Genomic DNA, 56,432 nt, shown 5'->3' with positions numbered 1-56,432 from the left:
TCCCGCCGAGCTTTTTTTATCCATTTTTATTTTCGGCAGCAAAGCCGCCGAAAATAAAATTCAATTAAGGTTTATCCTCCGTTAGTTCAAATCCCCAATCTTTCCCTTTTTGGGTGGCAGGAACACCTTTTGTCATCCAAACCGGAGCTTTAGCCCCTTTCAGATAATAATCAAAAAACTGCTGTTCACGGATTTGAATATCCTTTCTGTTCTGACGTTTTATCAAATTATGATCGTCTCCGTTATAATTCAGAAGCCATACCGGTTTTCCCAAACGTCTCAACGCCGTAAACATTTCAATTCCCTGATACCAAGGCACAGCTCCATCTTTATCATTACTCATGATCACCACCGGAGTTTTCACCTGATCAATCGTAAACAATGGTGAATTCTTAATGTACAATTCCGGTGCTTCCCATAGATTTTTTCCTAATCTACTCTGCGATTTCTCATATTGGAACTGACGGTTCATTCCTGAAGACCATCGGATTCCGCCATATGCGGAAGTCATATTAACAACCGGAGCACCACTCCACGCTGCTGCATACATATCCGTATGCGCAATAAGATAAGCCACCTGATAACCTCCCCAGCTTTGTCCCTGAATTCCTATTTTAGTTCCATCAACCCATGAATTCTGTTTCAGTTTTTCTACTCCGGAATTGATATATTCCATTGCTGATTCTCCGGGAAGACCATCAACATAGGAAATATCAGGAGTAAAAACCAAATATCCATTGCTTACGAAATAAGAAATATTCAATCTTGAAGGTGTTGGAGCAGGCGCTACATAACGATTCAGGTTGTCTGTGAGTTTTTCATAGAAATAGACAATCATTGGGTATTTTTTACTCGGATCGAAATTTTCCGGCTTATACAATACTCCTGTAGATGAATTTCCTTTTGGAGTTGTCCAGTTTACAAGTTCACTTGTTCCCCAATTATAAGTACTTTGTTGTGGGTTGGTGTTACTTAATTCTTGTTGTTCAGAGAAATTGGATGTAACAAAAATATTTGGAGAATCTGTATACGATTCTTTTACCAAAATATACTCGTCTGCATTTTTTGCTTTTTGAAGACTTCTGTATCCCCAGACATTTTCCATTTGGATTTTCACCGGATCAGAATTCGATTGAACAGCTGTTTTAAAAATTCCGTTTGCTTTGGATGTATTATCAAATGCTGATAAATAAATAGAAGCTTTACGATTTAAACTTTTAATATCTTTATCCAAATCGTAGGTATCAAACGTTATTTTATTTTTGCGTCCAAAACCATTCGTCATATTTCTTGGCTTTTTAGAACCGTTCAGGAAAAATTCCCAAAGATCAAAACGGTCTTTGATAATCACCGACTCATCATTATCTGTCCACGAAGCAATACCATAAGCATTTGGAAAATCCGGCATATCAAATTCTTCATCTACAAAAGAAACTGGCAATCCGCTATTCAATGGAAGCGTTTGTTTTGTTTTAACATTATAGCTTAGCCAAGCTCCTTTTTCTCTGTCAAAAATCACAATAAACTTACCAAGTGGAGAAACGGCAACCGAGCCATTCAAATCTCGAATAATTTCCGTTCTGTTTCCGGTTTTATTGTCAATCAGGAAATACGTTTTCTTTGTTGCACCTTCCCATTGAGAAGAAATACGGCTATTTAAACTTGTCATACCGATGACAAAATCAGCATTTCCATCGTTTACCAATCGTAGCGTATCCAAATCCTCTCCATCAATATTTCTAAAAAAATCGGGCTTTTCCGTTTGCATGACTGCAGCATAAGATTTTTTCAAATCATTTTTCAATTCCTTGAGCTGTACTGTTTGCAGATAATCATCTTTATAGTTCCAGATATCTACAACAGCATGATCATTCGCGATCATGGCAGTATCTTTGGCAACAGGTTTCGGAGCAACACCGAAATACAATTGCTTTCCGTTCTTACTGAAAATCGGGAAACGGTTTTCGGAGACTACCCAATTCTTTTTCATTTGGGCATTTTCATTGGTTACGATTTCCTTTTTATTCGTTTTAAAATTAAAATAATACAATTGATACAATTTCACTAGATCATTCTGCGCAGAGGAAGTTCCCACAAATGCTAACTGATTTCCATCTTCATCAAATGACAATTGTGAAAAATCGCCTTCCATTTCAGAAATCTTAGTTACAGATCTTTTTTGAAGATCAACAACCTGTACAGTTTCAAGTGCATATTTCTTAGGTTTTGATTTATCATTATCCTTTTTCTCTGCAACCTTTTCATCTCCGGAATCCTTCTCCTCTTTCTTATCCTTGCTTTTCTTCTCTTCCGATTTTTTGGTTACAAAAACTAGCTGCTTTCCGTTTTTACTGAATTCATAGCGGATTACATTATCATACGTTGTACTTTTCCCATCCAAAAGATTTCGAACGACCAACTGCAAAGGTTTTGCATTGTTATCCTCATCTTTCTTTTCATCCCCATCTTCTTTATCCGAAGTACCGTTCGATTTATCTTTCATATTTTCCAACAGATAAGCAACATACGAACCTCCTTTTTCAGGAATTTTAAACCCTTTTACATTCGGAATTTTTTCTACTGTAATATTCGAAAGATTAACTATTGCAAGACTGTCTTTTACCAATTTATCCTGTTTCAGTTTTTTGTCTTTTACCGCTTTTATATCCTTATATAATGGACGGATCTGGAAAACAGCAAACTTAGAATCATTTGTAAAATCAGATTTGGTTGCTCTTGCAAACTGTTTTGAAATTTTATTTTTAGGGGAATATAGAAAAAGGTTGGAATTTCCTTCCTGCGCATCCACAGAATAGGAAATCCATTTTCCGTCATTGGAAATTTTTCTTGCTCCGATACTTTGCCAGTTATCATAGACTGAATGATCTAAAGGCTTTTTCTGTCCATACACGAAATAACTCATGAGGAACAGAATAAAAACTGTACTTCTCAACTTCATTTTTAAATACTTTTTAAAGTTTAAAAGTAAGATATTTCTTTGATAAAACCTTTTTCAGTGCATCACTTCATTATAAGAGTGTCAAAATGTCACTTTTCAGCAAACGGTATTTTTTTTGAGAAAGATTTGAAAGAAAAAATTAAAACTAAAAATATTATGACGAAAGGAAATATCAATGTATCCGTGGAAAATATTTTCCCGTTGATCAAAAAATTCTTGTACAGCGACCATGAAATCTTTTTAAGAGAATTGATTTCCAATGCAACAGATGCTACTTTAAAATTAAAGCATTTAACAAGCATTGGGGAAGCAAAAGTGGAGTACGGAAATCCGAAACTGGAAGTTAAAATCGATAAAGAAAATAAAACGCTTCGCATCATCGACCAGGGAATCGGGATGACGGGTGAAGAAGTTGAAAAATACATCAATCAGGTTGCTTTTTCAGGAGCTGAAGAGTTTTTGGAAAAATACAAAGACACTGCAAAAGATTCAGGAATTATCGGACATTTCGGACTTGGATTTTACTCAGCGTTCATGGTGGCTGAGAAAGTTGAGATCTTAACTAAATCTTATAAAGATGAACCTGCTGTTCGTTGGATCTGTGACGGAAGTCCGGAATTTACTTTAGAAGAAACCACTGATAAAACCGACAGAGGAACTGAAATTATTCTTCACATTGCAGAAGATTCAGTAGAGTTTTTAGAAGAAGGAAAAATCCGTGAATTGTTATTGAAATATAACAAGTTCATGCCTGTTCCGATTAAATTTGGAACAAAAACCCATACATTACCTTTACCGGAAGACGCTCCGGAAGATGCGGTTGCAGAAACTGAGGAAGTTGACAATATCATCAACAATCCAACTCCGGCTTGGACGATTGCTCCAAGTGAACTAACGAATGAAGATTACATGAAATTCTACCACGAATTGTACCCGATGCAGTTTGAGGAGCCTTTATTTAATATTCATTTGAATGTTGATTATCCGTTCAATTTAACCGGGGTTTTATTCTTCCCGAAACTGAGCAATAATTTAAATATTGAAAAAGATAAAATCCAGTTATATCAAAATCAGGTATTTGTAACGGATGAAGTAAAAGGGATCGTTCCGGATTTCTTAATGCTTCTTCGTGGAGTAATCGATTCTCCGGATATTCCTTTGAATGTTTCTCGTTCGTATCTACAAGCAGATGGTGCGGTGAAGAAAATCTCTTCATACATCACGAAAAAAGTTGCCGACAAAATGTCTTCTTTAATCAACGAAAACCGTGAAGATTATGAGAAAAAATGGAATGACATCAAAGTTGTTATCGAATACGGAATTGTAACGGAAGAAAAGTTTGCTGAGAAAGCAGATAAGTTCACATTATATCCGACAACTGATGGGAAATATTTCTTGTGGAATGAACTGGAAGAAAAAATTAAATTGAACCAAACGGATAAGAATGGAAATGTAGTGGTTCTTTATGCTTCCAATGCCGACGAACAACATAGCTATATTCAGTCTGCAAAAGATAAAGGATATGAAGTTCTATTATTAGACTCACCAATTATTCCTCACGTTATCCAAAAGCTGGAAACTTCAAAAGAGAAAATTTCTTTTGTAAGAGTAGATTCAGATCACATCAATAATCTGATTAAAAAAGACGAACCTATCATTTCTAAATTGAATGAAACGGAAAAAGAATCATTGAAGAAAAATGTTGAAGAAGCAATCAATGATACAAAATTCACGGTTCAGTTGGAAGATTTAGACAGCAATGATGCTCCGTTTACGATTACCCAGCCAGAATTCATGAGAAGAATGAAAGATATGCAGGCAACCGGTGGTGGCGGAATGTTTGGAATGGGAGGGTTCCCTGAAATGTACAATCTGGTAGTAAATTCCAACAGCGAATTTGCTAATCAGGTGTTACAAACAGAAAATACGGAAGAAAAAGAAGGTTTGATTAAGTATGCTTTAGACTTGGCAAAACTTTCTCAGAATTTATTGAAAGGAAAAGATCTGACGGACTTCATCCAAAAAAGCTATCAGCATCTGAACAAATAAATTGACTATTTTATATTGAGAAATCGGGACTGCGAAAGTGGTTCCGATTTTTTATTTTCATGTAATTCTAATCTTTAATCCTAAGAAAATACGTTTTAGTCGTCAAAAATAACGGTTCGGTCATGATTTTTTTCAAAAGATATACATGCACAATATCTTTGCTTCATCATTAAAACAATTACTATGAAAACTAAAGCAATTATCACATTTTTCTTTGTACTGGCTCTTCAATTTTGCAACGCTCAGCTTGACGATAAATTTTATCAGCCTAAAAAAGAATTAAAGCCGATTGAAAACCTGAAATTTGAAGAAATCAGTTTACCGGTAACTCAAGATACGATCACAGCAATTTTCCTTAAGCCTAAAGCCGCAAAACCAAAAGCTACAATTTTGTTTTTTCATGGAGCAGGCGGAAATGTAACAACGTATACTTTTATGACTAAGCCTTTAGTTGACAACGGATTCCAGGTAGTAATGGTCGATTTCAGAGGATATGGAAAATCAACAGGAAAACCCACCCATCAAAATGTTGCTGAAGACGGACAAAAGTTTTTCGATGTTATTACTCAAAGAAACGATGTGAAAAACACAAAAATCTTGTTATATGGAGCTTCTTTAGGTTCTCAGATCGCCACACATTTGGCAAGAGCTAATAAAGATAAAACCTCAGGATTAATCATCGATGGCGGAATGTCTTCCTTTGCAGATATCGCAGCTGTTTTCGCTCCTGATTACAAAGCTATGCTTCAACAAATGCTGGCTTCTGTATATTCTGCCAAAGAAGATATTCAATACACAAAAGGACTTCCATCACTTTTTATTTACAGTAAAAATGATAAGACGGTTCCTTTTTCTCAAGGTCAGGAAATTTACGCTAACGCTTCTGAACCTAAACAGTTCTTAGAATTTACAGCAGATCACTTGGAAGCAGCAAAAGAGAAACCTGCTGAAGTCGTGAAAAGTATTGAATCTCTATTGAAATAAGAGATTTTATATCAAGGAAATTTATTGGTTTCGGCGCGGCTTTGCCGCGCCGAAACCTTTATTTTACAATTCATTCAACGGATCCCAGAACAGCTTTTTAAAATTTTTAATTCTAAAGTTTTCCACCACAATTCCTTCCGCTTTCAATTTCACCTGAAATTCAGGAACAGACAATGTTCCCGAACTCGAAATCACGCGATGGGCAGGAACATCTTTCGGACAACCTCCCATTGCTTTTCCTACGTGACGTGAATGATTGGGATAACCAACTGCTTTTGCGATAGCTCCGTAGCTTGTTACTCTACCTTTGGGAACTAATTTTGTAATTTCCCAAACCTGTTGTTTAAATATCTCGTCCATAAAAATAGCTGATAGAATAAAGGTAAACATAATTTCAAGACCAAAAAATTTGTTTTCAAATATTGTGAATTTTCTGTATTGCAATCGGTTTCTTACCATAGATCAAGATGTAAAATTTTTATAATCCGTACATTTAGATATAACTAATTCTAAAAAAATTATGGCAAATTTAAAAGGAAAAGTAATCATTGTAACAGGAGCAGCAATGGGACTTGGTCTGGCTGCAGCAGATGTATTAGCTTCTAAAGGAGCCGATTTGACATTGGTAGATTATAATGCCGAAGCTTTAGATAAAACGAAGGCAGATCTACAGTCAAAGTATCCGGAAAGTAAATTCTTAACAGTAACCGCGGATGTCTCTGTGGAAGAAAATGTAAAAAATTATGTTGATGAGACTGTTAAAACATTTGGAAAAGTAGACGGATTATACAATAATGCCGGAATTGAAGGAAAACAAGCTCCTTTAATCGATTATGATATTAATATTTTCAAAAAAGTAATCGATATAAATCTTTTAGGCGTCTATTACGGAATGAAATATGTGATTCCTGAATTACAGAAAAGCGGAGGCGGAAGAATTGTAAACGTAGCTTCTGTAGGTGGAATCAGAGGAGTTTCAAATCAAACCGCTTATGTTGCAACAAAGCACGCCGTAGCCGGAATGACAAAAAATGCGGCTTTGGAATATGGAAAAGATAATATTTTAACCAATGCTATTGCTCCCGGAGCTATTTTAACGCCAATGGTAGCAGAAGCTTTCAAGCAGGTGAATCCGAATGATCCGAAAGCTGCTGAAAAAGAATATGCATCGCGAAATCCTACAAGAAGATTGGGAGATCCAATGGATGTAGGACACTTGGTTGCTTATTTATTAAGTGATGAAAACGGATATGTTTCCGGACAGGTAATTGCTATTGACGGAGGAGAATCGAATATGTATGGAAATCCATAGAAGGATAATGCAATAAATAAATTTAATATGTTAGTGAGAAAATTGCCTGTCAAAATGATGGGCAGTTTTTATTTTAAACAAAACCGCATACTTTTTGAATGTTATTAACAACACTAAAATATTTTGTCATGAAAAAATCATTTTTCAAATTTTTGAACAGAATCAATAAAGCGATTCTTCCTAAACTGAGTAATAAGGATCCCAATACTCTGACAAAGATCCAGAAAGGAATTCTGGCGTATCGTTATTTTATACTGGTGAATTCTTTAGATTAGACAAGAGAAATATTTCTTATTTAATTTTAGCAATTAATTTTCTGCTGAGTTCATACAGCGGTTTCTCAATCAGTAAATAAATGATGATGGAACAAATCCATAGCAGTACAAAATTACGGTCAGGTAAATAGATGTATTCCTTTAACTTTAGATTGAAATAACTGATATGGACAAGATAAAAAACAAAAGAAGCGTTCCCCAAAAGAATCAAAAATTTTGTAGAAAGTACTTTGGATACGATTGTTTTTTCTGACATCAATCCCCAGAAAAAAACACCAATAGCAACCGGTAAAAACAATTCGTGAATTAATCTTCCCTCCCATCGTTCTACTCCATGTACGAAGTTATTTCTGGCAAAAAGTGCAATCGAAATTGTAAAAATAATAATTCCAATTCCTCCGTATAAAGTTGGATTTTTTAATCGTTTTAAAACTTCCAATCCCTTTTCCTTTTTCATCAGAGAAGCCAGTAACATTCCGGAAAAGAACTCTAAACTTCTTGCGAAAAAAGTATTTCCCATCATAAACTTTAACGGATATAAAAAGCCTTCAGGATTATTATTGTACCCATGTAAACCATATCCTATTGCAAAACTCAGGAGAAAAAGCCCCAATAAAAATGAAATACAGTATTTCCAGCTTTTTTTCAGTAATAAAAATAAAAGAGGCGATAATAAGTAAAAAAAGAATTCTACTTGAAGCGACCAAGCCTGTACAATTCCTGAAACCGAATACTTTTCAAATAAAGAATACAAAAGAGAATACTGCAGGAAATAAGTATCTACATTGCGAGAATATGCAGTATCTAGAAAGAAAAAACTCAGCAAAATCCAATACAGCGGAAAAATTCTCGCGATACGGAGCAGAATATATTTTAAATAAGACTTTTTGGATTCTAAAGGTGAATCTTCATAACGATATGCTAATAAAAAACCACTCAGAACAAAGAAAACTGTCACTCCGATATGCCATTCACTAATGAAGCGCATAATCGGAAAAGGTAAATCATCACGCCAATATTTACGGTTATGATACACAAATACCATAATCGCTGCAATGGCTCGCATTCCTGTGAGAGCTTCGAATGTATTTTTCTTTAGATTCTCCAAAATACTTAAAAAAATAAAAGGCTTATTTGATAAGCCTTTTATCTATAATTTATTATTATTTCTGTTAAGAATTAATTCTCTAAAATATAAGAGAACATCAATGGTGCACAGATCGTAGCATCACTTTCAACGATAAATTTCGGTGTCGTAATATCTAGTTTACCCCAAGTAATTTTCTCGTTCGGAACTGCTCCTGAATATGATCCATAAGAAGTTGTAGAATCTGAAATCTGGCAGAAATAAGACCAGAACGGAATATCATGCATTTCCATATCCTGATACAGCATCGGTACTACACAAATTGGGAAATCTCCTGCGATACCTCCACCAATCTGGAAGAATCCAACTCCTTTTCCACCTGAATTTTTAGTATACCAATCTGCCAAATACGTCATATATTCGATCCCTGATTTCATTGTCGTAGCCTTCAGCTCACCTTTGATACAGTAAGAAGCGAAAATATTACCCATTGTAGAATCTTCCCATCCCGGAACTACGATTGGCAAGTTTTTCTCAGCGGCAGCAATCATCCAAGAGTTTTCTCTAGGAATTTCATAATACTGCTCCAATACTCCTGAAAGAATCATTTTATACATGAATTCATGCGGAAAATATCTTTCCCCTTTTGCTTCAGCATCTTTCCAGATCTCAACGATATGTTTCTGTAATCTTCTGAAAGCTTCTTCTTCAGGAATACACGTATCTGTAACTCTGTTCAGCCCTCTTTCCAAAAGATCCCACTCATCCTGAGCTGTCAAATCTCTGTAATGAGGAACTCTTTCATAATGAGAATGCGCTACAAGATTCATAAGATCCTCTTCAAGGTTTGCCCCTGTACAAGAGATAAAATCTACTTTACCTTGGCGAATCATTTCAGCAAGAATTTTCCCCAACTCAGCAGTAGACATTGCTCCAGCCAAAGTAATCATCATTTTTCCGCCATCTTTAAGGTGTGCAACATATCCTTTAGAAGCATCCACCAATGCAGCTGCATTAAAGTGAAGGTAATATTTTTCTATGAATTCAGTAATCGGTTTGCTCATTTTTTTAATTTTTGCAAAGATAAGAATTTTGGGTTGTAAGATGGAAACCGGAAGTTATAAGAATTCTTAAAACTTAAACCTTCTGTTTTCCTTTTTCTCTGAAAGCATCTTTTTGGTATCTAATCTTTTCTGTTTCTTAGCTTTAGATGGTTTTGTGGCTATTCGTTTTTTAGGAATCCATAAAGATTTGTCAACAATTTCCAGGATCTTTTCAATCGCTTTATTTTTATTCATAAGCTGTGTCCTGCTTTCAGAAACCGTTAAGAATAAAAAACCATCTGTGTTGATTCTGTTTTTCAGTTTATTTTGAATTAAATCTTTCTGTTCATCAGTAAAAAATTCTGAGGCAGCAACTTTCCAAAGAACCGTAACAGAGGTCTCGACTTTATTCACATTCTGACCTCCAGTTCCACTGCTTCGGGAAGTTTTGAAACTAAGTTCTTTTGAAAAATCTTTCATTCTAATTTAAAATTGATAGGTGTAAAGATAAGCGTTACAATATACTTTTTAATTCCATTCTATTTACCTTTCCGTTGGGCGTTCTCGGAATTTTTTCAAGGAAAATAAATTCTTTAGGTTTATGAAAATTTTTCTCAAACGGAATATTTGAAATTTTTTCTATTAAAACTTCTGATTGTTCTCCTTCAACAACCAAAATCAATTTTTGTCCTAAACTTTCATCCTCAATTCCTAAAAAAACTACCTCGTTCGAAATTTCTTTTTTAACTAGAGCTTCCAGTTCTTCAGGAAAAATCTTTGCTCCTCCCGAATTGATTACATTATCAATTCTCCCTAAAAATCTAAATTGATTTCTATCCTTAATTTCAACTAAATCATTAGTTTGTAATATTTCAGCATTGACTTTAGGAGCAAAAATTTTCAGGCAGCCTCTTTCATCTTTAGAAATCTCTACATTTTCAAAAACGGTAAAGAAATCTTCCGAATTTGGGGCAACCTGTTTCAACCCGATATGAGAAAGTGTTTCTGACATTCCATACGTTTCAAATATTTTGGTTTGGGAATTTGAAAGACTAAGTGTTTGAATAATTTTTGTTTTTAAACTTTCTGAAACTGCAGCTCCACCAATGATTAAATTTTTAATTAAATGTAATTTCTCCAAAGAATTTTCTACCTGAAGTGGTGTCATCGCGCAAAAATCAATTTCCTCATTCAAGTTTTCAACCGGTTTTGTAGAAAGATCGACAACTATTAATTTTAATTTTCTAACGATAGACCGAACAACCATCATTTTTCCTGAAATGTATTCAACAGGCAAGCAGATTAAAGCAGTATCTCCTTCTTGTAATCCTAAAAAATTGCAGGTCATTTCTGCAGAATTAATCATTTTCTTTTTCTCAATATCAAAGATCTTTGGAACTCCTGTAGAACCCGAAGTCTGCACTTTTACCGTTTCAGAATCTGAAAACCATTCTTCTAAAAAGTTTTTAATTTTAATTTCAAATTCGGTTTCAATAGATAATTGGTTAATATTGAGATTATTGAAGTCTATCAGCATAATTAGTGGGAATAAAAAGTACAGTAAATTTAAAAAAAAGTTTAAAAAGTTCTTGCATGTAATGAAAAAAGCTGTAAATTTGCACCACTAAAACAAACAGAGACTCATGGTGTAGCGGTAACACTACTGATTTTGGTTCAGTCATCTGGGGTTCGAATCCCTGTGAGTCTACGAAAAACCATCCTTTTCAAGGATGGTTTTTTTTGATTTTTAGCCAATAAAAAAGGATAGATAAAAAACCATCCTTGAAATTTTTTTTAATTTGATTTCGGTTTATATAATCGATACATTAAAAATAAAAAAGCCAACCATATCGGAATCAAAATCACCTGAATTTCCATACCTGTAATGCTCATTAATACTAAAATTAATAACAAAAAAGCAATACAAATATAATTGGATATGGGATAAAATATAGATGGAAATTTCAAATCAACACCCAATTTAATATTCTGTTTCTTAAATTTCAAATGGGTATAACAAATCATCAGCCAGTTGATAATCAAAGTAGAAACCACCAAAGCCATCAGATATTCAAAAGCTTTTTCAGGAACCAGCTTATTGATGATAATACAAATTCCGGCAAAACAAGATGAGACGAGAATCGCATTTGTAGGAACACTGCTTTTATTTAATTTCGTTAAAAATTTCGGAGCGTTGCCTTGTTGTGCCAATCCGAAAAGCATTCGGCTATTGCTATACACACTGCTGTTATACACTGACAAAGCAGCTGTTAATACAATTAAATTAAGCACATTAGCAATCAATACATTAAACTGAATTACTTTTCCAAATACCGTCAATTCTAATCCATTTAAGTTTTGGAAAACCATTACAAACGGGCTCGTTCCTTCTGTAATTTCTCTCCATGGGCTTAATGAAAATAAAATAACCAATGCTCCCACATAGAAAATCAAAATTCTGTAAATAACTTGGTTGGTTGCCTTAGGAATTGTTTTTTCAGGATTTTTAGCTTCTGCAGCAGTAATTCCTATCAATTCCAACCCTCCAAATGAGAACATGATCATCGCCATAGCAGAGAAAAGCCCGGAATAGCCATTGCCGTCTTTATTAAAAAATCCTTTCGGGAAAAATCCCCCATCATTCCATAAATTGGAAATACTTGCCTTTTCGCCTCCTGTTCCGCTTACCAATAAATAAATACCAAAGACAATCATGGCAACAATTGCCACCACTTTTATGATAGAAAACCAAAATTCCGTTTCTCCATATACTTTTACCGAAGCAAGGTTTAAAGCATTGATCACAATAAAAAAGAATAAACTCGAAACCCACAGCGGAATTTCGGGCCACCAAAAGTGAACGTAATGACCAATAGCCGTAAGCTCTGCCATACTTACCAAAATATAAAGAATCCAGTAATTCCAGCCGGAAGCAAAACCGGGAAAACTCCCCCAATATTTATAAGCGAAATAACTAAAACTTCCTGAAACCGGCTCCTGAACGACCATTTCGCCCAGTTGTCGCATGATAAAGAAAGCAATAATACCTGCCAAAGCATAGCCTAAAATAACTGACGGACCTGCCAATACCGCTGCGGGACCAATTCCTAAGAAAAGTCCTGTACCAATAGCTCCTCCAAGAGCAATTAATTGAATATGACGGTTAGTAAGTCCTCTAACCAGAGAATCTTTTTGTCCCTCTTTATTTTCGTTGTTCATAATGAAAAATATGGGGCTAAATATATAAAAACTTTCTCTCAGAGGCTAGCTAAGGGTACTCATAAAATGATTCTATTTTCATCATATGATTTTGATTTAATCACAAATCAGTAAAAGAAAGTAAACTTAATAGTCTATTCATACTTGATTAACACTAATATCCTAATCTTGCAAAAATTTTTACAATGAAAAAAATATTCCTTTTTCTGGCATTGACAGCGGGATTAGCAAAAGCCCAAACCAATACCAACCACGTTGTTCTGATCAGCGTAGATGGTCTGCGACCAGAATTTTATTTAAATCCTGAATGGTCGATGGTAAATCTGAGACAAATGATGAAAAAAGGAGCTTATGCTAATGGTGTTCGAGGTTCCTTCCCTACCGTTACCTATCCTTCACACACAACGATTGTAAGTGGCGTTTTACCTTCAAAACATGGAATTTATTACAACACTCCGGTTCAGCCTTTGGGAATAACGGGAGAATGGTTTTGGTTTTATAAGGATATTAAAGTTCCAACAATTTTCAGCGTAGCTAAAGAAGCAGGATTAACTACTGCCGGTGTAAGCTGGCCGGTAACTGTTGGAGCACCAATCACCTATAACTTGCCGGAATACGTTTATCTACCAAAAAATAAAGGAGAGAAAAAAGATGAAGTAAAAGCAATGAGCATGGAATCTACTCCAAAAGAGCTTTTTCAGGAAGTTCAGGATTATGCAGTGGGTAAATTTGGAGAGTATGGAGCGAGTTTAGATTACGCGGTAAGCGATCAGAATAAAGCAAGAATGGCTGCTTATATTTTAAAGAAATACAAACCTTCATTTTTAGCGCTTCACATTGCTGCAACCGATCATTTTGAGCACGAAGAAGGCAGAGAAGGGGATAAAGTTCGTTCTGCCGTAGCAGGAGCAGATGTTGCCATTAAAACTTTAATTGATGCTGCAACAGCGGCTGGAATAGGAGAAAATACCACATTCATTATAACGGGAGATCACGGTTTTGTAGACATTCACACTCAATTCAATCCTAACGTGATGTTGGCAAAAGCAGGATTATATAACAGTGATAAAAAGGAAGACTGGAAAGCTTATTTTCAGGCAAGTGGAGGTTCTGCATTTTTACACCTGAAAAACCCTAATGATAAAGCTACCCTAAACAAAGTCAATGAACTTTTAAACAATCTTCCTGAAGGATACAAAAAAATGTTCCATGTACTGAATAAAGAACAGGTTGCAGAAGCAAAAGGAGATCCTACAGCATCATTGGCTTTAGCTGCTTATCAGGGAATAAGTTTTGGAGCTACTGCAACAGGAGAATTGTTAAAAGCGGCAGACGGAGGAACACACGGTTACCTTCCAACCGATTTCAAAGAAATCCAGACAGGATTTGTAGCTTTTGGAAAAGGGATTAAACAAGGAACTGTACTTCCTTTGATAGGACAGGAAGATATTGCTCCGTTAATTGCTTATTTATTAAATCTGAATTTAAAAACAGACGGAATTCTTTATCCGGGATTACTGACCAAATAACAATTTCAACATACAATAAAAGGCTGCTTCAAATGAAGCAGCCTTTTTATTTTTTTAACGAAAATTTATAAAAATTCTTTCGGAATTTCCATTCCACTCTTTTTCATATACTCTACAAGATCATTATACTTTCCTTCAAAATCATTTCCGCATTTATGGGAAACACTACAAACATCTGAAGGTTTAATCTCTAAAATATCAGAGATTTTAGTAAGAGTTTCAAAGTTGATCTTTACCCTAGCGTTCTCAATATCCGAATATGCTTTTTGAGAAATACCCATCTCAAAAGCCATATATTCCTGAGTAAAATCCTTACTTCTTCTGATTTTCCTAATATTTTGTCCACATATTTTCATGACCCGTATTTTAGTAGATTTCGGTATATTTTAGAAGTATATCTATTAGACTTACACAAAGTTAGTAAATACCTTTGGCAAAACATTATCACATTACATGATATTTAAAACGTAAGCCGAAAATTTGCTCAAAAAAGCTTCCGTTTTAAAGCAAAATATCACCTCAGTACAACACATAGGAATTATGGAGACGCAAAAATTTAATTATGACAATAATATTGTCAGAGCATTCCTCTATGCTACAATTGCATTCGGTTTGGTCGGTTTTTTACTCGGGCTTACCGCTGCACTGATGCTTTTTTATCCTGAACTTCCCGAATTTTTATTCGGAACAGATGACACCACCATTAAAAGTTTAGCATCTGGGAATATTCAGGGACTGATTAATACACAAGGAGCCTTAGGCTTCGGAAGGATCAGAATGTTGCATACGAGCGCTGTAATTTTTGCTTTCGTCTGTAATTCCTTTTTCTGTGGTGCTTATTACAGCATGCAGAGATTGCTTAAAACAAGAATGTACAGCGATACATTATCTTGGGTTCATTTCTGGACATGGCAAATCATGATTATCAGCGTAGTAATTACTTTCCTAATGGGAATCAACACTTCTAAAGAATATGCAGAGCACGAATGGCCAATTGATATTTTAATTACTGTTTCTTGGGTGGTTTTCGGGATCAACATGTTCGGAACCATTGCAAAAAGAAGGGTAAGACATTTATATGTGGCGATATGGTTTTTCATCGGAACGTGGATTGCTGTAGCCATGCTTCACATCTTCAACAACCTTGAAGTTCCAATATCATTCACAAGCTGGAAATCATACTCAATCTATTCAGGAGCAAAAGATGCTTTGGTACAGTGGTGGTACGGTCACAATGCAGTAGCATTCGTATTAACAACTCCGGTTTTAGGTTTGATGTATTATTTCTTACCAAAAGCTGCGGACAGACCAGTTTTCTCTTATAAATTATCTATTATCCACTTCTGGTCATTGATCTTTGTTTACCTTTGGGCGGGACCACACCACTTGCAATATACCGCACTTCCGGCTTGGGCTCAAGCGGTGGGAACAGGTTTCTCCATCATGCTGATTGCACCCTCTTGGGGAGGAATGTTGAACGGTCTTCTTACCTTAAGAGGAGCTTGGGATAAAGTAAGAGAGAATCCTATTCTTAAATTTTTCGTAGTCGCTGTAACTTGTTATGGGATGGCAACTTTTGAAGGACCGCTTTTAGCAACCAAATCTTTAAATAAAATCGGGCACTTTACAGACTGGGTTATTGGTCACGTACACATCGGCGCACTTGGATGGAATGGCTTTATGGCTTTTGGGATCATCTATTATCTGATTCCAGTAATGTGGAGAACCGAATTATGGTCTAAAAAACTGGCTAACTGGCATTTCTGGTTAGGAACCTTAGGAATTATATTCTATGCCGTACCTATGTATATCTCAGGATTCACTCAGGGATTAATGTGGAAACAATTTAATCCTGATGGAACTTTATTGTGGAAAAACTGGTTGGATACTGTTACTGCAATTATTCCATACTATAAAATGAGATTCTTAGGTGGCTTATTTTATCTTTCAGGAGCGATCTTAATGGTTGTAAACGTTATTGCCACCGTAAGAAAAGGATCATTCCAGAAAAATGTCCCTGCAGAAGCACCTGCATTAGCCAATATCGGAACGACAAGAAAAAAAGGTGAAGGACTCCATTTATGGTTGGAAAGAACTCCGAAATTATTATCAATATTAGCGTTCATCACGATTGCGATTGGTGGTTTGGTAGAAATTATTCCAACATTAACTTTAAAACAAAGTGTTCCAACAATTACTGCTGTAAAACCTTATTCTCCATTAGAACTGGAAGGAAGAGATCTATATATCCGCGAAGGTTGTAATGCCTGTCACTCACAGATGATACGACCGTTCAGAGACGAAATCGTAAGATTTGAAGGAAAAAACGGGCAGTATTCTAAAGCAGGAGAATTTATTTATGACAGACCATTCCTTTGGGGATCAAAAAGAACAGGACCGGATTTACATAGAGAAGGTGGAAGAAATCCAGATTCATGGCACTTCAAACATATGTATAACCCAAGAATTACTTCAGCAGGATCTATTATGCCTCGTTTTCCTTGGTTAATTACAAACAAACTAGACAAAACACAAATGGTGGACAAAATGAAATTGATGAAAAACTATTTCGATGTTCCTTATACAAAAGCAGAAATAGATTCCGCCAACCAATGGGCAAACAATCAGGCCGCAGGAATTGTAAAAAGAATTTATTCCGAAGCTACCGATGTGAAAGAACAGATTGAAAAAGACAGAGCTGCAAAAGGGGCAACATTCGTTCCGCTTGAGCAAAGAGAAATTGTCGCAATGATCGCTTATCTGCAAAGATTAGGTACAGATATAAAAACGACTCAGATTCAAACTGCAAGTGCAGAATAATTTAAATTATCAAGAAAATGAAAACAAGAACTCCAATTTCCATCTATATCCTTGTCACACTAGGTTTAACGATCATGGCGTTCGAAATGTTCGCTTCCGATTCAGGATATTTTTCTTCACCTTTTTTCTGGGGATTAATATTGATCGTGATTGTTCTTCTTTTGATCATGAATTCAATTGGAGATTTAATTGAAAATCAAAATTTCACCAAATTATCAGCAGAAGAAAAAGCCGAATATTTAAAAGATAAAAACACCCCTTATTTTCAGAAACTTTGGAACTCTGCATTCAAAAAACAATCTGCTACAGAAGAAAAAGATATTCTGATCGATCATGGGTTTGACGGAATTACAGAACTCGACAACTCACTTCCAAAATGGTGGATTGGCTTATTTTATTTCGGATGTATTTTCTGCGTCGTTTACCTTACAGCTTTTGCCTTTACAGACTACGCTCATCCGGAAGCAGAGTTAAATCATGAAACAAAAACAATGCTTGCTTCCATTGAAGAATATGAAAAAACAGCTCCACAGGTAACGCTAGAAACTGCAAAATACAGCGCAGATAATATCGCAGAAGGTCAGGAATTATTTAAAACCAATTGCGTGACCTGCCATGGCGATAACGGTAAAGGAGGAATCGGTCCCAATTTAACAGATACGCACTGGATCAATGTAAAACAAAAAAGTTTATTCAAAAATGTAATCTGGATGCTGGAAAACGGCTCACCCAACAATCCTACGATGCGACCTTTTATTAAAGAAGGAACCATTACCGGAAGAGATGCCGAGAAAATTGCCGCTTACATCTACCATATCAATCAAGAAACCGCTCCTATTACTCCTGCTCAAGGAGGTGCAACACCACAAGGTGAAGAAACGCACTGGGAAAACGGAAATGACTAGAATTTTTTATCTCAATCTATAAACCATGCCAAAGCCCCCTTGCACTAACTAAACCAACATTTGAATTTTCATTTTTGCTAACCTTTTCAACAGAAAAAATGATACAAAAGGGGGCTTTTTAAAAACACAAAATCCGCGCCTTGGCTGTCTTCATCAACTAATTCACTTGACGACAACTAAACTTAAATTCCATAAATGGGCAGCCAAGGCAGGATTTTTGTATTCACAAAAGAGTATCACCACAGATAAATAATAAATTCGTATTATTATATTTGTCTAAAACCGAATCACTCTTGAAACTGAAAATCAATAAAAGAAAGCTCTTAAGGCGATTCCTCATAACCATTATTTCCATATTGGTTTTTCTTATCCTGCTTATTTTTAGTTTAAGGCTTCCGGCTGTTCAAAACTTTATTAAGGATAAATTAGTCGTCTATCTTGAAAAGAAAATCAAAACAAAAGTAAGCCTGGAAAGGGTTTACATAGGATTTCCAAACAATCTTGTTATGGAAAATTTGTATTTAAAAGGACAGGATGTCGACACGCTTTTGGCTGTACGGAAACTTGATGTTGGACTAAATATGCTTAAACTCATCAATTCCACAGCAGATATTACTTCAGTAGATTTGGAGGGAACAAGAGCGAATGTAGTGAGAAAACCTGACGGAAAATTCAACTTCGATTATATTATTGATGCTTTTGCAACCAGTGATAAAGAAGAAAGTTCGTCGAAACCATTCATTATTTCTTTAGATAAAATTAAATTAAAAGATATTGGCGTTACCTTCAACGACCAGCAATCTAAAAATGATATAAAAATTTACTTTAAATCTTTTGATACAAGAGTAAAAACCTTTGATTTAAATAACAACAAATATGCTGTTAACGATATCAATCTTGATGGGTTAAAACTGAAACTAAAGCAGGATCTCGTAGAAGAAGTTTCCAAAAAAGTTGAGAAGAAGGTCGATTCTCTGAACAATAAAAAGCCGATGGAGATTGGATTAAGAGGTATAAAACTGACCAATTTCGATATTGATTATGGCGACGACAATACTAAAACTTTTGCAAAAGTCCTGTTCAAAGAACTCAGCACCAAAGTCAACAAACTTGATCTGGAAAACAATGCTTACAGTGTAGATAATATATTCCTTTCCGGAGCAGATATCAATGCCAATCTTTATCTTCCGGCTCAGAATGCCAATCCTAAAAATAATAAAGAACCTGAAATTTCTAAAGTAACGGATAAAGAAAAAGCAATGAGTCTTTTGCTTGGAAAACTGGTTTTAAACGACGTAAAAGTGGTTTACAACAATACTGCAGTCGCACCAACAAAACAAGGAATGGATTTCAATCACATGAATTTCTCGAAAATGAATGTTGAGGTGAGAAGTTTCAAAATGCAGGACAATACCTTTGCAGGAACGGTAAGCTCGGCAAAAATTCAGGAAGCAAGAGGACTGGATATTCAAAAATTCAATACAGATTTTGTCTATAATGAGAAAGAAGCTTATTTAAAAGATCTTTACCTGCAAACGCCAAAAACGTTGTTACGAGATGAGGTCATTTTAAATTATAATTCGATCGAACAGTTCAGTTCCAATTTAGGAGCCGTAAAGATTTCTGCCAACATCAAAGATTCCAGAATTGGTTTTGCAGATATTTTGAATTTGGTTCCTGCTTTAAAGAATACTGTTCCTTTCAATAAATATCCAAATGCTGTTTTAAATGTTAATGCAAATGTAAAAGGAAACGTCAACGATTTATTGATCAATAATCTTAAAGTTTCAGGCTTAGATCAATTGAGAGTTGCAGCATCAGGAAGAATCAGAAATGCAATGAATCCTGATCAACTCTATTATGATCTAAAGATTACAGAATTATCTTCAAACGCAAAAACGATCTTTAATTTAGTTCCGAAAAATACGATTCCTTCCAATATTTCTCTTCCTTCAACGATGAGCATCAAAGGAACGGCAAAAGGAACCACCAAAGTAGTGGATGCCAATCTGAACCTCTACTCCAGTCTCGGAAATGCCGCTGTGGTTGCTAAAGTTGATATGCGCAGAAAAAATCATGAGTTGTATGATGTAAAAGCTAATCTTCAAGGTTTACAGATCGGAAAAATCATTCAGAATAAAGATATCGGAGCAATTTCAGCACAGATTTATGCTAAAGGAGAAAGCTTTGATTTCAAAAATGCAAAAGCAGATTTAAAAGGACATGTTTCATCGGCGGTTTACAAAGGCTACCGTTATCAAAACATGAACCTTATCGGAAAAATCAACCGCGGAGCATATAATATTGTTTTAAACTCAAAAGATCCGAATGCTAATCTCCTACTAACTGCTTCCGGAGTATACAACGAAAAAAATCCTACGGTAAAAGTAAATGGAGAAGTTATAAAATTAGATCTTAATAAATTAGGATTTTATAAAGACCCCATGATTCTTGCAGGGAAAATTGATGGAGATTTCACCAACTTAGATCCGGATAATCTGAATGGGTATTTAAATTTAAAAGATTTCGCCTTCTCCAATACCAAAGAAGTATATCCTGTACAGGAAGTCAACTTAAAGGCTTCTTCCACTACAGATTCTACCAATATTATTTTTAATTCGCAGATTGCAGATGTTGAACTAAAAGGAAAATATAAACTGACGCAGATTTTTGGTTCTTTATCGAATACTATTAATCAATATTACCAATTCCAAAAGCCCGGAAAAACTCAGAAAATACAGGAAGGACAGTTTTTCACCTTTAATGCAAAAATTAAAAACGACGACCTGATCAGAAAATTTGTTCCGGATCTTAAAAGCTTTGAAACCATTAATCTGACTGGAAATTATGATGCCGATTCTCAGAAAATTGAAATCGACGGACAGATTCCGCAGCTTCTGTACGGTGAAAATTCCATTGAAAATGCGACTTTAAAAGTCACGAATGAAAATCAGGCTTTACAGTATAATTTGAACGTTCAGGCTTTGAAAAGCTCAAGTTTTGCTTTAAACAGAGTCAATATTGACGGGGATGTTTCAAACAACATTATCAATTACAATATTACAACAAAGGACGAGAAAGAAATAACCCAATTCCTGATTGCCGGAAATGCAAAATCACTGAATGACATCACAGAAATATCATTAAATCCAAATGGTTTAAAATTAAATTATACGGATTGGACAGTAGGTGAAGGTAATAAAATCCAGATCAGCAATAAAGGAATTTTTGCAGATAATTTCAGGCTTTCAAATGAAGGAAGTGAGATTTTATTACAATCGGAATCTCAGTCTCCGAATTCTCCTCTAAATGTTTCGTTAAAAGATTTTAAAATTGAAACCATTACCGAGTTAATTAAAAAAGATACTGTTTTAGCGAAAGGAACCATCAACGGAACCGCTCAGTTAAGAGATATAACGAAAAAAATGTCTTTTACTTCTGATCTAAATATTTCAGATTTAATCGTGTATGGAAATCCTGTCGGAAATCTTGCGGTGAAAGTCAACAATGCTTCACCGAATCTTTTAAACGCTGATATTGCTCTTTCAGGAAATAATAATGATGTGAAAATCCTGGGAGATTATAACATTTCTTCCAGCACATTTGATCTGAATATGACCATCAATCAATTACAGATGAAGTCTGTTCAGGGATTCTCTATGAATGCGGTCACCAATACGGAAGGCTATATTTCAGGAAATCTGAAAATTACAGGAACAACTGATAAACCCAATATTTTAGGAAAAGTAAAATTCAATGATGTAGGATTGGAAATTGCCAAAACAGGAAGTGATTTCAGAAAGCTGAACGATGAGATTGAGTTTACCAGCCGTGGAATTGAGTTTGACAATTTTAAAATCAATGATAAAGACGGAAATTCTCTGAAAATTAACGGAGAAGTTTTAACACAGACTTATCGTGATTTTGCTTTCAACTTAGATGTGAATGCAAAAGATTTTAAAGTCGTCAACTCAGAGAAATCACACGATGCCATGATGTATGGAATTTTAGCGATTGATGCTAATCTTCACATTCGTGGGGATCTTGATTTGCCAAAAGTTGACGGAAGGCTTAATGTTTCTGACAATACCGATTTTTCATTTGTCCTACCACAATCCAGTCCGTCATTACAGGAAAGAGACGGAATTGTAGAGTTTATAGATCAGGATCAGGTAGTTCTTAATAAAACCATTAAAGCCGATTCTCTGAATGCACAAAGCCGCATCAAAGGAATGGATGTAAGTGTAAATATAGAAGTAAGCAAAGAAGCTAAGCTGTCTATTATTATTGATAAAGCAAACGGGGATTTCGTAAAACTTCAGGGAGAAGCTGAGTTAACAGGAGGAGTAGATCCTTCCGGAAAAACGACACTTGTAGGAGTTTATCAGGTAGAATCGGGAGCTTATGAAATGTCTGTGAGCTTACTGAAACGTAAATTCGACATTCAAAAAGGAAGTACCATTACCTGGACGGGAGAACCTACCACAGCCATAATGGACATTACCGCCATTTATAAGACCGAAACCGCCCCTATTGATCTGGTGGAGCAGCAATTAACTACAGATTCGCCATCAGAACTCAACCAATACAAACAAAGAATCCCTTTCAATACATTACTGAAAATGAAAGGAGAACTCTTGAAACCGGAAATCACGTTTGATATTACCACTGATAAAAAGAACAATGCGGTGTCGTCTAGTGTCATCGAAACAGTAGACCAGAAACTTGCCCAGTTGAGAACTCAGGAATCGGAAATGAACAAACAGGTATTTGCCTTATTGCTTTTAAACCGATTTATTGGGGAGAATCCTTTTGAATCCGGAGCAGGAATGTCCGGTGAAATGATTGCAAGACAGAGTGTGAGTAAACTGCTTTCTCAACAGCTTAACAATCTTGCTTCTGATTTGATAAAAGGAGTGGATCTGAATTTTGATCTTGAATCTTCTGAAGATTATTCAACCGGTGCAAAAAATACAAGAACCGATCTGAATGTCGGAGTCAGCAAAAAACTGTTGAATGACCGTCTGAAAGTTTCTGTAGGAAGTAATTTCGCATTGGAAGGTGATGCCCGTGAAAACGAGAACATGACCAATATTGCAGGAAATGTAACTTTGGATTATAGCCTTTCCAAAGATGGAAGATATATGCTTCGTGCCTATCGTAAAGATGAATATCAGGTCGCTCTTCAGGGGCAGATTGTAGAAACCGGAGTTGGATTTATCATCACGTTAGACTACGATAAATTCCGCGATATTTTCAAAAAATCTAAAGAAAAAAGAGTCAGAGAAAATAAAAAGGATAAGGCGGTAGAATTCAAATAAACACACTTAAAGAATGAAAAATAAACTCTCCATATATTTCAGGTATTTATGCGCTTCAGGTTTTGCAGCGACGAGTCTTTCCTGCAGCAATACAAAATTTCTGAAAGAAGGACAGATGCTTTACACCGGTGCGGAAGTAAAAATTGAAAATGATACTCTTTCAAAAAAAGAAAGAAAAGATCTTCAAACGGCTTTGGAAGCCAACCTTACTCCCAAACCGAATTCTACGTTTCTAGGACTGAGACCTAAATTGTATTTCTATAATATTGCCAAAGAACCCAAAAAAGAAAAAGGGTTTAATTACTGGCTGAAATACAAGATGGGAGAAAAACCTGTCTTATTAAGTGATGTAGACAGAGAGTTTAATAAAGATATTATTCAGAATTACTCTGAAAACAAAGGCTACTTCAATGCAAGAGCGACGTATGATACGGTTTCTAAAAATAAGAAAGCACAGGTAATTTATACTTTAAGACCCGGATCGAGATATTTAATCAGTAACGTTAAATTTCAGAAAGATTCTTCATTAGTAAATAAAGAAATTCAAAACTTAACGGATAAAACGTTTCTTAAAAATAATGATCCGTTCGATTTGGATGTGATTAAAAATGAAAGAGAAAGAATTGACAATGGGCTTAAGGAAAGAGGTTTTTATTATTTCCATCCGGATAATATCATTGTTCAGGCAGACAGTACCGTAAGTAAAAATCACAAGGTAGAGCTTAATGTAAAATTAAAAGATGATACTCCGGATCTTTCAACACAACAATTCAGCATTGATAAGGTAATTGTATTTCCTACCTATAATATTCAGGATGTAAGAAACGGAAAATATAAGATACCGATGGATGCCGATTCGCTCTCAAAATATGCTTACAAAGATATTTATGTCATCGATCCGCAGCACAAATTCAAACCTAAAATCTTTGACAGAGCTTTGTATTTTAAAAAGGGAGATCTTTACAACCGTACCAATCACAATCTTACTTTAAACCGTTTAATCAGTTTAGGGGTTTTTAAATTTGTAAAAAATGAGTTTATCACTTCAGATTCTCTGCAACATAAATTTGATACCTATTATCTTTTAACCCCTAGAGAAATACAATCTCTTCGCCTGGAAGCATTGGGAAGAACCAATTCGGCAAATTATGCAGGAAGTGAACTCAACCTAAACTGGACGCATCGAAATTTCTTCCGAGGCGCAGAACAATTTAAAGCTGCAGTGTATGGAGCCTTCGACTTCCAGATGGGAGGTCCTGAAAATGCAAAAAACCTTTTCAGAGCCGGAACGAATGTTCAACTTTCAATTCCTAGAATTGTGGCACCGTTCAGATTCAATTCTTCGAGTGCTTTTGTTCCGAGAACGAATATTACATTAGGGTACGAATTCCAAAACCGTACGGAATATTATACTTTAAATACTTTCACAGGATCGTTTGGATACGTCTGGAAAGAGAATGCAAGAAAAGAACATGATCTAAAAATTCTTGATGTAACGTATGTTTCTCCTGCAAAAGTGACAGAACTGTACAAAGAAATATCTGCAAAAAGTGAAGCTATGCAGAGAGTTGTGGATAAACAATTGATTTTCGGCCCTACCTATTCTTATACTTACACAAATACCATGTTGTCTAAGCCAACAACTATTTATTATAAGGGGACTTTGGATTTAGCCGGAAACATCACAGGTTTAGTCACTGGAGCCAATGTAAGAGATGGTAAAGAGAAAACTATTTTCGGGGTTCCTTTCAGTCAATATGCAAAGATTGAAAATGATTTCAGACTGTATCATAAATTTACCGAAAAAACGTCTTTAGCCACAAGGTTTATTGCAGGATTGGCCTATCCATACGGAAATTCTGAACATATTCCTTTTTCCAAACAGTTTTTCTCGGGAGGAAGCAACAGTGTGAGAGCATTCCGTGCAAGAACTTTAGGGCCGGGAAGTTTTGATCCGAGAACTATTGAAGCAGGTTATTATTTTGATCAATCAGGTGATATTAAATTAGAATTGAATGCTGAATATCGCGCCAATCTTTATAAGTTTTTAAATGTTGCCGTTTTTGCCGATGCCGGAAACGTTTGGTTAATTAATGAAGATGCGGACAGACCGGGAGCTAAATTTTCAAAAGAATTCTTGAGCGAAGTTGCTGTAGGAGCCGGAGTTGGTTTGAGGTTAGATTTCTCCATATTAATTTTAAGATTAGATCTTGCTATGCCATTGAGAGTGCCTTATTATGAGAAAAAAGACAGATGGACGTTTGATCGAATCAATTTTGGAGATTCTAATTGGAGAAAAGACAATTTGATTTTGAATATCGCCATCGGATATCCTTTCTAGTTTTTATGTTTAATAAATCCAGATACTCGTATGATAAAAAATATAAAATTTTTCTGGGAGGTTGTAAAGGAAACCTTTTCTGCGTGGAACAGTTCTTCTGCTTCCAAAGATTCAGCGAGCCTTGCTTATTACGCTATCTTTTCTATTCCCGGATTATTAATTATCATTATTTGGATTGCAGGATATTTTTTGGGAGAAGAAGCCATACGTGGTGAAATAAGCAATCAGATCAGCGGTTTAATGGGAACTGACGCAGCCAAAAGTATAGAAAACATGATTGCAGGAGCTTTGATCGATAAGCAAAATATTTTCATGAAAATCATTGGAATAGGTTCGCTCGTTTTTGGTTCTACTACCCTATTTTTTCAACTTCAACATTCATTAAATACACTTTGGGATGTAGAAGCAGCTCCTAAAAAAGCGATTGTGAAGTTTCTGCTGGACAGAGCCAATTCATTAGGAATGATTTTAATTTTGGGTTTCTTACTCATGGTAACTATGATTTTGTCTTCTTTAATCAGTATTTTCAACAAATTCATTACCCAATATTTTGGATTGGAAACCTATATGTTGGTAGAATTAATCAATTTTGCGATTGGTTTCGGAGTGGTGATGCTTTTATTTGCCTTACTATTCAAAGTACTTCCGGATGTTGAAATCAGCTGGAAATCGGTTTGGACAGGAGCATTGCTTACTACCATCCTTTTTACGCTTGGAAAATTTTTATTAAGTCTCTATTTCGGAACCGCAAAACCCACTTCTGCATTTGGAACTGCAGGTACCGTCATTTTAATTATGATGTGGATCAATTATTCCTGTATGCTTATTTTTTTCGGGGCAGAGTTTACAAAAATTTATACCTATAAGAAAGGATACAAAATTGTTCCTTCCAAACACGCCAAATGGAGCAATGCAAAACTGTATGAGGACAGTACAAAGGCACACACATAAAAAAAGAAACTCCTTGGAGTTTCTTTTTCACATGGCAATTATTTAAGGTTCCAGATGATTCACGGGATTATGGATGATATCATAGAATTCTGTAGGATTGTTGGTTGCATCAGGAATTATTCTGTAGGTAAATTCTGTATTATTTAACGTAAGAATATCAACGATTCTTGTAAAGATTACATTTCCATTAGCATCTAAGGCGGTAATCGTTCTGGTTTTTCCATCCGGAGATATAGACCAGGTTCCCTGTGATCTCAGTACATCATTCAATCCATAGATCGCATATGTTCCGTTGGCTCTGAAATAAGAATATCCTACAAATCCACTTACTTTAGGATCTGTTAAAGTAACTGGATTTCCATTTTTATCTTTTGCTCCCGTTGTTTCCCAAGGTGTTGAAGCTAATGTAAGCTGTCCTAAATTGGTTTCTGTGTGGCTTACTTTTGTATGTTTAATATCATAATACACTGAAGAATCATTAGGATTGGTATGAATTCTATAAGTAAATTCGTTTTGATTTAATACAAGAATATCAACAATACGAGTAAAAATAGTGGTTCCGTCAGGATTTAAAGCTGTAATGGTTCTGGTTTTTCCATCTGCAGATACAGACCATGTTCCTCTCGATCTTAGTACATCATTTAATCCATAAATGGCAAAGTTTCCATTTTCTCTGAAATAAGAAAATCCGACAAAACCACTTACACTTGGATCGTTCAAAGCAACCGAATTTCCATTTTTATCCTTTGCTCCCGTTGTTTCCCAAGGTGTAGATGATAATAATTGAGAAGGCATAAATATAATTTCAGCCTCATCATTATCTGAACTACACGATATAATTGCAGCTGCAAAAACAAAAATTGAAGCCACATAAAAAAGTTTCTTTACTATATTCATTATCATAATTTATTTTTGCCAAAATTATCATCTCACTGATATCAAAAATTGTATAAAACCTTCCGAAATTTGTAGAAAATATAACTTAAGCTTTATCAATGATGTTGATTATAGTATAAGAAAAAAGGCTTTTGAAATTCAAAAGCCTTTATATTTACATTCTGTTTACTGTTTCTATTCCTAAAAGGTGTAACGATTTTTTTATCGTTTTTGCCGTAAGATCTGAGACACTCAGACGGAATTGTTTCACATTCTCATCTTCCTGATTCATAATCGGATTACTCTGATAGAAAGAATTATATGTTTTTACCAAATCATATACGTAGTTTGCCACTAAAGCAGGACTTAAAACCTCTGCCGCTTTTTCAACAACAATTTTATAATTTGCCAACTGCATAATCAATTCTTTTTCGGACTGGTTTAATTCAACCGCAGCAATTTCTTTTTGCTCAAAATTTGCTTTCGCTAACAAAGACTGAATACGTGCAAAAGTATATTGAATGAAAGGACCTGTATTTCCATTAAAATCAATACTTTCTTCAGGATTGAAAAGCATTTTTTTCTTTGGATCAACTTTTAACATAAAGTATTTCAACGCCCCGATTCCTACATTTTCATAGTTTGCATCTTTTTCTTCTTCCGTCAGGTTTTCTAATTTCCCTAATTCTTCAGCTTTAGTTTTTGCAATAGCATACATTTCCTGCATCAAATCGTCAGCATCTACTACAGTTCCTTCACGGGATTTCATTTTACCGTTTGGAAGTTCTACCATACCATAAGACAAATGGTACAACTGATCTGCCCAAGAATACCCTAGTTTTCCTAAAATCTTAAATAATACCTGGAAATGATAATCCTGTTCGTTTCCTACCGTATAAATCAGCTTCTGAATATCATTTTGTTTAAAACGTTCTACTGCAGTACCCAAATCCTGAGTCATATATACAGAGGTACCGTCTGAACGCAACAAAAGTTTTTGATCCAATCCTTCATCTGTAAGATCACACCAAACAGAACCATCTTCTTTTTGGTACAAAACTCCTTTATCCAACCCTTCCTGAATAAGATCTTTTCCAAGAATATAAGTGTTGCTTTCGTATTGTACCTGATCGAACTCTACGCCTAATCTTTTATACGTTTCATTGAATCCTTTATATACCCAAGAATTCATTTCATTCCAAAGATTTCTTACTTTTTCATCTCCATTTTCCCAATCCAACAACATTTTTTGAGCTTCTTTCATTAAAGGAGCTTCTTTTTTTGCTTGGCCTTCACTCATTCCCTGCGCTACAAGGTCAGCAATTTCCTTCTTATATTCTTGATCGAACTTTACATAATAATTTCCGACAAACTTATCTCCTTTAGTATTTGTTGCATCAGGAGTTTCTCCTTGTCCATATTTTTCCCAAGCCAACATCGACTTACAAATGTGAATTCCTCTATCATTAATAATTTGAGTTTTGATCACATCATAACCCGCTTCATTAAGAATCTGAGCTACAGAAAATCCTAATAAATTATTTCTGATATGCCCCAAGTGAAGAGGTTTATTCGTATTCGGAGAAGAGTATTCCACCATTACTGTAGAATTTTTCTTTTCAACAGTAGTAAACTGATTGACTACTGATCTAAAATTATCTACAAAAAACTGATTTTTAACTTTAACATTAAGAAACCCTTTAACAACATTGAAGCTTTCCAATAACTCAGTCTGCTCTGTTAAGGCCTCCCCTAATTCAACTCCAATACTCTCCGGATTTTTTTTCAGCTGCTTCACCAACGGAAAAGTTACGATCGTAAAATCTCCTTCAAATTCAGTTTTATTCTCCTGAATTTCCAGTTTAATATCTTTAAGTTGATAGACATTAAGGATAACATCTGCCAATTTTTGTTCTATTATATCTTTAATATTCATTATTCAATTTTGAAGTACAAATATACGGAAATAAAAAAACCGCCCGAAGGCGGTTTAAATATGAATGTTAAAATATTAAAAAGTGTTCTTTATAAAAAATTAATTAGTATCCCAAATTAATTTAGTATCCATTTCATCACCTCCAATAGCACTTGCTGCAGCTTGATAATTAGCAGTGTTCAAAGTTTGAACTGTTGTAGGATAGAAAATCCTAGTAGGTAAATCAGTTAATCCTGCAATTAAAGAAGTGAATGTATAAGTAGTTGCACCACTTGCTGATGGAACATTTAAACTAGCACTTTGTCCCGGTAATAATAAATGATTAGGATAGCCTGTTCTTCTATATTCCGCCCACGCTTCATTAGGCTGCATAAATAATGAAACATATTTCTGAGTTAATACATTTGCCTTATTTGCTGCTGGAAGAGAAGCAACAAATGTACTAATTTTGGCAGTTGGAACTCCCCATCTTTCCATAGAAGCAGTTACCCCTTTTTCATAATTGCTTTGAGACCATCCATTAGCTTCTGCCAACAAGAATTCAACCTCAGCATATTCCATAAATATTTCTGTATATGCAGGTTTTAATACACTTGCTCCAAAAAAACTAGATGAAGCAGCCTGGCTTGCAGCTAATGTACTTGGTACTCCATATGGCATCCCACTAATTTCAGAAGCATTCGCCGCTTCAAACATTGTTTGATTTCTAATGTTACCAATTTTAACAGCTACAGGTGATGCGTATTTAAATATTCTCGGATCTTCTCCAAAATTACCGCTTTGCCCTTTAAGTAACTGTACAAAGGTTTTTGATATTGCAAAATCTGATCTCGTTTGATAAGTCAAGAAAAAAGGAGAAGGATTAATTAAGTTATTTTCATAAGTCAATCCTACTGTGTCATCATTAGATGTCATTACACCTGAAGCAATAGCATCCGTAATATGTGCTGCTGCTCCTGGAATTACTCCTTTTACTCTTGTAGCAACCCTCAATCTTAATGAATTTGCAAATTTCTTAAGCTTTTCAGGGTCATTATCAAATAAATGATCTCCACTAGTTAGAACATCCTTTGTTTCATCAATCATTTCTGAAGCTTCTTTAAGCTCCTTTAGAATATCCGTATAAATTTTTTGCTGACTTGCAAATTTTGGCTGCAAATTAGCATCAACATTTAGAGCTTGAAAATCAGCATCTTTATTACCATAAGACCAATATGGAACATCTCCAAAAGCATCTGCCAAGTTTAAAAACACATAAGAAAGCATTACTCTAGCAGCTGCAATTTGATTAACATTTGCACCATATACTGACATTTGTGCAGCTGTAGCAGGATCTGTATTTAAATCTATTATTTTTTTATAGTCATTAGCTACATAATAAGATCTAGTCCAAAGCTGAGTATCAGTCGTAAGTCTATATTGATATCTATCTTCCTCAGTATATTGTCTTTGAGCAGAATATTGTACCCAAGGTAACATCATTCTTCCTGAAACCCAACCATCTCTTGTATAATCCATATACTCCTTATTAGCATTATTAAATAATCCTGTAGGCAAAGGATTTTCAGTTGAATTAGGATTAATATCTATTTCGTCAAATTTATCAGAACAACTATTAAGTCCAAATGATAAACCAGCTATTGTTAATATTGAAAGTATTTTTTTCATTGTCGATTAAAATTTAAAGTTTAAATTAATACCATACATTCTTGTAGATGGTAAAGATCCACCTTCTAATCCTTGGAAGTTACCAGAACCATATGAGGTATTTTCAGGGTCAATCCCTTTAAAGTCTAGATTCCATGCAAATAAGTTTCTCGCAAAGGCTGATATCCTCACCCCTTGTAAAGCATTTCCAATCATAGATTTTGGTAAATCATAAGATAATGTGATATCTCTTAACTTTATATAACTTGCATCAAATACATTCTGTGCATCAACAGTATTATAATATGTACCTCCCCATGTTGGTGCATCTAACCATATATCATTTGGAGTTCCATCTTCCTTAACGCCAGGAAGTATTACTCCAGCTTCTCTATTTCCTCCTAAAGCACTTTCTTCTAACATACCAGAATACATTCCCCACATATGAGTAGTTGAAAAGTATTTACCTCCTTGTTGAATATCAATTAGGAATGATAAACTCATATTTTTATATTTGAATGAGTTTCTGAAACCCATATTATAATCAGGAAGGATAGATCCTAATGGTTTTATTTCTGATGCTTTATAGAATCCATTCTCATCAACCACTTTATTCCCATTGGCATCATATACGAAATCTGTTCCTAAAATTGCACCATACGAGTATCCTACTTGTGCAGCAAGCTGAGCTCTAAAAGGTGCATTCGTTAAGATATAATTTTGAAGGTTTCCTTGTAGTTCAACCAATCTGTTTTTGTTTTTAGCAAAGTTCCAAGTAATATCCCACGAAAAATTACTTGATTTGATTGGAGTAATATTCACCATAGCCTCAATACCCTTATTAGTCATTTCTCCGGCATTGATTCTTTTAAATCCATATCCTGTAGCAGGATCAATTGGTAAAGGAATAATTAAATCGTTAGTTTTTACATCATAATAAGTTACATCAAATCCTAATCTATTTTTTAAGAAACTTGCTTCTAAACCAATTTCTTTAGTAGTTTTCATTTCAGGACGAATCTGTGGTTCTCCTTTTGTAGTTGGTAATGAGTACATTGGATCTCCTAGATATGGTGTATCAATAGAAGCATATGTTCCTCTAATAAACGGATCAGCAGAACCTCCAGCAATTTGAGACCAACCGGCTCTTAGTTTACCAAATGAAAGCCAGTTAGTTTTCAATACGTTAGAGAAAACAAAACTTCCTGTAACTGAAGGATAGAACTGATCATCATTTAACATAGAAAACCAGTCATTTCTACCAGTAGCTTCTAAAAACAACATATTCTTATAGCCTACTGAAACAGAAGCAAATAAACTATTTACTCCCAAATGATAAGCAGCATTTGACGACTGAGCAGGTTCAACACTATTTGCTAAATTGTATAAACCAGGAATAATTAATCCCCCTACAGAATTCCCATTTAAAATATCCCATTTACGATTCATAATATTAAAACCAGCAAATGTATTTAAACTAAAATCCCCGAAATTATCATTATAATGTAGTCGCCCTTCGTAGTTAAATTCGGAATTATTTCTTTTTTGTATATTATATTCTGGCAAAGCAGCCGAACCAACAGCAACTCTAGAAGTAATTGTTTGAGAATAAGTATCGCCATATGCCTTTCCAGATAAATAAACCTTCTTCGAGAAATTATATGTCAAACCTACATTTCCAAAAAACCTATGTCTACTATCTTCTGATGTATTTTCATAAATTGTCCAGTAAGGGTTATCAGAAAAGTTTGGAGTACCGTCCTCCCATGACGTTCTATTCCAAGACCTCTGCATACCACTTGCCAATTTATAATTTTTCATTTCTTCAAAATCCAATTGTCTTTGACCCCACTGATAAAATTTTTGAGCAACTGAATTATCCCCGTACCCTTGCTCTGGTCTGTTAAACCCTGCAGTATGAACATAATTAAAAACAGCATCTGCTTTTAAACGATCAGAAAGAGAAGATGCTACATTTAAACTAAGATTATCTTTTTTAATTTCTGAATTAGGAACAATACCATTAATTTTAGTATTGGTATAAGATAACCTTACATTTGTATTTTCAAAAGATTTAGAAACGGCAAAGTTATTTGTAAAAGTAGTCCCAACCCTAAAAAAATCATCTACATCTTTTTTAGGAGCTACCCATTGCTTCAACTTCATATATTCATTTGGGAATTCTGGATCAAAAGAATTCCACCCTAAATAATATAAATTAGGATCATATTTTGGTCCCCAACTCTCATCAGTTCCAAAATCTGTAATATTATACGTTTGTCCATTAATTGTTGCTGTAGGTAAAGTAGACTCTAAACCACCTCCGTACTGATTTTGTAATTTTGGTCTAATATAAATAGACTCAAAAGAAATCCCAGTATTAAACTGAATTTCGGTTCTACCTTTTTTTGCCGATTTTGTAGTATAGATAATAGCACCATTTCCTGCTCTATACCCGTAAAGAGCAGCAGCGGGACCTCCCTTTAAAACAGTTACACTTTCAATATCATCTGGATTAATATCAAAGGTCGCATCACCATAATCTCGCCCTCCAGCACCTCTTTGAGTATCCACACTGTTAACATTAGAATTATCTAATGGCACCCCATCTACAACAATTAAAGGGCGGTTTTCTCCAGTAACAGAACTAATACCTCTCATAGTAATTCTTGTTGACCCCCCCATAGAAGATGGAGCTGTAATTTGCACCCCTGCAACATTCCCAGACAACGCACTTACGGCATTTGTTTGCCCTGCTTCAGAAATAATGTCTCCTTTAATTTCTTGAGAAGCATATCCAAGAGCCTTTTTTTCTCTTTTAATACCAAGTGCCGTTACGACAACACCTTCAATCTCTTGTGTTCTTACAGTATCCTTCTTCTGCTGAGCATTTGCTACAGCTAAAGAAGAAGACAATACAAGTATTAGAACACCCGCTGTTAGTTTCTTCATATCAAATTAATTTTGTAAAGACAAATTTGTGAAACTTTCTTAAAAGAACAAAACAAAACCCTAAAAAAATGTTATTTTTACCATAATTTTTATAAAATTATCTAATTTACCCTTTAAAAAAAAATCATTTTTATGGAATTACTAAAAAAATGGACAAATAATTATATTGAAGCAGGATGTGATGAGGTAGGGAGGGGTTGCTTATGCGGACCTGTAGTCGCTGCAGCTGTAATTTTAGATGATAGCTTTGAGCAAAACCTAATCAATGACTCCAAAAAATTGAATTTCAAAATAAGAATGGAGCTTGATCAATATATTAAAGACAATGTAAAAAGTTATGCGATTGCGGAACTTTCTCCTTCCTTTATAGATCAACATAATATACTCAATGCCAGCATACACGCGATGCACCAAGCGCTTGATCAGCTTCACATAAAACCGGAGCTGATATTAGTAGATGGAAATAAATTTCATGCTTATAATTACATTCCTCATGAATGTATTATCAAAGGAGATTCAAAAGTATTATCTATTGCGGCAGCCTCTATCTTGGCTAAGAATTACAGGGATAGATTAATGATAGAATTGCACGAAGAGTTCCCTGAATATGGATGGAATACCAACTTTGGTTACGCTACAAAAAAACACCAAGAAGCTTTAATTAAACATGGACCGACCAAACACCATCGCCAATCATTTAGGTTAAAATATGATTGAGTTTAAAATAAAAAAAGTGAATTATCTTTTTTTTATCACTATTGTTTGAAATTTAAATCCATTCTAAATAAAAAAGAGAAGCAATAAATTGCTTCTCTTTCTGTTATAATAAGTTATTTTACTTTTTTCTTTGTTGCTCTTGTGCTTTCTGCTGTTCCTGAGCCTTTTCCATCATTTCTCTCATACGTTTCTGGAACTTACCTTCTGCTTTTGGCTTTTCTTTATTCGCCTGAATCTGTGCATGGATTTTCTTTTCATCCAAGATTACATATTTAATAACAAGGATAATTAAGATGTTAATCGCATTCGATACAAAATAATACCAAGAAAGACCAGATGCAGAAGTATTCAGGAAGAATAGGAATGTGATTGGGAAAATATACATTAACACTTTCATATTTGGCATTCCTTCCTGTTGTGGCTGCTGCATATTCCCTGAAGTCATTACGGTGTAAATTAAAATTACAATGGTACACGCCAAAGCAAAAATACTCAAGTGATCTCCTAAGAAAGGAATCTTAAATGGTAATTTAATTAAGTCATCATATGCCGTTAAGTCTTTCGCAAACCAGAAACCTTGACCTCTTAAATCAATAAAGTTCGGGAAGAAACGGAATAACGCATAGAAAATTGGAATCTGAACTAATGCAGGTAAACATCCCGCCATCTGATTCACTCCCGCTTTTCGATAGATCTCCATTGTAGCCTGTTGCTTTTTCATTGGATCTGCATCCTTGAATTTAGCATTCGCCTCATCAATTTCCGGACGAATCACTCTCATCATTGCACTTAGCTTATGCTGCTTATACATAATTGGCGACAAGATTAATTTAACCAAGATTGTCAATACGAAAATTGCCCAACCTGCAGTTAATCCCCAAGATGCAATAAAGTTATAAATAGGAATAAAGAATCCTCTGTTCATCCATCCGATGAAAGACCATCCCAAAGGAAGAATTTCGTCGAAGTTTTTATCGTAAGATTTTAATAAAGGTAAATCTAACGGCATAAAGTACCAAGTAAAGTCTTGGTTCAGTTCACTTCCTGTCATTTGAACAAAACCTTCATAATCTAGTTTTTTCAAATACTCTCCTTCTTCAACAGTTTCCTGATTTCCTTTACTTTGTGTAAATCCATTTTTAGCTTCAATTACAGAAGCAAAGAACTGTTGTTTTACTCCAATCCAGTTAAGAGTTTCTTTATCTTCGGTCATCGTCGTTCTTCCATCATAATCATAATCTTTATAATTATTGAAAGCATATGAGAATTCTGAGTGAGATTGTTCCTGCGCTCTACCCTTTTCTAAATTTCTTACACTATAGTTCCAAAGGAAATCCGCTTTGTTATCAGCAGTGATTTTTGAAAGACCTTGAGTTCTTACTTTAAAATCTAGTGTATACTTTGGAAGAAGTGTATAAATAAACTGGATAACAGCCCCGTTATAATTAGCCGTCATTGTTACAGCATTTCCATTCACAGCAGGAGCAAACACTAAGTCTTTAGTATTAATAACTTTTCCTGTTTTATCTTTGAACTGGAAACCGTAGTTTGAATTATTTTTTGTGATCAGGTAAAGCGGAAGATCAGCTTTATCTGATTTATGATCATATGCTTTGTATTCTGCAAGCTCCACTTTAGAAACCTGCCCTCCTAAACTATTGAATTCAATATTTAATTCTTTGTTGGAAAGATTAGCGGTTTGAATCGCGTTTGGAGTTACATTTGGATTGATATTACTTGCCTGAGTTTGTTTTACAGCACTTTTCGCCTGTTCGGTCTTTTGTTGCTGAGCTTTTACTTCATCCTCTTTCGATTGTTTGTTTTGGAAATAAAACATGAAACCGAAAAGAACCAAACATAAAACCGCAAAACTAATAATCTGACTTTTATCGAGTCCGTTGTTCTGTTGCATTTTATTTTTAATTAAAATTTTTCAAATTTAAAAAGTAATCATATTGATAACTTTTTCGAGTCGACAAAAATACTGTTTTTTTATCAAAACTCTAGCCTTTAATATATTACTATATAATAAACTCAGGCTGAGAATAATCAGTCTGAGTTTATTTATGACGTTTGTAATTAACAAATTACTTTATTTCGATGTACAAGCTTTAATGAACGCTCTGAATAATGGATGCGGCGTTGCAACCGTACTCTTATATTCAGGGTGATACTGTACTCCAACATAGAATGGGTGATCCGGCATTTCTAATGCTTCTACCAATCCTGTTTCCGGGTTTGTACCTGTTGCTAAAAAACCATTTTTCTCAAATTCACCAATATAATCACTGTTGAATTCATATCTGTGACGGTGTCTTTCCGTAATATTTTTAGCTCCGTAGATATCATTAAGTTTAGAACCGTTTTTCAAAGAACATTTCCATGCTCCAAGACGCATTGTCCCTCCTTTATCTACAACATTTTTCTGCTCTTCCATTAATGAAATCACAGGATGTTCTGTAGAAGTATCGAATTCCATAGAGTTTGCTTTAGCATACCCTAAAACATTTCTCGCAAATTCTACAGTCATGATCTGCATTCCTAAACAAATTCCCAACATCGGAACTTTATTTTCTCTTGCATATTGAGCAGTCAAAACTTTTCCTTCAATTCCTCTGTCGCCAAAACCTGGAGCGACAAGAATTCCGTCTACATCTTTTAAAGTTTCTTTAATGTTTTCAGCAGTTAAATCTCCACTGTACACCCATCTTACTTTTACTTCAGTTTCCAGATCTGCACCTGCATGTTTGAAAGCTTCAGCAATTGAAATGTATGAATCCTGAAGAGACACATATTTTCCAACCAATGCAATTTCTACAGATTTTTTAGGGTTTTGGAATTTCTTCAGGAAAGATTTCCAATCTTTAAGATCTGCTTCTTTATCACTTTTAAGATCTAATTCCTTAAGAACTACATCATCAAAGTTTTGTTTTTGAAGGTACATTGGAACTTCATAAATCGTTTCCAAATCTTTACATTCAATAACATTATCTAAAGGAACGTTACAGAATTGAGCCAATTTCGCTCTCTGATCTTTTGGAATTTTATGTTCTGTACGGCAAACCAAAACATCCGCCATAATTCCGCTCTCCATTAACTGGCGAACAGAATGCTGAGAAGGTTTTGTTTTTAATTCTCCACTTGAAGCCAAATACGGCAATAAAGTCAAGTGAATCACCATAGAATTTTTTTCACCTAGCTCCCATTTCAACTGACGAACAGTTTCGATGTAAGGTAAAGATTCAATATCACCAACAGTTCCTCCGATCTCAGTAATAATGATATCGTAGTTCTGTTTAGATAAAATTTTAATTCTACGCTTGATTTCGTTCGTAATATGAGGAATTACCTGAACTGTTTTTCCAAGGAAGTCTCCTTTTCTTTCTTTTTCAATGACAGTCTGGTAGATTTTCCCTGTCGTAACGTTGTTGTTTTGGGATGTTGGAGCATCAAGATAACGCTCATAGTGTCCTAAATCCAGATCCGTCTCCGCGCCATCTTCGGTTACATAGCATTCTCCGTGTTCATAAGGATTCAAAGTACCCGGATCAATATTAATATAAGGGTCTAGTTTTTGAATTGTTACGTTGAAGCCACGTGATTTTAGTAGAAGTCCAAGAGAAGCTGAAACGATTCCCTTTCCCAAAGATGAAGTTACACCTCCTGTCACAAAGATGTACTTTGTATTCTTTTTACTCATTAGATTAGGTTTGTGCAAAGTTAGGGGAAAAAGAAATACAAAGCAATTTTGTTGCACGTTTAAATTTTAGATTCATTAAAAAACGACATAAGAAAGGCTCTCAATATACATTGAAAGCCTTCACCCAAACCAATTATATAGTAATTATTGTTTTATTAATTCAAAATATACCGTGATCTCAACATCTTTAGCAACTCCGGCTCCTGTAGGATCATATTTGATATTATAATCTAAACGGTTAATGGTAAATTTAGATTGAAATCCTAATACTTCTTTTCCTTGCTGATTTTTTGCAACCCCTCCAAGAGTAGCTGGAACACTGATTTCCTTTGTAACATCTTTAATAGTAAGTTTTCCTCTCAAAGTATAGGTATTATCTTTTCCTTTTGTTGCAGTAAATCCTTCAAATTTTATTTCACTAAACTTTTCTACATCAAAAAAGTCTGCACTCATAAGATGTTTATCTCTCTTCTCTACTCCTGTATTGATTGTTGCAGGAAATACGACAAAATCAAATGCTCCTTTATCTAAATTATTTCCGGCAGTGGAAACTTTCCCATCAAACTTATCAAACTTCCCCTGTATAAAACTAATTCCCATATGTTTAATATTGAAATTAACGGAAGAGTGCATCGGATCTACTACCCAATCTGTTTGTGCAAAACCTGCAATACTTATTAACGCAAATACAAAAGTTAAAAATAGTTTTCTCATTTCTTTATTTATTATACTAACAAAGTTATTCTTTAATTGCGAATTGTAACATTGATCTATGTTAGTTTTTTGATTTTGGTAAAATTATTTTCGAGTAGACTGAAATAAAAAAATAGATAATAAGAAAAACAATAAAAGAGTTTACATAGAGTGAAGAGTAGAAAAAATTTTCATCATCTTTTTCAAAAAAGTATAAAAAAGGATTTGTTCCCGAAATAATTAAAAAGAATAAATAAAGAATTTCAAATAAAATAGCAGATCTTAGTAATGATTGATAGTGTTTTTTGAAAATTATTACAGTAATTAAACCTACGAATGATATAACTAAACATAAAATCCATATTATAAAAGGTGCCATTCCCCAACTCTCTGCAGAAAGTTTTACCATATATGATAAAACTAACATGCTAAATAAAAAATTAAGAATGCTCATTACCACAAATACCACTAGACTTTTCAGCAAAATATTTTTCATACCCGAAAATTAATTAAAAATCAAAAGAAAAATTCAAAAAAAATTTTGAACTTCGCGGCATGGCAAAACTCAAAACAGCATATTTCTGTCAAAACTGTGGTTCACAATATCCTCAGTGGGCCGGACAATGCAAAAATTGCGGAGAATGGAATACTTTGGTAGAAGAAGTGGTGGAAAAAACGTCTTCACACAAAACACCTCCTTTTTCAAAAACGAAACAACATGTCATCAACATTATTGAAGTTGAAGCCATCGAAGAGCCAAGAATAAAAACTCCTTCTGACGAACTTAACAGAGTTTTGGGAGGCGGAATTGTCTTAGGATCTGTGACTCTAATTGGTGGAGAACCAGGAATCGGGAAATCTACCCTGCTTCTTCAGCTTGCCCTGAAAATGAAGAAAAAAGTCTTTTATGTTTCCGGGGAGGAAAGTGCTTCTCAGATAAAAATGAGAGCAGACCGTTTAGCAGACGTAAAAAATCCAAATTGTTTTCTTTACACGGAAACTTCTTTGGAGAAAATCCTTCATGAAGCCAAAAAATTAGAACCAGATTTTGTCATTATTGATTCTATACAAACACTACAGTCTCAACTAATTGAAAGTTCACCAGGAACAGTTTCTCAGATCAGAGAATGTTCTAATGAGATTATTAAATATGCTAAAGAAAATAACGTTCCTGTATTTTTAGTGGGACATATCACAAAAGACGGACAGATTGCCGGACCAAAAGTTTTGGAACACATGGTAGATGTTGTCTTGAATTTCGATGGAGACAGAAATCATCTTTTCAGATTGTTGAGAGCCAACAAAAACCGTTTCGGATCGACTGCCGAGATCGGAATTTACGAAATGATTTCACAAGGTTTAAAAGAAATTAAAAATCCTTCAGAAATATTAATCACAAAAAAATCTGAGGAACTTTCCGGAAATTCCGTTGCCGTAACGATAGAAGGAAACAGACCGATGTTATTGGAAATTCAGGCATTAGTAAGTTCTGCGGTCTATGGAACTCCACAAAGAAGCTGTACAGGATTTGATTCTAAAAGATTAAATATGCTATTGGCAGTACTGGAAAAAAGAGCAGGTTTTCAATTGGGAGCTAAAGATGTTTTCCTGAATATTACAGGAGGAATAAAAACCGACGATCCTGCTTTAGATTTAGCAGTCGTAGCTTCCATTCTTTCATCCAATGAAGACATTCCGATTTCGGAACATTATTGTTTTGCAGGAGAAATAGGATTAAGTGGAGAAATTCGTCCGATTGCACAGGCTGAACAGAGAATCTCTGAAGCTGAAAAACTAGGTTATGAGAAAATTTTCGTTTCCAATCTCAACAAAATTCCAAAGAAAAAATTCGGGATCAAGATCGAAGAAGTGAGTAAAATAGAGGATTTTCACGAAAGACTTTTTTAAAATAAACTTTCTAAGACTCAGGCGTTTTTCCTAAAGGAAAAACGCCTGAGTCTTTTTATGAAAAACATAATAAAAATTCACAACCATTAGAAATAAATTATTAATTTTATATAAAAAACTAATCAAACACAACCCATATATTTAAATATTTATTTCTATGAAAACAAAAATTTCAATTTTAGCATTGGCTATTTCTTCGGTAACTTTTGCCCAGAAGGCCTTTTTTCAAAACAAAATACCGATTGGAAGCGTAAAAGAGTCTCAAAAAATTTCAAAAGATCTCGCTACGACATATTATAATACTCAATATTATAATCAGACCTCATTTGATCTTAATCAGGATATAATAATCCCCGCATTAAAAGATCAGATAATCATTGCAAAACTTGATAAAGTGTACAGGTACACCAACAAAAGTGAATCTTATACTTATAAAGTTGTCAACGATCCTTCTGCCGAACTTGTTCTTTCCAAATATGATAATATTATCACCGGAATGTACGTTTCCGGATCCGGAGAAAAGATCATGTATCATCAGGTCAATGAAAATACATTTGCAGTCTCACAAGTTGCAGAGAAGTTATTGATAGACCAGGATTCCCCTGATGATACTATTCTCGACAAATCTTCGATAGACAATTTAATAAACGCTAAAACCAACAGCGACATATGCTCTTCAAGTACGGCAGCTTGTAGCGCATCAACAGTTGATGTGATGGTTGTTTACACCAGCGCAGCAAGCACAGCATGGGGAGGAACTTCACAAAGCAACTCTTACATTGCAACCGCAATTACCAATTTCAACACTGCCCTTACCAATTCCGGGGTTACCAATGCGACCATTAATCTGGTATATTCCGGAGTGATTACTTATACTGAGTCAGGAAATCTAAGCACTGATTTATCCCGATTAAGAGCTACCGCAGACGGATACATGGACAATGTTCATACTCTGAGAACGACTTACGGAGCAGACCTTGTTTCATTAGTTACTTCTACTCCGACAAGCACTTGCGGACTAGGATATGTAAATACCTCATCAACCAATTATGTAGCTACAGCAGGCTTTTCTGCCGTTTTATATAATTGTGCCGTTTCCAATTATTCATTAGCTCACGAAATGGGACACAATATGGGATTACGTCACGACTGGTATGTTGATACAAGTACAACACCTTGTAGTAATCATCACGGATATACTAACGCGATTGCCATCACCAACGGAACTTCTGCAACTTCTGCTCAAAAATGGAGAACCATTATGGCTTATAATGACGAATGTACCAGTGTAGGAATAAGCTGTACCAGAATCAACAGATGGGCAAATCCGGCTGTAAATTATAATACGTATCCGACAGGAGTAGCTATCGGAAGTACAAATCCTGCCAATGAAGCTTATGGTTTTGCACGTTTTGTTTGCGTTGTTGCAGGATTTACACCGACTGCAACCGGAGATGTTCTGGCGATTGAAGAAAGAGGAACTAAAACGAAAGAGTTTGCCATTTATCCTAATCCTGCAAAAGATGTAATCAATGTTACAACAGATGAAAAAGAAAATTACAGTTTCGAAATCATTAATGCAGCAGGACAGGCTCTTCTGAAAACAACTTCAAAAGAAATAAGCATTAGTAAGTATCCTAGAGGAGAATATTTCATCAATATCTATTCCGGGAAAAGCACACTTGTAGGAAGCAAAAAATTCCTGAAAAATTAAAATAATCTTCCCCCCAATTAAAGTCTCCTTTTATTTTTTAATGATTGGAGATTTTTTTATATTCGTTTATGAATTATCTGGCGCATTCTTTTCTCTCTTTTTCAGACGGACAAATCGTCGGTCAGTTTCTGGAAGACTTTATCCGAAACAAAGAGCGTTTTTCTTTTCCTAAAGAAATTCAGGATGGGATTACGATGCACAGAGCGATTGACACTTTTACCGATTCCCATCCCGCGATTCATGAAGCAAAAAAAGCATTCAGTCCGTTGGTAAGACTATATGCAGGAGCTTTCGTAGATGTTGCTATGGATTATTTTTTAGCCAACGATTTAAGCTTACATTCAGAAAAAGGATGGAAAGATCATTCTCTGAAAGTTTATAAGGTTTTAAATGAAAACAGTCAGTTTTTGCCCGAAAATTTCAAAAGAATGCTTGTAAAAATGGAGCATGACGACTGGCTGTACAATTATCGTGAAGATTTGGGAATCAAATTCAGCATTCAAAACGTTTTGAATAAAGCTAAATATCTGGAAAAAGACATTCCGGTCTTTCAGGCATTTCTTGACAACAAAGAAACCCTACAGAAATGCTATGACGATTTCTTTCCTAATCTTCTCGCTCATGCAAAAGCAGAAAATGCATTGTTACAATTGGATAGATAATTGATTCTAAAATTGCTGATACAAATATCGATTCGGATACGTCAGTTTTTCACTTTTTCGGTTTCCATTGATTATAATGTGAACGATATTAATCTGATCTTCAAATAAATTATACAGGAAACTCACGGCAGTTTCAACTTTTTTAGGAGCAGCGACAGTTTCAGATTCCAGATAAAGATTTACAGATTCATTATCTTCTTCATACCCAACATAATTTACTTTTAAAAACTTATTATCGGTTTTCAGTTTAAAATATTCAGCGCTGTAATTCTTTAAGGCTTCATTAAGCTGAGTTTTGTATTTCGAATCATTAAAATGAAATGACTTTCCGTATTTTTGCGACAATCCATTTTCCAGATCATCCAGAAAAAACCTCCCTGTAATTTCAAAAGTCTTTGATTTAGAATTGTAATTAATTTCTACCGAACCTACATGGTAAGGATGTTTCTCTTCTTTAAAAGAGAAAAGAAAAAACATACAGCACAAAAACAACAAAAGCTTTTTCATAATATCAATCCATTGCTAAAATCTGTTCCGAAATTAATCATTATTTTCGTAACCTTTATTATGTAAACTTATGATGCAGGATTTTCTATTTTACTTAAACCTTGGTTGGGAACATATTATTTCATTAGATGCATTAGATCATCAACTTTTTGTTTTAGCTCTTATCGCCGTTTATTCTTACAGCGACTGGAAAAAAATATTGGTTTTGGTCACCGCATTTACGATTGGTCATTCAGTGACTTTGGCGTTAAGTATTTTAGATATTGTAAGAGTTCCTTCAGATTGGGTAGAATTTTTAATTCCGCTTACGATTGTTTTAACAGCCTTGGGGAATATTCTCATGAAAAATAAAAAGCAATCTCAGACTAAACTCAATTATTATTTAGCTTTATTTTTCGGACTTATTCATGGAATGGGATTTGCCAATACTGCAAGAGTCATGATCGCTAAAAGTCAGAGCATTGCATTACCTCTTTTAGGATTTAATGTGGGGCTGGAAGTTGGGCAGATTGCCATTGTTTTCGGAATCCTTATCCTGCTTTTTATTCTTTTGAATCTCTTTAAAGTCAATAAAAAAGACTGGATCCTGTTTGTTTCATCTGGAGTTTTCGCATTATCATTAAAAATGACTTTAGAAAGAATTCCTTTTTAGCCTTGAAACATTTTCAAGTTTTCAGCTACTTATCATTATATTTGAAAATTAATTAAATCATTTCGGTTATGAAATTTAAAGTTTCAGCACTTTCAGTTCTTTTTTACATCGGTGCTTTTGCTCAAAACATTCAGAATAATCCGGGAAGCAATCACGGAAACAGATTTGAACAATTGGGAACCATTTTACCAACTCCCAATGTGTACAGAACGGCTTCCGGAGCTCCGGGTCATGCTTATTGGCAAAACAAAGCAGATTATGACATCACTGCTTTTTTGGATGAAGACAAAAGAAATCTGAAAGGATCGGAAACCATTACCTATTACAACAATTCTCCGGATGATCTTGATTATATCTGGCTCCAGCTGGATGAAAATCAACAATCCACTGTAAAAAAAGCAGATTTCCCTTTCTCTTCTACCCTTCCGAAAGCAGCAAACGACCAGCAGCTTAAAGCTTCTGAACTACCTGTAAAAGACAACGGATATGGGGTAAATCTTGAAAAAGTAACCGATGCATCAGGAAATCCATTAAAATATACGGTAAACAAAACCATGATGCGTATTGATTTACCTAAAGTCCTGAAAAAAGGAGAAAAACTGGTTTTTAAAGTCGACTGGAATTATAATATTCCTAATCGAATGAAAATGGGCGGTCGTGGCGGTTATGAAAATTTCGCAGAAGATGGAAATGATTTGTACACCATGACACAATGGTATCCGAGAATGTGCGTTTACAGCGATTTCCACGGATGGCAGAATCACCAGTTTACAGGAAGAGGAGAATTTGCGTTAGTTTTTGGAAATTTTAAAGTTTCGATGAATGTTCCTGCAGATCATGTTGTAGGAGGAACCGGTGAGTGTAAAAACTACGATCAGGTGTTAACATCGGATCAGTTGGCGAGATACAACAAATCTAAAACCTCAACTGAACCTGTAGAAATTGTAACACTTGATGAAGCTAAAAAAGCAGAGAAAAATCATTCAAAACAAAGAAAAACATGGAATTTTGAAGCACATGACGTAAGAGATTTCGCATGGACTTCTTCTAGAAAATTTGTTTGGGACGGAATGGGCGTTACCATTCCTGAAAACAATAATAAAGTAATGGCGATGAGTTTCTATCCGAAAGAAGCTTATGGATTGTACAGAAAATTCTCTACAAAAGCCGTTGCACATACGATTAAAACCTATTCTGAATTTACGATTCCTTATCCGTATCCTGTTGCACAATCCGTGGAAGCTTCCAACGGAATGGAATATCCTATGATCTGTTTCAATTACGGAAGAACAGAAAAAGACGGAACATATTCAGAGGGAATCAAAAACGGAATGTTGGGAGTAATTATTCATGAGGTTGGACACAACTTTTTCCCAATGATCATTAATTCAGACGAAAGACAATGGAGCTGGATGGATGAAGGATTGAATACCTTCACAGAATATCTTACGGAAGAAAAATGGGACAACAAATTCCCATCCAAAAGAGGACCAGCTTGGACGATCGTTGATTACATGAAACTTCCGAAAGATCAGCTGGAACCTATCATGAGTAACTCTGAAAACATTATTCAGTTTGGTCCGAATGCATATTCAAAACCAGCAACAGGATTGAATATTCTTCGTGAAACCATTATGGGAAGAGAACTTTTTGATAAAGCTTTTAAAACATACGCAAAAAGATGGGCATTTAAACATCCTGAACCTGCAGACTTTTTCCGTACTATGGAAGATGCGAGCGGTGAAGATCTGGACTGGTTCTGGAGAGGCTGGTTCTACGGAACAGATCCTGTAGATATTGCAATCGACAAAGTAACCATTGCGACTCCTGACTTGGAAACAGCTCCAAAACAGGCTTCGGAAACGAAATATAAAGTTGACAAACCTTTGCAAAATGAGTTTGAAGATATTTCAAAGGTCAGAAACAGAGAGGATAAAAATATCACTTTTTATGTAGATAAGGATAAAGAAACTCAGGATTTCTATTACAGATACGACAGAGGTCAGGAAAAAGTAGATACTCAAAAAGAATATGTTTCTAAAACTGACGCAACAGAGCCTTTAACTGCAAAAGACAAAGAGAAATTTAAAAATCTGACGGGTTATCAAATCGATTTCGTCAACAAAGGAGGTTTGGTAATGCCAATTATTCTTGAATTTACTTTTGAAGACGGAACAAAGTTAACTGACAAATCTTCTGCACAGATCTGGAGACAAAACGAGCAGAAAGTTTCTAAAACGTATTATTTTGACAAAAAATTAAAGTCAGTTCAATTAGATCCAATGAGAGAAACGGCTGATATTGATACTTCAAACAATTTCTGGAGCAACGATAATGGAACTTCTGAAGTTTCCAAATTCCAGTTATTTAAACAAAAAGAAGGTGGCAATGCGAGAGGAGCATCTAACGGAAAAGTAAATCCGATGCAGGCAGCAGGAAAGAAAAATTAATATTATCTTATAACATTAATGAAAAATTTACTCGTATTTCTTTTTATCATTACATCTTGTTTATTCTTTGGACAATCCGATGTATATTTTGGAAAAAAACCACTGGTAGGAGCCGAAATTATCTTAGAAAATGGCGACATCAAAACCGGTTTTTTACAAGATTTCAAAATTGCAAGATATTTGAATTCTGATTTGCAATCTATAACCAGCATTGAGAAAAGATTAGATTACGATACCAAAGAATTCAAATTCAAAGAAAATGTTAATTCGCCAATTCAGAAGATCAATATTGAAGATGTAAAGAGAATTGTCATTTTAAATACAGACGGTTCTGAAAGACTTGTTTATGACAAAATGAAACTAAAAACAATCAATTCAAAACATGAAGTGGTTGATTTAAATAAAACTGTTATTCTTCCTTTAGAGCAGGAAGGAAAGCTTAATCTATACGGTATTACTTTGATGTTATACAGCACAATCTCTACTCAATTCGGAACTTCAATAAAAGGAGGCTATGGAACTACCCTATTTATTCCTTATCTTAAACATTCAGACAGTGAATACGCTTACCTTCCGTTTGACATTAACCGTATGAATCTTTTTAATCTGGGAAAGCTTGAAGGAAAATTCAAAATAGCCTTACAAGAAGCAACAAAACCCTGCCCGGAATTTCAGGCAAATATAGATGAAACGATGAAGGTCTTTGAAAAGCCTATGAAAAAGGAAATGAAGCAAATGTATTACGATAAAGAAGAAAAAAAGAAACAGATTCGAAAAGCTACAAAAGATAAAGCTGAAGAAGAGTTTTTACAAATGAAAGTCGATGCTGAATACGGAATGGAACCTTATCTAAAACTGGTAAACGACTACAATCAAAAATGTACTAAATAATATAATAAGAACGTCCCTATTTACGGGACGTTCTTCTTTTATAAAAGTTATGTTATGGGTATTAGTCTTTTAAACAGAATGCCTGGTTAGTGTACACTGGTGACGCCATAGAGGCACTATCTACAATCGTTTTCTGTTCCATTACCAGAGTAATGTTTCCACAGTTTTTATCTAAAGCCGTAGTTACTTTAAAATCACCATTTACGACATTGACGGTTCTTACTAGACTATTAGCCTCGCCAATTCCAATTACCTGCGGAACACCTTCAAATTTCAGTTCGGTGAATTTTCCGCCATTTACCGCTAAATTAAATTTATAGATAAAATTATCTGTTGCCGAGAATTTTCCTAGAATGACATCTCCTTTTTTGAAATGTACACATTCTCCTTCATCATTAATTCTCATGGAAACGTATGGCAACGTATTATCCATTTGGATAACCTGAGAATCTGTAGAACCATCTTCATGTTCAATAATCACATTCAGTTTATTATTAGTTCCTGGACTGAACAGGCCTAATTTACTTTTCGTGTTCAGTTGATAAGATTGATACGTGTAATAATTGGCTGCATCTGGAGTAATGGTCGTTTGTACAATATTGAATGAAGAATCATAACCTGTTACAACCAAAGGTTCATTCACGTAGGACGAAGCTCCGGAATCCATATTCACAACTTTAATTCTGTACTTCATTCCTGCGTAAGGTGCTGAAACCCCATAAATGCTGATTTTACCCATAAATCGGCTTCCTACTATGACAGGATTTTGATTATCATCAAATTTTGCATTATTCAAAGTTAAGCCTAAAGCACCATCGATAAAGTCTGCTGAAACACCACCAATTACTAGAATCTTAGGAGAGCTTCCTATCCAGTTTTTAGGAGCAAGCTGAATGTAAGATTCTTTTGCATTTCCCCAATATGGAGTATCGAGCCCGGTTGGCTCCACATTCCAGGACAATACCGCTCTTACTTTCAACACTCTTGGTGTACCGCAAGGAAGTTTGAATTTAGAAAAATCATACGGCAGAATAGCAGAATAAGAAAGCCCTGAATGCCCCGGAATATCATGCAGATTTACGATTGAAGTTCCTACTTTCACCCATTGGCAATTGGTAGATTCATCTTGTATCCAAAAAGTTACATATTCCTTACTTCCTGCTGAACAAAGATTTCCACCATATCCGTAATTCTTTTTAGCAGTGAATGTTGCAACCAAAGCTTCATGATGATAATCTAAAGCCACACATCCCAGCTCTTCATAAGACACATTGCCTTTGGAAGCAATAAGATTTGCCAATGCACTTGAAAAATCTAGTTTGTTTTCTTCAAAAACCTTAGCTGCGTTGATGGCTGCATTATTATCTTTTATATTAATTGCTTCTGCAAGAAAATTAAACCCTGATCTTTGAGGCTCTACATTCGCTTTTACTTTTTTGTAATCGGCAATCAGCTCCGAAAATGCAACTTTATTGGCAGTCAGCTGTTTTTTAGCATCAGCAAGTTGTTTTTCAGCAACAGGGTTATTAAGAATAATATTATTCAGGGAAAGGTTCGGGTTTAAAATAGATGTTTCAAGAATATGTCCAAAATTAGGAAGTATCACCTGCAATTTCAAGGGTTTTATCTGTATTTGTGCTTCTTTTACATTTCCCCAAACATACCCCGGCTGCATCAAATTAGGATCATTTGCCGGCGGAATTGAATTCCAGCTCAACACAGCTTTTACTTTTGGCAATAATGGTTTTGAACAAAGTTGGTGCGAAGTGTTCAATTTCATTCGTACTGCAAATTCAATGGGTTTTTCCAAATTTTTATCACAGTCAAAAGTATCCGCAATATCATGAACATTCACTCCTACATATCCTTGGTCTTTGTAACCACCGCCAAAATCTACATAAAACCTCACATATTCATGAGAACCTGCATTACAAAGATTCCCATTGTAACCGGAAGATCTTTTGATTTTGATGATTGCAGTAAGTTCTTCTGAATTTGGATTGTATCCTATGCATCCTAACTCTTCATAAGACACATTAAAATTTTTCTCAAAAAAGGCTAAAGGAGTTGTTAATTTCAAATTTCCTTTCGCTGCTATATTCGCCATAAACAGATGAGATTCATTTCTGGCTACTAACAATTGTTTTTCATTTAAATCAGGCATAATTTTAGTTTTTTTATATTTCCCCTACTCTTTTTAGCATTTCGGGTTATGCTGTTTCATCGATAATCTGTTATCGTTTAACAATGTAAAATTACATCACAACAATTATGTTAAGCATAGTAAATACACCCTATTTTATTCGTGAAAAAACCATTTTTTTCTTCCGTATTTTTCTGCCAAAATTTCACATCAAAAAAAAAACTCTGCCATTTCAGCCATCTCAACCCTATGGCACACATTTAGAGAATTTCAACACAGAAATAATTAAAAATATAAATATATTATGTCAGTAAACTTTAAACCATTAGCAGATAGAGTTTTAGTAGAGCCAATCGCTGCAGAAACTAAGACAGCTTCAGGTATTATTATTCCGGACACAGCAAAAGAAAAACCACAGGAAGGTACTGTAGTAGCAGTAGGTCCAGGTAAAAAAGACGAGCCAACAACTGTGAAAGTAGGTGACAAAGTTCTTTATGGAAAATATTCAGGTTCTGAATTGAAATTGGAAGGGAAAGATTATTTAATCGTTAAAGAAGGAGATCTTTTAGGAATCATCGGTTAATTCGTAAAAAGTAAAATGTATTCATGTAAAATGACTTCATGAATATAAACATTCATTAATACATTGTACAAAGTACATTAATACAATCAAAAAATTATGGCAAAAGAAATAAAATTCGATATTGAATCAAGAGACGCTTTAAAAAGAGGTGTTGATGCATTGGCTAATGCAGTAAAAGTAACGTTGGGACCAAAAGGGAGAAACGTAGTAATCGAAAAATCTTTCGGTGCACCTCACGTAACTAAAGACGGTGTTTCTGTAGCAAAAGAAATCGAACTTGAAGACAGAGTAGAAAACATGGGAGCGCAAATGGTAAAAGAAGTTGCTTCCAAAACTAATGATATCGCAGGAGACGGTACTACTACCGCTACTGTTTTGGCGCAGGCTATCGTAAGAGAAGGTCTTAAGAACGTAGCTGCAGGTGCAAACCCAATGGATTTGAAAAGAGGGATCGACAAAGCGGTAACTGCTGTTGTTGAAAACTTAAAATCTCAATCTAAAACTGTTGGAGATTCTACAGAAATGGTGAAGCAAGTTGCTTCAGTTTCTGCTAACAACGACGAAACAATCGGTGCTTTGATCGCTGAAGCTTTCGGAAAAGTTGGTAAAGAAGGTGTTATCACGGTAGAAGAAGCTAAAGGTATCGATACTACAGTAGACGTTGTAGAAGGGATGCAGTTTGACAGAGGTTACCAGTCACCATATTTTGTGACAAACCCTGAGAAAATGTTAGCTGAACTAGAAAATCCATATATCCTTTTAGTTGAGAAAAAAATCTCTTCTATGAAAGAATTGCTTCCAGTTCTTGAACCAATCGCTCAAGGTGGTAAATCTTTATTAATTATCTCTGAAGAAGTTGAAGGTGAAGCTTTGGCAACTTTGGTAGTAAACAAATTGAGAGGTTCTCTTAAAATTGCTGCTGTAAAAGCTCCGGGATTCGGAGACAGAAGAAAAGCAATGTTGGAAGATATCGCAATCCTTACAGGAGGAACAGTGATTTCTGAAGAGCAAGGGTTCACAATGGAAAACATTACTATGGATATGTTGGGAACTGCTGAGAAAGTATCTATCGATAAAGACAACACAACGGTTGTAAACGGTGGTGGCGAAGAAAGCAAAATCAAAGGTAGAGTTGCTCAGATCAAAGCTCAGATGGAAACTTCTACTTCTGATTACGATAAAGAAAAATTGCAGGAGAGATTGGCTAAATTAGCCGGAGGTGTTGCAGTTCTTTACGTAGGTGCTGCTTCTGAAGTTGAAATGAAGGAGAAAAAAGACAGAGTAGATGATGCACTTCACGCTACAAGAGCAGCTGTTGAAGAAGGTATCGTTGCAGGTGGTGGTGTTGCTTTGGTAAGATCTATCGCTTCTCTTGAAAACCTTTCCGGATCAAACGCTGACGAAAATACGGGTATCAAAATCGTGAAAAGAGCGATCGAAGAGCCATTGAGACAAATCGTTGCTAACGCAGGTGGTGAAGGTTCTGTAATCGTTGCTAAAGTTGCAGAAGGAACTGCAGATTTCGGTTACAACGCTAAAACTGACGAGTATGTAAACATGCTTGAAGCAGGTATCATCGACCCAACAAAAGTAACAAGAGTTGCTCTTGAAAACGCAGCTTCTGTTTCTGGAATGCTTCTTACAACTGAATGTGTAATCACTGAAGTGAAGAGCGCTGAACCAGCTATGCCAATGGGTGGTGGAATGCCAGGAATGATGTAACGGTCAGCGACCGAGGCAAATTAATATACTAATACTAACCGCTCTACTTTTGTAGAGCGGTTTTTTATTTAGATACGGTTTCCCGTAAGGTACTTCTTTCACATTTTTTTAATTTAGTAAATCACTTTTAACATAAAAATCTAACAAAACAATTATTATGAGTGGAAAAATCAGAAATGGAAGTTCTTCTATGGGAACTGTCTTATTTAACTGGGATCGTAAAAATTTAAGACAAGGAAGCTCTTCAATGGGGACTGTTGTTGTAAATTTTGATGGGAAAAATATAAGAAGTGGAAGTTCATCTATGGGAACAACATTATATAATATTGATGGAAAAAATATAAGACAAGGGAGCTCTTCAATGGGCAGTGTTATCTTTAATATTGATGGTAGTATCCCTCTACCATTATGTGCTTTAATTGCTACAGGAATTATTTAAAAGTTATCACTAAAAATAGCTAAAGTGAAGAGCGCTGAACCAGTTATGCCAATGGGTGGTGGAATGCCAGGAATGATTTAACAGCCAGCCGCTGAGACAATTTAATATATAAACCGTTCTGCTTTTGTGGGGCGGTTTTTATTTAAAATTAGGAAACAATTTATTAAAAAAACTACATACTATGACAAAGAATTTTGAACTTAAGGGAGAATGGTTTTTACCATCAAATAAAACAAAGAGAATTAGCGGAAGCCTTATTTATGATATTGATAAAGGAATTACTTTAAAATTACATGGCAATTTTAATGACTTCCCAAACCTTAGTGATAAATCAGATAATCAATATGACATAATCCTCGGTTTAACTAGTAAAAGTGAAGAAATTACTTTATACAACATTTTTTTATCCTTTAGTGAAGGTATAAGATTAGTTCAAAATCAAGAAGTAGGAACACCTTCAAGTGAATACATTGTTAATTATATCTTTCGAGGAGCACACTTTAATACTCAAGAAGATATTAAATTTGATCAGTTAGTTACCGAAATCAGTGATTTGGAAGAATGGGTAGGTATAAGTGGGTTCATAAAAGATTTTGATTTTATTAAAAAAATCGAAATGCAAAAAAATCATGAATTTAAATTAGATTATAAACTTCCTTCAACTATTAATTTCCCTTTATCAGAAAATCTGGATGGACAATTTAATTTTGTTATGATCCCATCTTCCGAAGCAATTCATTATCAAAAACAATTTTTAATAACACAAAGAACTGAATTAATTTTGAAATATAAAGAAGAAAAGAATATTGAGGACATACTTAACGATTTATTTATATTTCAAAGTTTTTTAATTTTAGGTTTATATGAAAAAAGTCATCCTAAAAGTATCACTTTTTATAATGAAAAAAATAAAAAAAATTATGGTAATGATAATATTGTAAAAAGAGAAGTCAAACTTTATTTTCATATTTCTGATCAAAAAATTGAAAAACAAAAAACATTTAGAGATATGTTATTTTCGTATGGAAATATTGAAGATAAATTTCCTGAACTAATACAAAATTGGTTTAAAAAATATAACAAACTTGAATCTTGTTTTAAGTTATTAATTGAGCAATTTTACAATGAAAAACGCTTTTCTGAAAATACTTTTTTGAATCTAGCACAAGCAGCTGAATCATTTCATGCACATACTAAAGATCGACCTAAAATGCCCAAAGAAGAGTATACAGAAATGAAAAATGAAATTTTATCTAAGGTTGATAGTAAATATCATACTTGGTTAAAAGATCAATTTAATTTTGGAAATCATTTAAATCTACAAACTCGTCTAGAAGAATTGTTAACCTTTTGCTCGTGTGATATGATTGATAAAATAATTGGAAATAAAAATGAGTTCATAAAAAATGTCAAAAATTCACGAAATTATTATACTCATTATTCTTTAAGCTTAAAAAAGAAGGCAATAAAAGGTAGTGAGTTATTTTATTTAACACAAAAATTAAAAATAATATTAGTATCAGCTTTTTTGATTGAATTAGGATTTGATAAAAATATACTTAATCAAATTCTTGAAGAGAAGGAACATCGTTTCTTTCATTTTCTCACAAAGTTGTAAATATATGAATTATAAATTTCCTACATAATAAACTCGAAATGAATAATTTCCAATCCATGACTTTTCCCTATCTTTAAAACCAAATCCCACCAACATTGAAAACAAAATTATTTTTCCTTTCAATTTTCGGCTTATTCTTCGCGAATGCACAAACCTTAAATTTTAAACATCTTTCGGATATGTCCGTGCGCAGAGGAGCTATAAGCAGCGTTATTGTAGACGATAATATTTATGTAAGCAATGGGTATAAAGACACTGATGGCAATGCCAACTTTATTGAGAAATACAGTATAAAAGATAACCGCTGGAGTGTGATCAACTCTACCCTGCTTCCTAAAAGATTCGCCAATTCGGAGACCTATGATAATAAAATTTATATTTTTAACGGCTGGGGAAACAGCCATCTTGAAATTGTAGATCTTGCAACTCATAAAGTAACGAAGGGAGCTGTTAATCATTCCTATACAGGAAATGCAGGTTCTGCCATTCATAATGGAAAAATATATACATTCGGAGGAAGCGGACTAAACAATGCCGCCACCACAGTATTTTCTAACAGATTCCAATACTATGATATCGCTTCAGATACATGGCATCCATTACCGGATATGCCCAAAGCCAGAGAAACAAAAGGCAAAATTGTGAATGATAAGCTTTATGTTATTGGAGGTTTTAACGGTACCTCATCCCGTCTGATCGATGTTTACGATCTCAACAAAAATCTTTGGACTGAGCAATATACTATGCCTTCCGGGATATCCGGTCATTCATTAGCGGTATCCGGTAATAAGATTTTTATTGCAGGCGGTTATAATAATCAGACTTTTTTAGCCTATTTTGATACAGAAACTAATAAACTGCATCAATTATCTTCCAACATGATCCCGCGAAGACATGCTGCTGCGGAAATTTATAACAATAAATTATACATCATAGGTGGAAGTACAACCTCTTCAACCAAATCAGCCATTAAAAGCATTCAAGTTGCGGATATCAGCGAAGAAGTACTTTCCGCTAAAGAAACCAATGAAGATGTGCTTAAATCAAAAGTTTATACCAATGCACAGAGAGACGGTTTTAGCATCAGTAATAAAAATAACAGCAACCAGTTTGAATACACTGTCTATACATTGGATGGAAAAGAAGCCGGAAAAGGTTTTGCGTATTACAATAAAAATATAGATTTATCAAAAGTACCCCGCGGAACGTATATTTTTACGTATAAAAATGAAAAAGGGGTTTTGCAGAAAGTTAGGGTGATTAGATAAGAATATTAATAAAAACAATCATGAAAAGAATTTTATCAACAATTACAATTTTACTTTTTTTGGTAAGCACCAAATTATCTTCGCAAATCGTTAAGAATATGAACACCGATTTGGAAGAATTTATTAAAACCGAATCAAAAGAAGGCGGAAAATTCTACTTTAAAAATATAGTAGAAAAATATGATGGAGCTTTCGTAGCTTTCGATAAAGTTTTATACAACAAAAAAGATTTTACAATTTTGATGTGGGGAGCTGCAGTAAATCAAACTGGAATAAAAGATTTTGAAAAAGCTCAATTATTATGGGAAGAAATCAATCACCGAAAATTAACAGAACCTGAATTAAAAGCTCTAAAAAAAGGTGTTGAAACAAAACTACAATAATAAAGATCACACTTTACTGTTTCGATTGCCTCACTTATGCTCACAAACATAACACCGCTCAATTCCCATAGCGGTTTTTTCATTTCAAAACAAATACCTAAGTTTACAGGTTCTTCCAATTTCAAAAACACTCTTACAATGGAAAACGAAAAAGAGGAAAAAATTCTGGATAACGG

The 56,432-nt window shown here is 34.7% G+C and carries 41 protein-coding genes and 1 tRNA gene (1 of these 42 only partly in view); 25 read left to right on the top strand and 17 right to left on the bottom strand.

Features of this window, described 5'->3' with window-relative positions:
* Positions 1 to 64: 64 nt before the first annotated feature.
* Positions 65 to 2,959, bottom strand: a complete 2,895-nt coding sequence (locus tag RM51_RS12215) for a S9 family peptidase (protein ID WP_039369753.1) — start codon at positions 2,957 to 2,959, stop codon at positions 65 to 67.
* Between the two features lie 156 nt (positions 2,960 to 3,115).
* Here RM51_RS12215 and htpG point away from each other — a divergent pair, with 156 nt between their 5' ends.
* Together htpG and RM51_RS12205 are read left to right on the top strand one after the other, a co-directional pair.
* Complete coding sequence (htpG, locus tag RM51_RS12210) at positions 3,116 to 5,008, top strand: molecular chaperone HtpG (protein ID WP_039369786.1); 1,893 nt, start codon at positions 3,116 to 3,118, stop codon at positions 5,006 to 5,008.
* A gap of 183 nt (positions 5,009 to 5,191) precedes the next feature.
* Positions 5,192 to 5,992 (top strand): alpha/beta hydrolase, encoded by an 801-nt coding sequence (locus tag RM51_RS12205; RefSeq protein WP_039369750.1) that lies wholly within the window; start codon positions 5,192 to 5,194, stop codon positions 5,990 to 5,992.
* 63 nt (positions 5,993 to 6,055) lie between these two features.
* Here RM51_RS12205 and RM51_RS12200 read toward each other — a convergent pair whose 3' ends face one another.
* Positions 6,056 to 6,352, bottom strand: a complete 297-nt coding sequence (locus tag RM51_RS12200) for an MGMT family protein (RefSeq protein WP_039369782.1) — start codon at positions 6,350 to 6,352, stop codon at positions 6,056 to 6,058.
* Between the two features lie 160 nt (positions 6,353 to 6,512).
* On the opposite strand from RM51_RS12200, the gene RM51_RS12195 reads away from it, so the two are divergent.
* Both RM51_RS12195 and RM51_RS19500 read left to right on the top strand, forming a co-directional pair.
* On the top strand, positions 6,513 to 7,304 hold the full coding sequence (locus RM51_RS12195) for a glucose 1-dehydrogenase (RefSeq protein WP_039369747.1): 792 nt from the start codon (positions 6,513 to 6,515) through the stop codon (positions 7,302 to 7,304).
* 128 nt (positions 7,305 to 7,432) lie between these two features.
* Positions 7,433 to 7,579, top strand: a complete 147-nt coding sequence (locus tag RM51_RS19500) for a hypothetical protein (protein ID WP_165585005.1) — start codon at positions 7,433 to 7,435, stop codon at positions 7,577 to 7,579.
* A 16-nt stretch (positions 7,580 to 7,595) separates the two neighbouring features.
* Here RM51_RS19500 and RM51_RS12190 read toward each other — a convergent pair whose 3' ends face one another.
* The 4 genes from RM51_RS12190 to RM51_RS12175 form a co-directional block, all read right to left on the bottom strand.
* Complete coding sequence (locus tag RM51_RS12190; protein WP_039369744.1) at positions 7,596 to 8,687, bottom strand: acyltransferase family protein; 1,092 nt, start codon at positions 8,685 to 8,687, stop codon at positions 7,596 to 7,598.
* A 71-nt stretch (positions 8,688 to 8,758) separates the two neighbouring features.
* Complete coding sequence (locus tag RM51_RS12185) at positions 8,759 to 9,730, bottom strand: deoxyhypusine synthase family protein (RefSeq protein WP_039369740.1); 972 nt, start codon at positions 9,728 to 9,730, stop codon at positions 8,759 to 8,761.
* Positions 9,731 to 9,796: 66 nt separating this feature from the next.
* Entirely contained in the window at positions 9,797 to 10,189 is a 393-nt protein-coding gene (gene arfB, locus RM51_RS12180) for an alternative ribosome rescue aminoacyl-tRNA hydrolase ArfB (protein ID WP_039369738.1), read from the bottom strand.
* Between the two features lie 34 nt (positions 10,190 to 10,223).
* Positions 10,224 to 11,246 (bottom strand): AMP-binding protein, encoded by a 1,023-nt coding sequence (locus tag RM51_RS12175; RefSeq protein ID WP_039369734.1) that lies wholly within the window; start codon positions 11,244 to 11,246, stop codon positions 10,224 to 10,226.
* Positions 11,247 to 11,346: 100 nt separating this feature from the next.
* Here RM51_RS12175 and RM51_RS12170 point away from each other — a divergent pair.
* A tRNA-Gln gene (locus RM51_RS12170) sits at positions 11,347 to 11,417 on the top strand.
* An 86-nt stretch (positions 11,418 to 11,503) separates the two neighbouring features.
* Here the strand turns inward: RM51_RS12170 and RM51_RS12165 are convergent.
* Positions 11,504 to 12,928, bottom strand: a complete 1,425-nt coding sequence (locus tag RM51_RS12165) for an amino acid permease (RefSeq protein WP_039369731.1) — start codon at positions 12,926 to 12,928, stop codon at positions 11,504 to 11,506.
* Positions 12,929 to 13,113: 185 nt separating this feature from the next.
* On the opposite strand from RM51_RS12165, the gene RM51_RS12160 reads away from it, so the two are divergent.
* Positions 13,114 to 14,457 carry an alkaline phosphatase family protein gene (locus RM51_RS12160; protein ID WP_039369729.1) on the top strand — a complete coding sequence of 448 codons (1,344 nt, stop codon included), beginning with the start codon at positions 13,114 to 13,116 and terminating at the stop codon, positions 14,455 to 14,457.
* A 65-nt stretch (positions 14,458 to 14,522) separates the two neighbouring features.
* On the opposite strand, the gene RM51_RS12155 is transcribed toward RM51_RS12160, so the two are convergent.
* Positions 14,523 to 14,813: a helix-turn-helix domain-containing protein gene (locus tag RM51_RS12155; RefSeq protein WP_039369727.1), complete on the bottom strand. Its 291-nt coding sequence runs from the start codon at positions 14,811 to 14,813 to the stop codon at positions 14,523 to 14,525.
* A 184-nt stretch (positions 14,814 to 14,997) separates the two neighbouring features.
* Here RM51_RS12155 and ccoN point away from each other — a divergent pair, with 184 nt between their 5' ends.
* The 5 genes from ccoN (at position 14,998) to RM51_RS12130 (ending at position 26,795) form a co-directional block, all read left to right on the top strand.
* Positions 14,998 to 17,277, top strand: a complete 2,280-nt coding sequence (gene ccoN / locus RM51_RS12150; protein ID WP_039369726.1) for a cytochrome-c oxidase, cbb3-type subunit I — start codon at positions 14,998 to 15,000, stop codon at positions 17,275 to 17,277.
* Between the two features lie 17 nt (positions 17,278 to 17,294).
* Positions 17,295 to 18,182: a cytochrome c gene (locus RM51_RS12145; RefSeq protein ID WP_039369725.1), complete on the top strand. Its 888-nt coding sequence runs from the start codon at positions 17,295 to 17,297 to the stop codon at positions 18,180 to 18,182.
* Between the two features lie 293 nt (positions 18,183 to 18,475).
* A complete protein-coding gene (locus RM51_RS12140) occupies positions 18,476 to 23,503 on the top strand; it encodes a translocation/assembly module TamB domain-containing protein (RefSeq protein WP_084111111.1) in 5,028 nt (1,675 codons plus the stop codon).
* A gap of 13 nt (positions 23,504 to 23,516) precedes the next feature.
* Positions 23,517 to 25,844: a translocation and assembly module lipoprotein TamL gene (gene tamL / locus RM51_RS12135; protein ID WP_039369724.1), complete on the top strand. Its 2,328-nt coding sequence runs from the start codon at positions 23,517 to 23,519 to the stop codon at positions 25,842 to 25,844.
* 30 nt (positions 25,845 to 25,874) lie between these two features.
* Positions 25,875 to 26,795 carry a YihY/virulence factor BrkB family protein gene (locus RM51_RS12130; protein WP_039369723.1) on the top strand — a complete coding sequence of 307 codons (921 nt, stop codon included), beginning with the start codon at positions 25,875 to 25,877 and terminating at the stop codon, positions 26,793 to 26,795.
* 42 nt (positions 26,796 to 26,837) lie between these two features.
* On the opposite strand, the gene RM51_RS19640 is transcribed toward RM51_RS12130, so the two are convergent.
* From RM51_RS19640 to RM51_RS12105, 4 genes are all read right to left on the bottom strand, one after another.
* Positions 26,838 to 27,692 carry a DUF4822 domain-containing protein gene (locus RM51_RS19640; RefSeq protein ID WP_228375812.1) on the bottom strand — a complete coding sequence of 285 codons (855 nt, stop codon included), beginning with the start codon at positions 27,690 to 27,692 and terminating at the stop codon, positions 26,838 to 26,840.
* A gap of 154 nt (positions 27,693 to 27,846) precedes the next feature.
* Positions 27,847 to 29,607 carry an arginine--tRNA ligase gene (gene argS, locus RM51_RS12115; RefSeq protein ID WP_039369720.1) on the bottom strand — a complete coding sequence of 587 codons (1,761 nt, stop codon included), beginning with the start codon at positions 29,605 to 29,607 and terminating at the stop codon, positions 27,847 to 27,849.
* A 99-nt stretch (positions 29,608 to 29,706) separates the two neighbouring features.
* Complete coding sequence (locus RM51_RS12110) at positions 29,707 to 31,275, bottom strand: SusD/RagB family nutrient-binding outer membrane lipoprotein (protein WP_039369718.1); 1,569 nt, start codon at positions 31,273 to 31,275, stop codon at positions 29,707 to 29,709.
* Between the two features lie 6 nt (positions 31,276 to 31,281).
* On the bottom strand, positions 31,282 to 34,206 hold the full coding sequence (locus RM51_RS12105) for a SusC/RagA family TonB-linked outer membrane protein (RefSeq protein ID WP_039369716.1): 2,925 nt from the start codon (positions 34,204 to 34,206) through the stop codon (positions 31,282 to 31,284).
* A gap of 132 nt (positions 34,207 to 34,338) precedes the next feature.
* Between RM51_RS12105 and RM51_RS12100 the strand changes: the two genes are divergently transcribed.
* A complete protein-coding gene (locus RM51_RS12100) occupies positions 34,339 to 34,923 on the top strand; it encodes a ribonuclease HII (RefSeq protein WP_039369714.1) in 585 nt (194 codons plus the stop codon).
* Between the two features lie 118 nt (positions 34,924 to 35,041).
* Here the strand turns inward: RM51_RS12100 and yidC are convergent, their stop codons facing one another.
* The 3 genes from yidC to RM51_RS12085 all read right to left on the bottom strand — a co-directional run bounded on the left by yidC (position 35,042) and on the right by RM51_RS12085 (position 39,337).
* Positions 35,042 to 36,835: a membrane protein insertase YidC gene (yidC, locus tag RM51_RS12095; RefSeq protein ID WP_039369711.1), complete on the bottom strand. Its 1,794-nt coding sequence runs from the start codon at positions 36,833 to 36,835 to the stop codon at positions 35,042 to 35,044.
* A 180-nt stretch (positions 36,836 to 37,015) separates the two neighbouring features.
* The gene (locus tag RM51_RS12090; protein WP_039369709.1) at positions 37,016 to 38,623 is read right to left on the bottom strand and encodes a CTP synthase; all 1,608 of its coding nucleotides are present in this window, start codon (positions 38,621 to 38,623) and stop codon (positions 37,016 to 37,018) included.
* Between the two features lie 144 nt (positions 38,624 to 38,767).
* Entirely contained in the window at positions 38,768 to 39,337 is a 570-nt protein-coding gene (locus RM51_RS12085; RefSeq protein ID WP_039369706.1) for a YceI family protein, read from the bottom strand.
* A gap of 534 nt (positions 39,338 to 39,871) precedes the next feature.
* Between RM51_RS12085 and radA the strand changes: the two genes are divergently transcribed.
* The 3 genes from radA (at position 39,872) to RM51_RS12065 (ending at position 43,600) form a co-directional block, all read left to right on the top strand.
* Complete coding sequence (gene radA / locus RM51_RS12075) at positions 39,872 to 41,224, top strand: DNA repair protein RadA (protein ID WP_039369702.1); 1,353 nt, start codon at positions 39,872 to 39,874, stop codon at positions 41,222 to 41,224.
* A gap of 157 nt (positions 41,225 to 41,381) precedes the next feature.
* Entirely contained in the window at positions 41,382 to 42,938 is a 1,557-nt protein-coding gene (locus RM51_RS19145; RefSeq protein WP_052248494.1) for a M12 family metallo-peptidase, read from the top strand.
* 68 nt (positions 42,939 to 43,006) lie between these two features.
* A complete protein-coding gene (locus RM51_RS12065; RefSeq protein WP_039369699.1) occupies positions 43,007 to 43,600 on the top strand; it encodes an acyl carrier protein phosphodiesterase in 594 nt (197 codons plus the stop codon).
* 6 nt (positions 43,601 to 43,606) lie between these two features.
* On the opposite strand, the gene RM51_RS12060 is transcribed toward RM51_RS12065, so the two are convergent.
* Positions 43,607 to 44,107 carry a DUF6702 family protein gene (locus RM51_RS12060; protein ID WP_039369696.1) on the bottom strand — a complete coding sequence of 167 codons (501 nt, stop codon included), beginning with the start codon at positions 44,105 to 44,107 and terminating at the stop codon, positions 43,607 to 43,609.
* 73 nt (positions 44,108 to 44,180) lie between these two features.
* On the opposite strand from RM51_RS12060, the gene RM51_RS12055 reads away from it, so the two are divergent.
* The 3 genes from RM51_RS12055 to RM51_RS12045 all read left to right on the top strand — a co-directional run bounded on the left by RM51_RS12055 (position 44,181) and on the right by RM51_RS12045 (position 48,100).
* Positions 44,181 to 44,759: a HupE/UreJ family protein gene (locus RM51_RS12055; protein ID WP_039369766.1), complete on the top strand. Its 579-nt coding sequence runs from the start codon at positions 44,181 to 44,183 to the stop codon at positions 44,757 to 44,759.
* A 68-nt stretch (positions 44,760 to 44,827) separates the two neighbouring features.
* A complete protein-coding gene (locus tag RM51_RS12050; RefSeq protein ID WP_039369693.1) occupies positions 44,828 to 47,209 on the top strand; it encodes a M1 family metallopeptidase in 2,382 nt (793 codons plus the stop codon).
* Between the two features lie 18 nt (positions 47,210 to 47,227).
* Positions 47,228 to 48,100 carry a hypothetical protein gene (locus tag RM51_RS12045; protein ID WP_039369690.1) on the top strand — a complete coding sequence of 291 codons (873 nt, stop codon included), beginning with the start codon at positions 47,228 to 47,230 and terminating at the stop codon, positions 48,098 to 48,100.
* A gap of 61 nt (positions 48,101 to 48,161) precedes the next feature.
* Here RM51_RS12045 and RM51_RS12040 read toward each other — a convergent pair whose 3' ends face one another.
* Entirely contained in the window at positions 48,162 to 50,264 is a 2,103-nt protein-coding gene (locus RM51_RS12040; RefSeq protein ID WP_039369687.1) for a hypothetical protein, read from the bottom strand.
* A gap of 283 nt (positions 50,265 to 50,547) precedes the next feature.
* Here RM51_RS12040 and RM51_RS12035 point away from each other — a divergent pair, with 283 nt between their 5' ends.
* The 7 genes from RM51_RS12035 to arr form a co-directional block, all read left to right on the top strand.
* Positions 50,548 to 50,826, top strand: a complete 279-nt coding sequence (locus tag RM51_RS12035; protein WP_039369684.1) for a co-chaperone GroES — start codon at positions 50,548 to 50,550, stop codon at positions 50,824 to 50,826.
* 96 nt (positions 50,827 to 50,922) lie between these two features.
* On the top strand, positions 50,923 to 52,548 hold the full coding sequence (groL, locus tag RM51_RS12030; RefSeq protein WP_039369681.1) for a chaperonin GroEL: 1,626 nt from the start codon (positions 50,923 to 50,925) through the stop codon (positions 52,546 to 52,548).
* 157 nt (positions 52,549 to 52,705) lie between these two features.
* Positions 52,706 to 52,987 (top strand): hypothetical protein, encoded by a 282-nt coding sequence (locus tag RM51_RS12025; RefSeq protein WP_039369679.1) that lies wholly within the window; start codon positions 52,706 to 52,708, stop codon positions 52,985 to 52,987.
* Positions 52,988 to 53,168: 181 nt separating this feature from the next.
* Positions 53,169 to 54,605 carry an ApeA N-terminal domain 1-containing protein gene (locus tag RM51_RS12020; protein ID WP_039369676.1) on the top strand — a complete coding sequence of 479 codons (1,437 nt, stop codon included), beginning with the start codon at positions 53,169 to 53,171 and terminating at the stop codon, positions 54,603 to 54,605.
* Between the two features lie 95 nt (positions 54,606 to 54,700).
* On the top strand, positions 54,701 to 55,873 hold the full coding sequence (locus tag RM51_RS12015; protein WP_039369673.1) for a T9SS C-terminal target domain-containing protein: 1,173 nt from the start codon (positions 54,701 to 54,703) through the stop codon (positions 55,871 to 55,873).
* Between the two features lie 20 nt (positions 55,874 to 55,893).
* A complete protein-coding gene (locus RM51_RS12010) occupies positions 55,894 to 56,256 on the top strand; it encodes a hypothetical protein (RefSeq protein WP_039369670.1) in 363 nt (120 codons plus the stop codon).
* Positions 56,257 to 56,394: 138 nt separating this feature from the next.
* On the top strand, positions 56,395 to 56,432 hold the beginning of the coding sequence (gene arr / locus RM51_RS12005; RefSeq protein ID WP_039369667.1) for an NAD(+)--rifampin ADP-ribosyltransferase. Its footprint extends 388 nt past the window's final position; 38 of the gene's 426 nt are visible here — the first part of the coding sequence; the start codon lies at positions 56,395 to 56,397; its stop codon lies beyond the right edge, outside the window.

It is taken from the genome of Chryseobacterium taiwanense, assembly GCF_000813825.1.
GTDB lineage: Bacteria > Bacteroidota > Bacteroidia > Flavobacteriales > Weeksellaceae > Chryseobacterium > Chryseobacterium taiwanense.
This window is presented reverse-complemented; position numbering and strand designations above follow the sequence as displayed.

Coding starts and splice junctions, on each gene's coding strand:
- htpG (WP_039369786.1), top strand. CDS start 3,116: ATGACGAAAGGAAATATCAATGTATCCGTGGAAAATATTTTCCCGTTG.
- RM51_RS12085 (WP_039369706.1), bottom strand. CDS start 39,337: ATGAGAAAACTATTTTTAACTTTTGTATTTGCGTTAATAAGTATTGCA.
- RM51_RS12200 (WP_039369782.1), bottom strand. CDS start 6,352: ATGGACGAGATATTTAAACAACAGGTTTGGGAAATTACAAAATTAGTT.
- RM51_RS12090 (WP_039369709.1), bottom strand. CDS start 38,623: ATGAGTAAAAAGAATACAAAGTACATCTTTGTGACAGGAGGTGTAACT.
- RM51_RS12215 (WP_039369753.1), bottom strand. CDS start 2,959: ATGAAGTTGAGAAGTACAGTTTTTATTCTGTTCCTCATGAGTTATTTC.
- RM51_RS12035 (WP_039369684.1), top strand. CDS start 50,548: ATGTCAGTAAACTTTAAACCATTAGCAGATAGAGTTTTAGTAGAGCCA.
- yidC (WP_039369711.1), bottom strand. CDS start 36,835: ATGCAACAGAACAACGGACTCGATAAAAGTCAGATTATTAGTTTTGCG.
- RM51_RS12155 (WP_039369727.1), bottom strand. CDS start 14,813: ATGAAAATATGTGGACAAAATATTAGGAAAATCAGAAGAAGTAAGGAT.
- arfB (WP_039369738.1), bottom strand. CDS start 10,189: ATGAAAGATTTTTCAAAAGAACTTAGTTTCAAAACTTCCCGAAGCAGT.
- RM51_RS19145 (WP_052248494.1), top strand. CDS start 41,382: ATGAAAACAAAAATTTCAATTTTAGCATTGGCTATTTCTTCGGTAACT.
- radA (WP_039369702.1), top strand. CDS start 39,872: ATGGCAAAACTCAAAACAGCATATTTCTGTCAAAACTGTGGTTCACAA.
- RM51_RS12065 (WP_039369699.1), top strand. CDS start 43,007: ATGAATTATCTGGCGCATTCTTTTCTCTCTTTTTCAGACGGACAAATC.
- RM51_RS12185 (WP_039369740.1), bottom strand. CDS start 9,730: ATGAGCAAACCGATTACTGAATTCATAGAAAAATATTACCTTCACTTT.
- argS (WP_039369720.1), bottom strand. CDS start 29,607: ATGAATATTAAAGATATAATAGAACAAAAATTGGCAGATGTTATCCTT.
- RM51_RS12130 (WP_039369723.1), top strand. CDS start 25,875: ATGATAAAAAATATAAAATTTTTCTGGGAGGTTGTAAAGGAAACCTTT.
- ccoN (WP_039369726.1), top strand. CDS start 14,998: ATGGAGACGCAAAAATTTAATTATGACAATAATATTGTCAGAGCATTC.
- RM51_RS19500 (WP_165585005.1), top strand. CDS start 7,433: ATGAAAAAATCATTTTTCAAATTTTTGAACAGAATCAATAAAGCGATT.
- RM51_RS12060 (WP_039369696.1), bottom strand. CDS start 44,107: ATGAAAAAGCTTTTGTTGTTTTTGTGCTGTATGTTTTTTCTTTTCTCT.
- RM51_RS12145 (WP_039369725.1), top strand. CDS start 17,295: ATGAAAACAAGAACTCCAATTTCCATCTATATCCTTGTCACACTAGGT.
- RM51_RS12055 (WP_039369766.1), top strand. CDS start 44,181: ATGCAGGATTTTCTATTTTACTTAAACCTTGGTTGGGAACATATTATT.
- RM51_RS12110 (WP_039369718.1), bottom strand. CDS start 31,275: ATGAAAAAAATACTTTCAATATTAACAATAGCTGGTTTATCATTTGGA.
- RM51_RS12105 (WP_039369716.1), bottom strand. CDS start 34,206: ATGAAGAAACTAACAGCGGGTGTTCTAATACTTGTATTGTCTTCTTCT.
- RM51_RS12025 (WP_039369679.1), top strand. CDS start 52,706: ATGAGTGGAAAAATCAGAAATGGAAGTTCTTCTATGGGAACTGTCTTA.
- RM51_RS12040 (WP_039369687.1), bottom strand. CDS start 50,264: ATGCCTGATTTAAATGAAAAACAATTGTTAGTAGCCAGAAATGAATCT.
- tamL (WP_039369724.1), top strand. CDS start 23,517: ATGAAAAATAAACTCTCCATATATTTCAGGTATTTATGCGCTTCAGGT.
- RM51_RS12160 (WP_039369729.1), top strand. CDS start 13,114: ATGAAAAAAATATTCCTTTTTCTGGCATTGACAGCGGGATTAGCAAAA.
- RM51_RS12165 (WP_039369731.1), bottom strand. CDS start 12,928: ATGAACAACGAAAATAAAGAGGGACAAAAAGATTCTCTGGTTAGAGGA.
- RM51_RS12050 (WP_039369693.1), top strand. CDS start 44,828: ATGAAATTTAAAGTTTCAGCACTTTCAGTTCTTTTTTACATCGGTGCT.
- groL (WP_039369681.1), top strand. CDS start 50,923: ATGGCAAAAGAAATAAAATTCGATATTGAATCAAGAGACGCTTTAAAA.
- RM51_RS12100 (WP_039369714.1), top strand. CDS start 34,339: ATGGAATTACTAAAAAAATGGACAAATAATTATATTGAAGCAGGATGT.
- RM51_RS12020 (WP_039369676.1), top strand. CDS start 53,169: ATGACAAAGAATTTTGAACTTAAGGGAGAATGGTTTTTACCATCAAAT.
- RM51_RS19640 (WP_228375812.1), bottom strand. CDS start 27,692: ATGAATATAGTAAAGAAACTTTTTTATGTGGCTTCAATTTTTGTTTTT.
- RM51_RS12175 (WP_039369734.1), bottom strand. CDS start 11,246: ATGCTGATAGACTTCAATAATCTCAATATTAACCAATTATCTATTGAA.
- RM51_RS12205 (WP_039369750.1), top strand. CDS start 5,192: ATGAAAACTAAAGCAATTATCACATTTTTCTTTGTACTGGCTCTTCAA.
- RM51_RS12010 (WP_039369670.1), top strand. CDS start 55,894: ATGAAAAGAATTTTATCAACAATTACAATTTTACTTTTTTTGGTAAGC.
- RM51_RS12045 (WP_039369690.1), top strand. CDS start 47,228: ATGAAAAATTTACTCGTATTTCTTTTTATCATTACATCTTGTTTATTC.
- RM51_RS12195 (WP_039369747.1), top strand. CDS start 6,513: ATGGCAAATTTAAAAGGAAAAGTAATCATTGTAACAGGAGCAGCAATG.